This is a genomic window from Dyadobacter sp. AC419, assembly GCF_979253085.1.
The window spans coordinates 1-57,671 of record NZ_CEEDCD010000027.1 but is presented as its reverse complement, the minus strand read 5'-3'; the positions used below and the strand labels follow the sequence as shown (position 1 = coordinate 57,671).

The following is a 57,671-nucleotide window of genomic DNA, read 5'->3' as shown; positions in this document are numbered from 1 at the left end:
AAGCGCTTGGCTGGAAAATGGAGCAGCGTCGGAGAGCATTTTGTTTCGTTCGCTGGGAGCGTTCAAGCGCCGGAGCCACGGCGATGTGGAGGCCATAAAAGAGCAGGAAATCGGGAATTTCAGAGGACGAGTCATTGAATCAAACCGAAGTAGCATATACGATCACCTGCCCGAGCAGCTTTTCCATCTTCCTTCCGCAACTTCGATCACGTCGTTGAAAAAAAAGATTGATGAAATCCGCTTTCAGCGGGAAAAGGAACAAAAGTCCAGATTGTTCTTTTTGCCGCTCGAACAAGAGCTCTTTTTGAACCGTGTAAGTCTGACGCAACTCGAACAGAAGGCATTTGAGCTCGATCCTGATTCCCTGTTACTTGAAGAGCTGAAAGCATTCTGGCAGGTTCCCGATTTTGTGCCCAAGACAACATTGGTGCGTTTGCTGCCTGTTTTGCCTTCCATTTCTGAAAATCGGGGCGATGTGAATGTGATGGCGGACGTCCTATCTTCGGTAACTGGCTTGCAAATAAGCATTAAGCCAGCGCAGGGCAGTAAATTTCAGCTTGAAACCAATGCAAGGCTTACAAATGCCCGGCTCGGAATAGACACAATGCTGGGCGGGGAGTTGGAAACACATCAGTCAGAACTGGTGATAGCAGTGCAACTGGAAACCGCTAACGACCTGGATCGTTACATGGCGGATCGTAATTTTATTCCATTCATTAATTGGCTTGCGGGCTGGTTTGTCCCGGTTGAATGCGATTACAACGTGCAACTCACATTGAATCCGGATGCTTCAATTTCTTATTTAACAGATGAAACCGTTTCCAGCAGGCTCGGTTATGCGATTTTGACCCAATAAGAACCATAACCACAGGTTACGTGACTTTTCCATGTAATTTGGCCCTTGCCCACTTTGATTTGACCTCTCTCAATTCCCTGGCCTGTTTTTCGAGAAGTTCCTCGCGCTTTTTCCGCAGCCGGACTTTATAGCGCTGCATTTGCAAGTGATGCTTTCGCAGCATTAACGCTTTCATCACGAATCCAGCATCTTCGTCCAGCAATTCAATGGACCTGAACTGACGGTAGGCGAGCCGCTTTCGCCGTTCTATCGCCTCCATATCATAGCAAATTACTTCGTCCTGGTGAGTACGAAGTAATTGAATGATTTCCCCTCTAAAATTAATCTCGCTTGACATTTATTCGATATTTTTATAAAACTATTTAAGGTTAACTAGCTAGTTATCAGGAGGCAAGGCGCACTTTGATAAACTTACTAAAAAGTTATGCCTTCAACATTTATAAAGATATTGAATCAACTTTTTGGAATAAAAAATGCAGATTTCAGCAAAAAAGGAGCATAATGCACAACATTGGAAATTGATCGCTTAATCCCTAATAATCTTTTTCCGGTGCTCCATTCCCCAGTCTGTCAGATTACTGATGATTGTTTTCAGAGTCAGGCCATGATCGGTGAGTTCGTATTGTACTGTGATGGGTTGCGTGTCCAAAACCGTCCGTTTGACCAGCTGATTTATTTCCAGTTCTTTCAGCTCCTTACTCAGCATTTTATTCGAAATGCCTGCTACATCATTGAGCACATCTGAAAATCTCCGCTTGTTGTAATAGCAGATAGATGACAGGATTGCAATCTTCCATTTTCCATTCAGCACGTCCATAGAATCTTGGACAGCTATCATTTCTTTTTTGTGTTTGTCGCTCGGACGCGGTACGCACTCCATATGTTACTTTGTTACTTCGAGGTTACTGTTACTTTTAGATACAAAGTTACGAATCTAAACTTAGTCGCCCTAGCTTTGCAATTCAGAAATAAAACGAATTGAAAGTGAACACGTCAAATCATAAAACAGCATCATTTACAGGCCCATCAAAGGATCTCGAAAAGGTTATGGAACAAAATAATAATAACGGAGCAGGGCAGAAACCGATTGGTTCGGGGTTTGGCGCCACAACAACATCTGCCGACGCCATTAAAGGGATAGATCTCACCGGAAAGGTTGCGATCGTTACGGGTGGATACACGGGAATCGGGTTGGAAACCACCAAAACACTTGCGGCGGCAGGAGCAACCGTAATTGTGCCCGCAAGAAGCATTGAAAAAGCAAAGGAGAATTTACAAGGCATCGTCCATGTAGAAATCGAAGAACTGGACCTGATGAATCCCGATTCCATTGATGCTTTTGCAGACCATTTTCTGGCATCCGGCAGGCCATTGCATTTACTGATCAATAATGCAGGAATCATGTTTGTGCCGCTCCGCAGAAACAGTCGGGGTGTGGAATCTCAATTGGCAACCAATTATTTCGCACCGTTTCAGCTCACGGCAAGGCTCTGGAACGCATTGAAAAATGCGGATGGCGCCAGGGTAATCAACGTTTCTTCCCAGGGACACCAGTTTGCACCATTCAATTTTGACGATCCGAATTTCAACAACAGCGACTACCAGACATTGCAAGCTTACGGACAGTCCAAAACGGCTCTCAACCTGTTTACACTCGAACTGGACAACCGCGCTAAAACCTCCGGCGTCAGAGCTTATGCTGTGCACCCGGGTAACATTTGGGGAACGGAGCTGACCCGGGAGGCACCATTGGAAATTTTACAGCAGTTTGGTTTTTATGATGATAAAGGCAAGGTGGTGCCCGAAGTGATCGATTCACTAAAAACCATTCCGCAGGGCGCTGCGACTACAATTTGGTGTGCGACAAGTCCGTTGCTGGATCATATCGGAGGCGTGTATTGCGAAGATGCAGACATTGCAGAATTGGCCACAGGAGAAGGTTTTGCAACCGGAGTGAAGCCTTACTCGTTGGATGCAACTTTGGGCAAACAATTGTGGCAATTGACGGAAGAATGGACCGGTGTCCATTTTGAGATCGAGGTTTAAGAAATTGTTAATGCCCATGAAGTGGTTAGAAATTTTTTTAGCTTCACATTTGTCACAATGCATTTAAAGCTAAAAAAACACAGGTTATGGGCGGAAGTCGAATTTGGATATTGCTGGCGCTTGCTTTCGCCGCAACCATAGGGCAATGCATGGCGCAAAGCAAAAACCCGAAATACTTTTTGATAGCCCACCGCGGCGGAGTTGTTAACAGCACCGCCGCGGAGAACAGCTTGGAGGCCCAGAAAAAGGCTTTTGAGCACGGTTATCAAATGATCGAATCGGATTTACGGCTTACCAAAGACAGCATATTCGTGACCCATCACGATCCTACTTTCAAACGCAGCTTCGGTCTGGATTCGGCGGTTTCGTCACTTACCTGGAAGGAAATCAGTGTGCTTAAAGGCAACAAAGGTTACACGGTCCAGAAATTCGAAGACATTCTCCAGTTCTGTGAAGGGAAGCTCGCTGTCATGATCGATAACAAGATAAAAGGGAATGATCCTGTTTTATTTGGCAAACTGATCGACCTGCTCAAACAGTACAATCTATATTCGAATGCGCTGATGATTGGCACCGACGAATCGACGCCCTTTTTTATTGGCAAGATCAAATTGAGCTGCACCCGCCAGCAGATTGAAGCATACATGAAAAAGCCCGGCTACCAATCTGCCGATTACTATCTGTTTTCTGATAAAATCTCGAAAGAGGATGTTGCCTGGGCCCGCGAACACGACATTCAAACGATCGGAGCAATTAATGCGTGGTCATTTAAATCGGGAAATGTGCTGGAAGCCGCTGAAAAACAGGCAACAGCCATGAAGGCGGCGGGCGTAACGAGCTTTCAGATCGATGCTGAATTTGAGCAATTTTTCAAATAAGCATTCCGCATCAAACCTTTTGCGCGTGAATGTCGGTGCAAGTGCCGATGTAACCCGTAAATTCGCCAATCGCTGAAAACATGGGCTTTGTGTTTTCGAGCACCCAGCGATATTCGCCATCGCGCCGGCGAAGCCTGTATTCGTTACTGAACAATCCTTTACGCGTCATGCCTTCATAAATCGACTGATGATATGCCTGCCGGTCATCGGGATGGATGTTTTCCAACATTGAAAACGCCTTTTCCCTGCTGAATGACTGGCCGGTAAAATCGAGCCAGGCTTTATTCAGGAAATTGATTTTGCCGTCAATGCCTGTAACCCATATCAAAGCCGTTGCATTATCGACCAGATCTTCAAACCACCGCTGTCGCTCTTGCAACAACGCCTGCGATTTTCTGTATTCAGTAACGTCTTCAAAAACGAGTAAAATGATCTGCTTCTGATGCTGCTGCGCCTGTCTTGCATGGATTAGCATCACGCGCTCATCCGTCCCGGCTGGTCTGATCCTTACTTCAAAGCCCCTGATAACAGCGTTTTGTGAAACGACATTCTTCATCAGCTCATGGAAACCCCTGAAATCGAGCTCTCTGTTGCCCAACTCATAGATTAATGTGCCTTCCGTTTGCTGCGGATCAGCGTGGAATATTTTGTAAAAAGCATGGTTAGCGCTCCTGATCCGCAGGTTGCTGTCCAGCGCAAGCGTTGCCTCATTAATGGTGGAAAGAATGGATTCCGAGTAAGCATAAGATTCGGACAGCTGATCATTCCGGGTCTGTAATTCCTGATTTATCGTCAGCAGCTCTTCATTGGTCGATTCGATTTCTTCCTTACTTGTTTCCAATTCCTCATTAATGCTTTGCAATTCTTCGTTACTGCTCACAATCTCCTCATTTGCCGACTGCAGTTCCTCATTTCCAGCTTCCTGCTCTTCAATAATCGAATGCATTTCCTGGCGGAGTGCGGCCAACTCATTTTCGAGCAGCTGGTTTTGCTTGCCCGCCTCAACATTGCCCTTGCCGGTTGAAGCCGACGGCTGCGCTACTTCCTGAAACAGGATCAGGAACAACTGCTGATTCGGCGTGCTCGCCAGTGGGACAACCTGCACATCCACAAAATGCTTTTTCTCACCAATTGAGATTTGCATGCCCGTTTTTTTGGCTGGTAATGCAGTTTTTCGTGCTTTATGAATTAGGCTCCGCAGGTCAAAGATGAGTGATGGACGTGCCATGCGGGCCAGGTTTAAGCTCGCTTTTCCTGCTGCCGGCTCCAAAAACATGCTGGTCGAGCCGCGAAACTGCAGAATTTCCAGATCCTGATCTATCACCACACTCGCCGGCACATGGTTAGAGAGCAACCAGTTGTCTATCAGCTTGTCAAGATCAGCGCCAGGCAATATTTCCGTACTTTCGACCACGACGGTTTTGTGCCCGGTGCCGAAGGTGTTTTTTCTAATGTTCATCTCTAATGGGATCCTTGCCGGCGTGTTGCTTTTCCTCACAAATACTTTGAATTCCTTGTCTGCCTGCGCAAAATGCGACGGTGAGCTTCCGACAGACTCCGACTTGCCGAGCAGCAGCACGCCGTCTTGATTCAAAGCATAATGAAAGGTCGCCAGCACCTTTTTTTGCAGCATATCATCCAGGTAAATCAAAAGATTACGGCAGCTCACGAGATCAAGTCGTGAAAATGGCGGGTCACCGAACAAGTTGTGCGGAGCAAACACGCAAAGGTCCCGGACGAGCTTATTGATCCTGTACTTTTCATCTGTTCTGGTAAAAAAGCGCTGCAACCGCTGGTCTGAAATGTCCTTCACCTCACTTTTATTGAATATGCCGATTCTGGCTTTTGTCACGGCCGTTTCACTGAGATCCGTCGCCAGGATCTGCACGGGAATGTCGCTGATCCGCTCGCCCAGAATTTCAAGTATAATGATGGCCAGCGAATAGGCCTCCTGTCCGGTTGAGCAGGCCGCCACCCAAACCCGCAGCGGCTGGCCCGGTTGCTTCTTTTTAATGATGTCCGGAATAACCTGTTTTTTCAGATATTCCATGGTTTGGTCGTCCCTGAAAAAATTGGTGACATTGATCAGCAAGTCCGCATAAAGCACATCCGCTTCAGAAGGATTTTCCCTGATATAAGCCAGATATTCGGACAGCGTTTCGAGCTTGTAAAGCAGCATCCTGCGAATGATCCTTCTTGAAATAGTTGTTTTTTTGTAATGACTGAAATCGACTCCAACAGCCGATTTTACCAAAGAAAGGATCTGATCCAAATCTTTTTGAGACGCCCTGTCTTCCTTGATTTGACTGGTTTCATTGGTAAGTTGAAAAATATCGGCATGCTTGCTCAGCCGGATGAGCTCGGCTGCGATTTCTTTCAAAGGAAGAACCTTATCCACAACGCCTTCACTGATCGCAGATTGGGGCATTCCCTGGTGCAATGCGCTCTGGTCCTGGGCAAAAGTAACCCCGCCGGCAACCTTAATCGCTTTCAGGCCCAAAGTTCCGTCGTTAGCCATTCCGGAAAGTACAATGCCAATTGCGCCGTCCTTTTGCCGCTTGGCCAGAGAAATGAAAAACTGATCGACAGGCAGATGCAGACTGGGTTTTGGCTTTCTTGGCATCAGGGTCAAAACCCCATCGACAATTTCCAATTCGCGGTCCGGCGGAATGATGTAAACCGTGTTGGGTTCGATGGTCATCAATTGCTCTGCTTCAAACACTTGCATGTCCGTTGCGGCATCAATAATCCGGTCCAGCTGGCTGTCGTATGTAGGGGAGAGGTGCTGAATGTAAACGAATGCCAGCCCGGTATCAGCCGGTATGTAACTAAAAAGCTCAGTCACTGCCTGAATGCCGCCAGCCGATGCGCCGATTGCCACAACGGGAATAGGAAGCCGGCCGGGTTCTAAATTTTCGTAATGAGTGTTATTCGATTCAGACATATGAACAGTTTGAGCTGGTAATCGTCGCCTTCAACGGATCCACCACGCATTAGTTAAATGTAACAGGTTGCGATAAATAAACAATCTGCAACCCGGATCAACTTGCAAGCGGCTCATTATTCAGCGCATAGCAGACCAGAATGGGCGATTGGTACGATTTTGTTAAAATGTCATTTAATCTGCTCCTTTTGATTTTTAAACATAAACTCCTGCATTTTGACCAGCATTTTTAGCACGGACTGCTTTCAGGAAAATTCCAGGTTAAGTGCCGCACTTGAACTGGCGGATCTTGGATGCTGGGAGATTAGCCTTTTGGATAAAAAGTTTTGGATGAGTGACCGGTTCAAATCTCATTTTGGATACGCTGGCAACAGCATTAGTGATTACCAAAATGTATTAAACCTGGTCCACGCAGATTACAGGCAATATGCCGACGAAACGATTAACAAGGCCTTTGCGGCCGGTCCGGGCGGAAGTTTTAATATAGAGATCAAAACCAAAGCGGGTCGTAACGGACGTGACTATTGGCTGAACTGGAAGGGTAAATTTTATGCTGCGCATGACGGGAAGCCCAGCCACTTTTCGGGCATCGTCCAGGATATTTCCAGTCTTGTCAACACCCGGCAGCAGAACGAAAAGAACGACGAGCTGCTGCTAACCTTAAAGGACCACAACAGTAACAGACTTCCTGAGCTTGAAAAGCTGAATTATGAATTGGCAGTGGTGAATGAAGAATTTACCGCAGCCAATGAAGAGCTTGCGAGCGCAAACCGCTTACTTACCAAATCCAACGAAAATCTGGCGCAATTTGCTTACGTGGCTTCTCATGACCTGCAAGAGCCATTGCGTAAAATTCAGGTTTTTGGTGAACGGCTCAAAGGCAGGATTCCCCAGGATCCTGAAAGTGCAGATTACATTCATAGGATGCAAGTCGCAGCGAATAGAATGTCGCTGCTAATTGGAGATTTGTTAAATCTCTCGCATGTTTCCTCAGCAGAACAGGAATTTAGCCGCATTGAGTTAAATAAAGTAATGTCCAATGTTTTGTCTGATCTGGAAGCAACGATTCAGCTTTCGGGTGCAGTTATTAATGTATCGTCTTTGCCCGCAATCAAAGGTGACGCCACGCAGCTTGCGCAGTTATTTCAAAATCTGCTGAGTAATGCTATTAAGTTCATGCGCTCCGGCGTTACACCGCAAATCCAGATCAGCTGGAACATTGTTAAGGCCGCCGCGATCAGCGATCATTTGGAAGGCAATGCAATGTCTGCAAATTATAACTGCATAGAAATTGCTGACAACGGCATTGGTTTCGACCAGGCCAACGAAAAGCGCATCTTCAAGATCTTTCACCGCCTTCATGGCAAAAGTGAATTCGATGGCACCGGAATCGGACTGGCGATTTGTGAAAAAGTGGTTGCTAATCACCATGGTGTTATCAGGGCGCAAAGCCAGATTGGCGCCGGTTCAACATTCCGCGTTTACCTCCCCATTTAAGCCGGATCACTTTTCGTCCGTCTCAATTGCATATTGCCCGTTTCGCTGATTTTACGGAATCAATCTCCTGTTTCAACGCCTAACATTACATCCTGAGCAGTAATGTTTTATCAGCAAGAAATCAATCAGGATGAGCATTGTTTACAAAAGGGGGCATATCGGTTCTTTGGACGGAATTCGGGGAATCGCGATTTTACTAGTGCTTTGTTTTTCATTGTTTTGAAAAAATAAACCTTTACCCGCTGAGCTTCATTACGCAGATCGGCTGGGTAGGAGTGGACCTGTTCTTCGTTCTGTCTGGCTTCTTGATCACAGGAAGATTCTGGTTGACACAAAAGGCAATGATAATTACCTGAAATCATTCTTTTTGAAACGGACATTGCGGATCTTTCCATTGTATTATTTAACGCTGCTGATCGTTTTCGCCGTCCTGACGATTCCGGGCATTATCAATTTCGATCCGGTTTGGGACCCGCGGCATTTAGAAACCAGCATTTATTATCTGACCTTCACACAGAACCTTCTATTTTCATTCAATCACTGGGGCGTTACCGATTTGCTTAACCATTTCTGGTCGCTGGCCATTGAAGAACAGTTTTACATGTTTTGGCCATTTGTCGTGTTTTATCTTAACACTTCGAAGCTGCTGATGGTCTGCTTACTGCTCATTGCCATTGGCTTAATCACGCGAAATAGCAATGCAGAGAGCGATTTCAGTTATGTATTCACCTTATCCAGGGTCGATGCGCTGGGCATTGGTTCAATGCTGGCCATTGTGATCCGAAAAAACAGTCAATTGCTCGAAAGAGTCGTTTTACCCGTATTTCTCACGACATTGATTGCCCTGTTTGTGATCCTGTTCAACTCCTCGGACCTGGGTTTTCGAAACCCGTATTTTATCCGGATAGGGTTCACTTTATTTGCCATTTTATTCGCCAGCGTGATTGCTTTTGTTTATGACACAAAGAGAATCGGGGCTTACACCAACCGTATTCTATCTTCGGGGAGCGCTGCGATTTTTCGGCACTTATTCCTACGGCATTTACATTTATCACTGGATTTTATATAAAGGTGTTTACAGCCCGTTGAGAAACCGATATATGTTTTCAAAAGCCTACATTATCCTGTTCATTATCATTGTCGTCATCATCAGCGTTATCAGCTTTCATACATTCGAGAAGTATTTTCTCAATCTCCGTGCAAGATTCATGGCTGATGCGCAGCCCAAGCAGCTCGACCTCGTCGAAGTCACCAGCAACACCACCGGAAATATTTGAAATAAGCCGCTATGCTTTATGGATCCAGCAATTGACTGCAAATCGCCAGTCCTTAAACGGAACATCCGGAGCGACGATCGGCAGCACTTCGTGGGGTGAAAAGGACGGAAATACAACCAGTGAATTGTTTTCGGGCAGGATTTCCTTCGGTTCGTCGGCCTCAGTGCCAAACGGCATCGGATGGATAATCAGACTTCCGCCACTGAATTTTTTAGGTTTGCTATGCAGATAATAAACTGCGCTGATCAATCTGGGCGTCTCGGTTTTTTCGTGGACCGCCGTATCAATATGTGTTCTGAAAAATGCCCCATCCCCGTGAGCCGCCAGTTGCAGTTCAATGCCCGATACTTTAAAGCTTGGTATTTTAAGTGTTTCGAGCATTTCAGGAAGCAAGGCCATCAGTTTGTCTTCGAGGACGACGCGGTAAGGCCCTAAATCTTTGAATGTCAGTGAAATTCTTACTTTCGTGACGAGGCTGCTTCCCTGGTCATAAACAGTCGAAGGCTTGAACGAACTTTGGTTTGCTACTGCATAATCTAGGATTTCAGCATTTAATGCTTCGTCTAAAAATTCGGAAAGCTGCATGAAAGGAAATAGTCTGGGCATAGCTTAAAAATCGATATTGAAAGTTTTAACCCAAGCTATTTCGCTAAATTTTTGCGCTTTTTGAACTAATAATGGTATTTATTTTTCATGCCAATAGTCATAGTGCTGTATAATGCTGCTTTGTTAAAAGTTAAATCCAACGCTGAATAAGCCTGATTTGTGATTTTTGACCAATAATGTTGTCTGATTTTGCAATTGTGAATGCTTTAAATTTACTTTGTCTATCATATTACTAGATTATTCCGCATTGAGCCACCCATTTGCCGGAATGCCATTTCAGTTTTGTCTCTTATTTACAAAGGATGATTTTAGAAAAAGCATTTTACCAGCATGCCCGAAAAGTGCTCGCGGCAGTGATTTTCGCTTCCACAATCTTTCATGCAATTTCCGGACAGGCGCAGGCCAGTAAGCCCAATGTGGTCATCATTATGGCCGACGACCTGGACAGCAAGCAGCTGAGTTGCTATGGCGGGCAGAATCTCAAAACCACCCACATTGACAAGCTTGCCGAGCAGGGACTCAAATTCGACAATATATATGCGTCCGAAGCCATGTGCGTGCCCACGCGTGCTTCCTTGTTCACCGGGCTTTATCCGGTCCGTCACGGTTCATTTCAAAATCATAAGCCCGTTTACGACAATCTGAAAAGCGTCGGGCATTATCTGGCTGATCTGGGTTACCGCGTTGGTTTGACTGGAAAAGATCATGTTACCAAGCCGAAAAGTGTCTTTCCTTTTGACATTATCGCAGGTTTTGAACCCAATTGCGTTGCCCCGACCGACGATTACCAGCTCGATGATGTGAAAAAATACATTACAGCCAGTAAACAGCCTTATTGCCTGTTCGTCATGAGCATTAACCCGCATATGCCCTGGACCGTGGGCGACACAACAGAATTTGACCAAAACAAACTGAAACTGCCGGCCGACCTAGTCGATACGCCGATCACGAGAAGGCAATATGTCAAATATCTGGCGGAAGTGAGGCGGCTGGATGATCAGGTGGGTGAAATCAGTAATCTGCTGCGCGAGACAGGTCAGGAAGACAATACAATAGTGATTTTCTTGGGGGAACAAGGCGCGCAGTTTCCTGGGGCAAAATGGAATTTGTGGGATTCGGGTCAAAAAAGCTCGATGATCGTGAAATGGCCCGGAAAGGTGAAACCGGCTACGGAAACCAGCGCTATTGTTCAATATGAGGACATTACGCCGACATTGATTGCAATCGCAGGCGGAAAATCCATTGCCGGACTGGATGGAAAAAGCTTTTTACCCGTGTTATCTGGTCAAAGCAAAACAGCCAGAAAATACGCTTTTGGCATTCACAACAACATTCCCGAAGGAGATCCTTATCCGATCCGCAGCATTCGTGATGACCGCTACAAACTGATCGTGAATCTATCTCCCGAAGTGCCTTATTACAACCGTTTCATGATGAACCGGGAGCGGCAGGACCGCAACACGATCTGGTTTTCATGGATTCAAAAATCAGAAACGGATCCGAATGCCAAAAAACTCACCGATCGCTTCACGAACAGGCCGCCCATCGAATTTTACGACACTCAAAAAGATCCTTTCGAGTTCAACAACCTGGCCAATGATCCCGCGCATAAGGCTACGATTGCCCGTTTCAGGAGCGAGCTGGATGCCTGGATGAAGCAGCAGGGCGACGAAGGCGCTGCTATTGACAAAATATATGCTAAAAAACCACAGGTGAAATAACCCGCAACCTGTCATCTCTAAACGTTTCCCAACAACATGAGCATCTTTACCAAGACCGCGATCGCCTTGTCGCTGCTGACCGCTTATCCTGTCGCTACGCAGGCACAAAAGAAAAAACAACAACCACCCAACATTGTCCTGATCGTCTCTGACGACCACAGTGCGCCGTTTTTGGGAAGTTATGGTTACCCGGAAATCAAGACACCCAACATTGACAAGCTCGCAAAAGAAGGCATTCTTTACAGACGTGCATACACAACCGCACCGCAATGCGTGCTCTCACGCGCAGCGATTATGACCGGCCGCAACACGCTAGATATTCAGATGACGCGGTTTTCTGCGCCGCTGGACAAGTCGGTGACTGCCTATCCAGAACTGCTTCGGAAAAGCGGATATTATACCGGGATTTTAGGCCGTAACTTTCACCTGGATGGCAACCGCCGAGTACCCGAAACTGTGGCCGTTTTGGAAAAATATGGCCTTGAAACATTCAAAAACCGCGTGGATTATCTCAAAGCCACCGGCAACCGTGATAGCATTTACCAGCAATACACCGAGTTTCTGGACCAGGCGCCCAAGGGAAAACCGTTTTTCGTACAGGTTGGTTACAGCGATCCGCACCGTATTTTTAATGCCAAATCCTTTGAACCCGATCCTGAAAAAATCTCCCTCCCAAAGCAATGGCCCGACACCAAAAAGCTGCGTGAAGATTTTGCATCTTATTTAGGTGAAATCCAGCGACTGGATGGCGATGTTGGACTGGTTTTGGCTGATCTCGAAAAGCGTGGATTAGCTGAAAACACATTGGTTATTTTCATTGGAGACAATGGCGGCGCATTGCTCCGTGGCAAGGGAACGCTTTATAATCTGGGCTTAAATGTGCCGCTGATCATGCGCCATCCGGGATTGATCAAGCCCGGACAGGTTAGCGAAGCATTGGTTTCCGGAATCGACATTGCGCCGACAATCCTTAATGCGGCCGGAGTGAACATTCCGAAAGACATTACGGGTAAAAGCTTAGTGCCTTCATTCCAGGATGCGGCATACAGCGGACACGAATACATTTACGCCGTTCGTGGCGCGCATGGCCAGAATTTGCCTTATAACTCAGCAGATTTTGACCTTGGCCGGACCGTTTTCAATAAAAAATACAAGCTGATTTACAATGCTATGTGGCAGATCCCATATCATCCGGTAGATTTTGCCGCACAACCATTCTGGCTCGATCTGCCAGCAACTCCACGCACAAGGCAAGCTCGATGAAAAATACGATAAGCTGCTTTTCGCCGCACGTCGGCCGATGTTTGAAGTTTACGACGAAGAAAAGGATCCGGATGAAACCAACAACCTCGCCGGAAAGCGGGAAGTGAAGGAAATCGAGCAGCAGCTCAAAACCCTTTTGCAGGAATGGATGATCCTTAACCGCGATTATCTTCCGCTCCCCATCGAACCCCAGGCCGTAGCTCCGTGATTTTTCCTTAATGATAAATGAGGCCTTTAATCAAAAGGAAAATGAAAATCTCAGCCCATTTCTTTGTCAATTCAAAAACTATTACTTTAATTTGTCTATCGGTTTAATAGAGTAATGTTCCAATCAGCTAACCACCGGCCGGAAACTTACTCGCTGCACACGTTTTACAACTGTGCATTACTATGACTTCACGATAAGGTGGTTGATTTTCATTTGTTATGCATTTCCAGATTTTGTGGCGCTTCCACGTCGCAAACAACTGCCTTCCTACCATTTGCAGAATCTAAAAATCCATAACAACCAGAATGAAAATGAAAAAATTACGACTGTTCGGAATGATGCTTTTTGCATTGGCTTTAACTGCCAGCGCTTTTGCCCAACAAGCCAAAAAGCGCGAGCTGCTGTCTTTCGATGCCTTTGAAGCCAAGCTGAAAGCGGCTGGAAAGGATGCGCAAATCCTCGACGCGCGTTTACCTGAAGAATATGTGCAGAATCATTTGGAAGGCGCTGTAAGTTTTAACATTGCCGATAAAGCTGATTTTGAAAAGCAAAGTGCAAAGCTTGACAAGAACAAGCCTGTCTTCATTTACTCAATCGGAAACGGTCGGAGCGGGGTGCTCGCTGCTGATCTTCGCACGGCGGGCTTCAAAGATGTCACTGAGATTCCAGGCGGTTTGAGCAAATGGATCGGGCTGGGTAAGCCGGTCATTTCTACAACCGGAAAAGGACTTTCACTTGACGATTATCAGGCTTCTCTGAAAAGCGACAAGCTGGTCTTGGTTGATTTCGGGTCGCGTTACTGCCCGGGTTGCAAGCGCCTGGATCCCACAATTGACTCCATTAAAACCGAGCAGGCGTCTAATGTTAAGGTGATTAAGATCGAGGCTTATGACAACAAAAGTCTGGTGAAAGAACTGGGCGTTGTAGGCTTGCCAACATTGATCCTTTACAGAAATAACGAGATTGTATGGGAGAAGAAAGGCGGCGCTTCGAAAGCTGAAATCGAAAAAGCATTGAAAGGGCAGACGCTCTAAAAGATTCTAATCTAGCTAATTAATATTATTTAACAGTGTTAGAAAGGGCTCATATAGTGCTGTGAGCCCTTATAACCTTGCATTCCGCTTCACAAAATGAAATTCTCTACATTCGTTACATTGGCTTTCCTCGGGTTATCCGAAGCATTTGCTCAAAAAAAACCGGCAACCGAGCAGCGCCCCAATATCATATTGATCATGGTGGACGACCTCGGTTATTCTGACATTGGCGCTTATGGTTCCGAGATCCGCACACCCAATCTGGACCAGCTCGCAGCGGAAGGAATTCGGCTCCGCGAGTTTTACAACAACTCCATTTGTGCACCCACGCGCGCATCGCTGATCACGGGTCAGTATCCGCATAAGGCGGGCGTCGGTTATTTCAATGTTAATCTCGGCTTGCCTGCTTATCAGGGTTATCTCAACAAGGAATCGCTCACGTTTGGAGAAGTGCTGCGCAATGCGGGTTACAGCACATTGATGAGTGGGAAATGGCACGTTGGCAATGATAGTCTGGCCTGGCCTAACCAGCGCGGATTTGATCGTTTTTATGGATTTATCAATGGCGCAAGCAATTATTTTGACATTGGTAAATACGGCCAGGCGCCACCGGTTGAGCTGGTCGAAAACAATAAACGCATTAACCTGCCTGCTGACAAATATCTGACAGACGAAATCACCGACCACGCCATTTCATTCTTGGATGAGCAGAGCAAAACGCCCAAGCCATTCTTTCTCTATCTCGCCTTCAACGCGCCGCACTGGCCTTTACAGGCACACGAAGCAGACATTGCCAAATACAAAGGCCGTTACAGCATTGGCTGGGACTCGCTGCGCCAGGAACGGATCATCAAGCAGAAATCCCTTGGCGTAACCGATCCAAAACAAGCCATTGCGAAAAGGGATAGCGATGTGACGCCCTGGGATGATGTTCCGTTTGATGAGAAACAACTTTGGGAAAAGAAAATGGAGATTTACGCCGCTATGGTCGACCGCGTGGATCAGAACATTGGCAAGTTGCGTGAGCACCTGAAAACATTGAAAAAAGATGAGAATACATTGATAATTTTCATTTCTGACAATGGCGCGCAAGGCGGATATGCAGGCTCGTCCCCGCGCAAGCCGCAGCGCAACTCGGGCCCGGCAGGAACGGCAGGATCGTATGTGTATCAGGATCAGCCGTGGGCGTATGTTTCCAACACACCGCATTCGAATTACAAAAACAATATGCATGAAGGCGGAATCAGTGCGCCGTTCATTGCTTGGTTTCCAAAACAGATCAAAGCGGGCGGCATAGTGAAAGGAACAGGCCATTTGATCGACCTCGCGCCGACATTCTATGACATTGCCAAAGCAACTTATCCTACTACAAGTCAAGGCGTTGCAACAAACCGTCTTCCAGGGAAAAGTCTTCTACCAGTGTTAACCGGCAAAGTTGAGCAGGTTGAGCGCGGAGAGCCGATTTTCTGGGAAAGAGCCGGAAACCGCGCGGTCAGGAAAGGCAATTGGAAGCTCGTTTCGACTTATCCGGGTTACAAATGGGAGCTTTATGATCTGGAAAAAGACCGTGGCGAAACAACTGATCTGGCAGCAAGTCGCACTGATCTGGTGAATGAGCTTTCCGCAGATTATTTCCGTTGGGCTGAAAAAACGGGCGTAGTAGATTACGAAAAGATTAAGCCCGCCGTACAAATCGGAACGCCTGTGGGAAGGCCAAACCGGCAGGCTGCAAATCTGAGATAAGCTGCTCAGCCGATTTGTCATTATGGAGGCCTTAGCCGTTATCAGATGCTTTCTGAACGGTTAAGGCCTCTATTTTTGTGACAGCGGAATATTTCAAACTTAAAGAAATATAATGCTATCTATCTCTATTCTCTAAATTGAGCGCCGCGCGACCTGGGGCGGCTAAGTTTTAGAAATGTGCGATTATAATTTGATTTTCACGATTAGGCTTCTACATTTGCACAAATTATAATTAGTCTAAATAGTGATATCAGGTTATAACTCCTTGATTTAAATAAAAGTAAGGCGCGCAACCGTGATCCTTTGTTAACCTCAAAATCCCAACTATGATATAGCAATTACTACAAAATAAAAGGCCGCACGGCGCCAACCGTACGGCCACAACATGCAAAGCATGTTCACTTTTAAAGTCGTCAAAAATTAAAAGTAATGCAAGTTATAAAAATCTTGATTACAGGCATATTATGTGCCTGTGCATGCGCATCTTTTGCGCAAACGGCCAGTCTGAAGGGAACCGTCCGGTCAGACAACGGCGAGCTGCTTCCCGGAGCGGCGATCACCATTTCGGGTGCTTCAAAAGGTGTTTTTGCAGATTCAAAAGCACATTATGCACTTGATAACCTTCCTGCGGGGCCCGTTACCCTCGTTATTTCATTCCTGGGTTTTGAGCCCGAAACCAAGCAAATTTCTCTGAAAGCAGGCGAAAATGCACAGGCCAACTTTCGCCTGAAAGCCATTACGCAGGAACTTGAATCGGTTTCCGTGATCGGTCGCTCGGAAGCAAGGGAAGTGAATCGCCAGGCTTACAATGTGACAGCCATTGATGCCAAAAAACTCCAAAATTCTACACTGGATCTTTCTCATGCGCTGGACCGCGTGTCGGGTGTGCGTGTCCGTGAGAGCGGAGGCGTGGGTTCCAATATGAATTTCTCGCTGAATGGCTTCACGGGTCGTCAGGTAAAGTTTTCCTGGATGGCGTTCCTATGGACAATTTCGGGTCTTCGTTCCAGCTTAATAACATTCCGATCAACCTTGCCGAAAGGGTGGAAGTCTACAAGGGCGTCGTGCCGATCTGGCTCGGTTCGGATGCATTGGGCGGCGCTGTGAACATTGTCACCGGCTCGCGGCAGAACAGTTATCTGGATGCTTTCGTATTCCTATGGTTCTTTCAACACGCATCGCACGGGCATTAATGCAGGTTTTACGGGTAAATCGGGATTCACATTCCAGCTTAATGCATTCCAGAATTACTCCGATAATAATTATTGGATCAATGTTGATGTGGCCGATGTGAACACCGGAGAATATTTCCGGGATCAGCGCCTCCGCCGTTTTCATGACAATTATCACAATGAAACATTGATCGCAAATGTTGGCGTTGTTGGCAAGAAATTCGCAGACAAGTTGTTGATTGGCATCACATTAGGCCAAAACCGTGCTGAAATCCAGACGGGTGCACGAATGGTTAGTGTGTTTGGACAGTGGCACCGCAAAGGCAACATTGTGATGCCAAGCTTGAAATATCAGAAAAAGGATTTGTTTGTTAAAGGTTTGAATGTCAGCCTTTCCGCTAATTATAATCTGGGCCAGGAACAGAATGTGGACACGGTTTACCGCCGTTACAACTGGTTTCAGCAATTCAAACAATATGAAGGCCTGGGAAGCGAACGCGAACGCTCACTTTACAAATTCCGCAACAACAACGGCCTCGTCACCGCAAATGTAACTTACCAGCTCGACGAGCGCCATTCCATTACAATCAACAACGTTTATAACACTTTTAACAGGAAAGGCCGCGACGAACTTTACCCTGATGCCGACCGCTACGAGCAGCCGCGCTTCAACACCAAAAATGTACTTGGCCTCGGTTACAAATTCGATTACAGCGAGCGCTGGAACACGTCGCTTTTTGTCAAACAATTCTCCCAGTTTAACAAGTATTCCGTCACTTTCAACCCCACCGGCAACTACGGCGATGTGGCTTATAAAGTGCAGAAAAACCGTTTTGACAAATTCGGCTACGGCATTGCTTCCACATATTTTTTGCTGAAAAATTTACAGTTAAAAGGCTCGTATGAGAAAAGCTATCGCCTCCCGGAAACGGATGAATTGTATGGCGACCTGCTGAACCTGGAAGGGAACATTAACCTCGATCCCGAAAGCAGCGACAACTACAATCTGGGTTTCAGCTATCAGACGCAATTCAGTAAGATCCACCGCATGAGCCTGGACGCCAATGTTTTGTATAGAAATGCACAAGGATTTATCAGGCCGAAATTGAATGCAAACCAGACCAAGCAGGTGATGGATAACCTCGCCGACGTCACCAATTTCGGGATGGATGGCGAAGTGCGTTACTCATTCAAACAGCTTTTCACGGCTGGCGTGAACCTTACTTATCAGGATCTGCGCAATAACACGCGTTTTGAGGACGGCTACACCACCGAGAGCCCGCTTTACCGCGACAGGATCCCTAATATGCCCTTCCTTTTCGGCAATGCAGATGCTTCCGTATTCTTCAAGGATTTAGGCGCCAAAGGCAACACGCTGACATTGGGCTACAACCTGCTTTTTGTGCATGCTTACTATTTATACTGGCCAAGTTTGGGCAGCGACAAGCTTGATATTCCGCGCCAGCTCAGCCATGATGTGAATGTGGTGTATGCCATGGCCAATGGGAAATACAATGTTTCCGTCGAATGCAAAAATCTGCTCGACGCACGCCTTTACGACAATTTCAGCTTACAGAAACCAAGCCGCGGCATTTACGCCAAGCTGCGCTATTACATCAGTAAATAAATTTTAGTCTACATATATTTTTACCAATCCAAAAATGAAAAGCTCAATCAAAAACCTTGCGCTGGGTCTAAGTCTCGGCATATTTTTAACTGCATGCAGCAGTGACAGTAATGTAACGCCAGGCCCGGGAGAAGGTGGTGAAACCGCGAAAACCAAATATGTGATTTCAGCCTTGCCAGTGGGTTCAACAGGAATTGCAGATTATTTGCTAACAGCTGAAAGTTTGACTTCCGGCACGGTTTCCACAGTTGGAAACGGCAAGGAGCAGGACGGGACTTACCGTTATTACGTAACGCACAAAAACCGCTTTTTCAGCTTACTTTACGGCCAGGGAAATCCGGGTGCTGTGACCACTTACAACCTGGACGCCACCGGCGGATTGAACAAAGTTTCTGATTTCCAAGCCGAAACCGTGCAGGTTTTCGCACCCGTTAATGATGATTTGCTAACTATTAAAGTGCCGCGTTCGGGAAATGAAAGCGCATCGTTTTACCGCATTGAGGCAACGCAATCGAAAATTGTTGGTGAAGCACAGGTGAACATTGTAAAGCTGGCTGGAAACGGCGAGCGGGCACATTTTACCTGGGCAACGCAGGTTGGCGACAAGGTTTACGCGCCTTATATGAGCATCAAAGGCGTTGCACCGGACGCATTCGGAACAAGCTATCCGGACAGCGCATGGATCGCAGTGCTTTCTTACCCTGGTTTGACAGTTGAAAAAGTCATTAAAGACAACCGCATCAGTTTCATCGGCCGTTATTTCAACAATGGTCTGGCTGTGGATGAAGAAGGCGACGTTTATGCTTATTCCGCTTCGGTTGGAACAAACAGCGGCAAAATCACTTCTACAAAACCTTCTGCGATCGTTCGTATCAAAGCAGGAACAACTGAATTTGACAAAAGTTATCTGTTCAATGTAGAGCAGGCAGCAGGCGGTTACAACATCAGCTCACAGCTTTATGTAGGAAAAGGAAATTTCATCCTGACCATGACAAGTCCAGCCGAAAAGGGTGCATATGCAGTTGGTAAGCGTTTTGCAGCCGTGAACGTGTATACGCAAACGTTCAAATGGATCGAAGGAATGCCTGACGCAGCTTCGATTGCGAATGTTACCACCACGAATTACTCACCAAAAGACGGAAAAGCAGGTTACATCGGCATTACCCAAACAGATGGCGCAAGCTATGTGTACGAACTGGACGCCGTGGCAGCAAAAGGAACGCGCGGTCTGAAAGTAGAAGGAGGCGTAATCACTGCGATCAACGTGCTTAACTACGAATAGGCCCATTCCAGACCCTTAACATTATCAACTTCAAACCAGGGCATATCATGTCTACTTTCAAAAAAATCAACAACTGGCTGCATCTCTGGCTCGGCCTGATTTCGGGGATCATTGTTTTTATCGTCTGCATTACCGGATGCGTCTGGGTTTTCAATGATGAGATCACCGGCATGTTGGAGCCGGAAACCAGGATTGAGCAGCAGGACAAAGCCGTGCTGATGCCCTCGCAGCTCATGAAAATAGCCAATGAAAAACACCCTGGTTTGAAGGTTTCGTATGCCACATATCAGCAGGGGAGGGCGATTTATCTGGGCATAGGCGAGCGCCGCGGACCCAATGTGACCTTGCGCGTTGACCCATATACGGGAAAAGTTATCAGTGAAAAGGTGCACAAGAAAGGGGAGGCGGACTTTTTTCGCTGGGTGCTGAACGGCCACCGCTTTCTGTGGCTCCCATTCGAAATCGGACGACCGGTCGTCAATTACGGAACGCTCGTTTTTGTTATCCTGCTCATTACCGGGCTTATCTGGTGGTATCCCAAAAAGTGGACGAAAAGCACACGTGAAAAAAGCTTTAACATTAAATGGAGTGCCAGCTGGAAACGGATTAACCTCGATCTGCACAATGTAATGGGATTTTATTCGCTGCTTTTCCTGCTCGCCATCGCACTCACGGGCATGGTTTACGGAATCGAATGGTATAGCGACGGCTTGTACTGGGTAACCTCCGGCGGCGAGCAGCTCGACAAGCGCGACCGGATTAAATCCGATTCCCTGAATGCGCACAAGTTCTTCACACCAGAGCAGGCGATTGACAAAGCGTGGCTGACGGTTGCCGAGAGATACCCGAGTTCCAAAGGTTTTTATTACACTTTCCCTGATACAGCCAAAGCCACGTCGCCCATTTTTGTGACGGTTTACCCAAGCACAGGACAGTTTTACAATTCATTAAGCCACTCATTTGATCAGCATACGGTCAAAGAGCTGAAAGCAAATGCCCTTTACGGAACGCCATTCGAGCAGGCCGGTTTTGGGGGGAAACTGCGGCGCATGAATTATGACATTCACGTAGGCAGCATTCTTGGATTTCCTGGAAAAGTGCTCGCGTTTCTGGCTTCGCTAATCGGTGCTTCACTTCCTGTAACGGGCTTTATCGTTTGGTGGAATAGGAAGGGTTTTGGGTCGAAAAAAGGTAAAAAGGCCAAATCCAAGGGGCTTAAAGTGGATGAAAGCGCAATTGCTTCAACCGCATATGCTGCAAAAAAAAACATTTAAGCCAAAAACTGTCAAGCTTTAACAACATTCATTCATTTCAAAAATTTAGCTCATGCTTAAAAAACTGATATTAATTGCTGTCATCGCCATTTGCGGTGCAACCAACGCATTTGCCCACGCGCTTTGGATCGAAACCAGCACAACGGGCAAAGCCGGACAAAAGCAGGCCGTAAAAATTGTTTATTCCGAGCCGGACGATAAGCCCGAAAAGCTGGCCGATTGGTATTCCGACGTCAAGGAGTTTGAGCTTTGGCTCACGACACCCGACAAACAAAAAGTGAAGCTTCCCGTAACAGCCGGTGAAGATCATTTTACGGCGGAATTCACGCCAGAGAAAGACGGCGTTTACACGCTTTCGATCAGCAAAGCAGCGAAAGATCTGGGTGGTTCAACCATTTATCAGTTCAATGCAGGCGCCATTGTTAAAGTTGGAAAGTCGCTGACAGGCAATGATGCTTCCCAGAATGCAAATGAGATCAGCGTTTTTGCCGACGCAGGGAAGTCATTCAAAACCAACAAGCCATTGCAAATGACCACATTGCTAAAAGGAAAGCCAACCGAAAAACTGCCCGTAAGTGTTTCATCCCCAAGTGGCTGGAACCGTAATGTAAGCTCCAATGCAAGCGGTGTCGCTGAATTTACGCCCATCTGGCCGGGAACTTACAAGCTTGAAGCTTCTACGACAGAAAAGACGGAAGGCGATCATTTTGGAAAGCCATACAAATCCATCTGGCGGTGCGCAACCTTGCTGGTTGGTGTTACCGACTAATCATTGAAACATTTTGAAATCCGGTCAATCCACTCAGGCTGCATAGTTACTCAGCTTTGATGGACTTGACTGGATTTGCCATTGCGGCCTTAATGCTTTGAAAACAAATCGTGACCAGCGCCAGCAATGTTGCAAGCATGCCGGCCATGGGAAGCGTCCACCATTGAAGCTCCACTTTGTAAGCAAAATCTTGCAGCCAGCGATCCATCAAAAACCAGGCAACGGGCGAAGCGATCAGAATGGCAATGATTACCAATTTTATAAAATCCCTCGTAAGCAGCGTCGTAATGTTTAGAATGGTCGCCCCCAGCACTTTGCGGATCCCGATTTCTTTGGTGCGCTGCTCCGTTGTGAATGAGGTTAATCCCAGCAATCCCAGGCAGCAGATCACAATCGCGATTGCTGCAAAAAAGTTGAAAAGGTGGCCGGTTAGTTGCTCGCTGCGGTAAAGTTCATTGTAATTCGCATCCAAAAAGGCATATTCAAATGGATATGCGGGTAAATGTTGCTTCCAAAGCTGCTGCGCCTTGGCCAGAGCAGTGGGCGCAAGCGCTTCCGTTGTATGTACATGCACCATGTAATTCTGCTTGGCGCGGCTGTAAATAACCAGCGGCATGATCGGCTCCCGGATCGTGGTAATGTTGAAATCTTTCACAACGCCAATGATCGTCGACTCGGTGCCTTCCAGTTTAAAACGCTTCCCGATCGGATCCTTGATTCCGGTCTCAGCAACGGCAGTCTCATTTAAGATAACGGAAGTTGAATCACTCGTTTCACCCGTAAAATTATGTCCGCTGATCAAGTTGATTTTGAAATTGGGAATGAAATTCTGATCCACACCCAGTTGCGCCATGATCAGCGTGCGGTCCTTTTCTTTTCCATCCCAATCCGTTGAAGCCGTTCCGGTCAGGACATTCACCGGCGTATCCGTCGACGTGCTCACACCTGTGACACTTGACTCACCGCTGAGCGCCTGTTTGATCTGTGGCGTAAAACTCCGTGCATTGAATGTGAATGTGTGCTTGCGGTCAAAGCCCGGATTGCGTTCGCGGATAAAGCGCATCTGGCTGCCAATCACAAAAGTCCCTACAATGAGTATGGTTGCCAGAACGAACTGCGCCACCACAAGTGATTTCCGTAACATTGCGCCACTGGCAGCGCCGGAACGCCCTTTTAACGCATTGATCGGATTGAATCGGGAAACCATAAAAGCCGGATAAATGCCTGCCATAATGAAGCAGAAGCCCAATGCACCCAAAAGGATCTGCCATGCTCGCGGATCTGCCAGTGAGAAATGTCCGGACTTACCCGTCAGGTTTGCGTAAAGCGGCAGGAATGCTTGCAAAAGCCCGATAGACAACATTAAAGAGAGCGTTAGCGTAAGCAGTGATTCAACCAGCAGCTGCATCGCCAGCTGCATGGAATCGGCGCCCACTACTTTCCGGACGCCGACTTCTTTGGATCGCCTCGTGGCTCGCGCTGTGGTCAGATTTACATAATTAATGCAGCCAATGCTGAGCATAAGCACCGCCACGGCTGCCATCATCCCAACTTGCTTGCTAGCCGACTCATTTCCTTCCACGGGATAAAGATGCATCTCTGTAAGCGGTTGTAAACGAAAGTCGGAGGGGTTTTTAGCGTCTTTCAGCAATTTCGCCTGAATCCCGGTCAGCTTTTTTCTACGACGGCCGGGCTCGCGTTTTCCGCCAGCTTCACATAAGTTTCGTAGCCGTAATCATCCCAATTCTCATCCAGCCGGCTGCGACCGCCTTTGTCCGGCTCCATTGTTTTCCAAAATGGCTGCATGCACATACATTTCATATTTCAGCGAAGAGTTGTCCGGCGCATCTTCCAGCACAGCACTTACAGTAAAATTGATGTTGCTTTCCACCTGGGTGAAGGATTTGCCAACGGCGTCGGCGGTCCCGAAAAACTTATGCGCCAGCTTATCTGTGAGCACCACAGCATTTGGGAAAGGAAACAGCGCATTCCTGTCGCCGTAAAGCACCCGGAAACCATCAAAAACTTTTATAAAACTGGCATCTGTATACGTAAGGTTGCCCTTCTCAGCGAACGTTTTATTATTTACCCGAAATGTTGCGGCCGGATAGTAACCCACCCGCACGGCGCTTTCGACTTCCGGGATTTCTCGCTGCGCGGCAACCGCAAGCGGCCCGGGCGTAGAAGTGTAAGTGCTTTCGTCTGCACCTTTGCCGAAATGTGCATTGACCAGGAAAACGCGTTTTGCATCGGCATGAAAGCGATCAAAACTCAGCTCGTCCTGCACCCACCAAAAAAGCAGGAGGCTGACAGCCAGCACCACCGCCAGGCCGCCAATGTTCAACGCAGAATACCAGCCGCCAGCGCGCAGGTTTCGAAAGGCGATTTTGAAATAATTTTGGATCATGCGGTAAGAAGGTCAGGTGTTTACAGACACTACTAATTTCCTTGTAGAAATGTTGCAACCGACGTGAAACACAAGGCAAAGCGGTCTTGTTTTACGGGTTTTTTTGTCTTAATTGCTGGCGAGTTCCTGCTCCGAAATTGCCAGGGGGCTTTTGGTTTTCTGCATATTAAGAATCGTTTTAAGTAAATGGAAAAAGCGCTTTATGCCGCCATTATAGGGACTTTATTTTTGTTTTTAAATATATCGGGCAGCTTTGGACAGGCTGCCAGCTTCAAGCATCTGACCACAAATGAAGGGCTTTCACAAAGTCATGTAGTTGCGATCCTCAATGACAGAAAAGGCTTTATGTGGTTTGGCACCGAGGATGGACTTAATAAATACGACGGTTATACTTTTACACATTACAAACATGATGGGCAAAATAACACCAGCATTGCCGACAGTTATGTAGGTGATCTGCTCGAAGATGCGGAGGGAAACCTTTGGGTGGCAACATCCAGCGGCCTCGACCGCTATGACCGGGAAAAAAACCATTTCGTGCATTATTCCGACAAGTGGCAGAGTTATGAGACCAATGACATTTTTCAGGATAGTAAAGGGCGGATCTGGCTTGGGACGAGTGAAGGGCTGTTTTTATTTAACCCAAAAGATGGCTCATTTAAATCCTATCAAGATCTGGGCGAGAGAAAGCAGATGCCTGTGCGCGAATTTATTTACCGCATTGCCGAGGATCGCGACGGTTCGCTTTGGCTGGGCACTGAACACGGTTTATACAATGTTAACCCGGCAACATTAAAGACAAAGGGTTATTTCAAAAACATTAAAAATCCCACGGCCTTGCGCTCAGACTGGATTAACGCGCTTTGTGTTGATTCAAAAGGAAATCTCTGGGCTGGCACAAAAGGCGGAGGAATCGCGCTTTTTAATCGGAAAGATGGCACTTTTCGCAACTTTATCCATAATCCCGCCAATCCAAATTCCATTTCCTACAACGACGTTCTTTCTATAACGGAAGTGAAGGACGGCCAGCTCTGGATTGGAACAGAGAATGGTGGAATCAGTATTTATGACGTTAAGGAAGGGAAATTTACAACCTGTCAGCACAACCCCTACGAGCCAAGCACGCTGGGAAATAACTCGGTGTATTGCATTTACAAGGATAAGGCTGAAAATGTCTGGATCGGCACTTATGCGGCCGGCGTAGATTTTTTGCCAAAGGTCGGCGCGAAATTTACAACTTACAGGCAGGTCGCAGATGACCTCAACAGCCTTAGTAACAGCACGATTTTATCCATTCGCGGTGACAGCAGCAAGAGTAACATCTGGATTGGAACAGACGGCGGCGGGCTGAATTTATTCAACCGGAAAACCAAGAAATTTACCCACTATCGGCATGATCCCAAAAATCCGAACTCGATCAGCAACGATTATCTGATCGCCGTCATTCAATACAGCAAACATGTGCTTTGCCTGGGTTTTCACAATGGTGGTTTTGACTTTTTTAATATCAGAACGGGCGCAATCCTGCATCATTTGCCCAGGACGGATAGGCCGACCAGTCTCTCCGCTGCTGATGTGAATAACTTGTTTAGGGACCGGGAAGGCAACATTTGGATCGGGACCTGGAAAGGCGGGCTGGACTGTTACAATCCTTTCAAGGATGAGTATATCAACTATTTGCCGAATCCGAATGATCCCAGAAGCCTGAGTTCCTCGATCGCCACAACCGTATTTCAGGATAGCGACGGGCAAATATGGGTCGGCACATACAATGGCCTCGATAAGCTGGGTTCGGACCGCAAGCATTTCATACATTACCGCCACGATCCGAACAACAAAGCAAGCCTTTCGCATAGCAAAGTGCAGTCCATTTTACAAGGTGATGACGGCAATCTCTGGATTGGCACAGTTGGCGGTGGCCTCAACTATTTTGACCGTAAAACAGAAACATTCCGCGCTTACACCGAGAAGGAAGGACTCCCCAGCAATGTAGTTTTTGCAATGCTGAAAGACCAGCATAAAAACTTGTGGCTTAGCACAAATAAGGGCATTTCTAAATTTAATACGGTAACCAAAACCTTCCGCAACTTTGGGGTTAAAGACGGCCTGCAAGGGAGCGAGTTCCGCGACAATTCGGCTTTTCAGACGGCAGACGGAGAAATGTACTTTGGCGGTGTCAGCGGGCTCAATGTGTTTTATCCCGACAGCCTGCTTTACAACACGTTCACGCCGCCCGTTTATGTAACCGGCTTTCAGATTTTCAATAAGCACGTCACCATCGGCGAAAACTCGCCTTTGCAGAAGCACATCAGTGAAACCAATGAAATAAGGCTTTCGTACGGGCAATCGGTTTTTACATTTGAATTTGCGGCGCTTAACTACACCGTTCCTGAAAAAAATCAATACGCTTACATTCTGGAAGGCTTCGATTCGGATTGGAATTATGTGGGCACAAAACGGACGGCGACTTACACGAATTTGGATCCCGGAACTTATACATTTCGTGTAAAAGCATCGAACAATGACGGTTACTGGAACAACAAAGGCACATTTATCCGGATCATCATTGAGCCGCCATTCTGGCGCGCATGGTGGTTTCAAATGCTGTGTATCGCCATCATTGTTGCGCTGATCATCATTATTTACCGCATCAGGACGAACACAATCCGCAACCAGAAAAGAGACCTCGAAAAGCAGATTAAGGAGCGAACCCAGCAATTGGAACACGCCATCGAAGAAGAAAAACACGCAAAGCAACGCGCTGAGCTTGCTAACCGGGCCAAAAGCTCATTCCTGGCCGTAATGAGTCACGAAATCCGGACGCCCATGAATGGTGTGATCGGCATGGCATCGCTGCTGGCTGAGACGCCGCTGAATGATGACCAGCTCAATTATACGAAATCCATTCAGGCTTGCGGAGAAGATTTGCTAACCGTTATCAATGACATTCTTGATTTTTCCAAGATCGAATCGGGCAATATGGAGCTGGAAGAGAGCGAGTTCCATCTCCGCGCTTGCATTGAAGAGGTGATGGATATTTTTACTTTGAAAGCAAGCGAACAGCAAATCGACCTTTTATATAAAATAGAAAGCAGCGTCCCGACGCATTTGATCGGTGACAGTTTCCGGCTGCGCCAGATCATTATCAATCTGGTCGGCAATGCCATCAAGTTTACTAAGGATGGAGAAGTCTATTTAAGCGTTGTGATTGATAAAGTGCTTAATGACAGCAATCTGGAATTAAAATTCAAAGTAAAAGACACGGGCATTGGCATCACTGCGGATAAAATGGACCGTCTGTTCAAAGCATTTTCACAAGTCGATTCCTCCACAACAAGACAATATGGCGGCACGGGCCTGGGACTTGTAATCTGTGAAAAGCTTGTCAGATTAATGGGTGGAGAAATCCATGTGAGCAGTAAGGCGGGGGAGGGCAGCACGTTCAGTTTCACAGTTTTGATGAAAGTCGATAAGTCGAAACCAGCCTCGGTTCAGCCATTCTTGGAACTGACTAATGAGCCGCACAAAGTTTTAATTGTAGACGATAACCAGCACAGCCTCGAAATTCTGGCAGGCCAGCTTGCGGAATGGAAAGTAACCGCATTAACCGCCGCCAACGGCAACAAAGCGCTTGCATTAATGGCTGATCATCAGGATATTGACCTTGTTTTGACAGACATGGATATGCCGGGAATGAATGGGGTGGATCTCGCCAAAAGCATTAAGCGAGATCACAAAGACGTGCCGGTTATCCTGCTCAATTCACGAGCGCATGATAGTCAGCCATTTGAAGTCGATCTGTTCAGCACCATTCTTTTGAAGCCTGTGCGCCAGGGATTGCTTTACAAAAGCGTTTCCCGCGAACTGAGCAGACAAAAAGACCATTCGGAGCAGATCCTGCCGCCAGCCGAGCCTGCTAAAAAGAAGCTCAGCAAGGATTTCGCGATCAAATATCCGCTTTCCATTCTTGTCGCAGAAGATAACAAGGTCAATCAGATTGTGATCACAGATATGCTTTCTAAGCTGGGTTACAGCATTGATATGGTCACGGACGGTTCGCAGGCCTGGAAAAAATCTCAGCAACAAAGCTTTGACGTGATTTTGATGGATATCCAAATGCCTTATATGGACGGATTGGAAGCCACCCGGCTCATCAAACAGGAATCGGGCGAGCTGCCTTACATTATTGCTATGACTGCCAACGCCATGCAGGAAGATCGCGACCGGTGCATTGCTGCCGGCATGGACGATTATATCAGCAAGCCGCTTAATCCGGAACAGCTGATGAATTTGCTCGAAAAATGGTCGACACAGTTAAAGAATGTCTAGAAAATCCTGACACGCTGACTTTACCTTGTAAGCAACGCTGTTGTCCGAGTCAACCGTGTCATTCTGAGTCTTATAAACAGACTTGATCGTTTCGACAAACGGCGATTTCTCCTTGATATAAAGCAGATAATTTATGGCCATCAGCGCCAGCTCAGCATTGTCAGATTCACAATGCTTTTTCAAATTTTCAGCAGCAGCTGCCTCATTGAAAACGTCGAAAAGAATTGCAGCATTGGTAACAGCAACTGGCGCATATGCGTCCTGCATGCCAGCGAGCAACTCGCGTTTATAAGGTTTTAAAACCTCCGCATTTTGAGAACGAAGCCCTAGCGCAGCCCAGTAACGAACAATTTTATTTTTGTTTTTCAAAAGTCTAATCTGTTCTGCGGCGACGGACTTCGATCTTTTTCCCGATAGCAAGGCAGCATTCAAAATCGCCTTCACATCGAAATCTGCATCATTCTGTTTAAACTGATAAGGTGCCGTGGTTTTAGAAATGGCCGCAATTTCGTATTCAGGCAAAAGCATAACATCACGCGCGGAGAGCATTTCTTTGCTTAGTAAGTTGCTCAATTTATCTGTAACCGTCTTATATGCAGGGTCCTGAATCAGGTTTTTCGTTTCCCAGGGATCATTTTTCGTGTCGAATAAAAATTCTGGTTCTCGTGGTTTGAAAAGACCTTTTTGCAAATCATTCAATTTGTTTTCCGCCAGGTCTTTACGCATTTGCTGCTTCATTTCAGCTATTTCCATATAATGGATGTAGCGCAGTTCAGGCATGTAAGGCATAAAGTTTCGGCTGTAAATAAAGCGGCCATCCGTCACAGTTCGCACCATGTCAATGCCATTATCCGACCGGTCCGAGGACAGCACAAGATGATCCGCTGGGCGGTGGCGCTGCGGGCCAATGAGGATCCGGCCTTTCATATAATCCGGGACCTTGCCAGCGGCGAGGCTGATCAGGGTAGGGGCAAGGTCATTGAAATCAATCAGCTCCTCGGTAACCACGCCACTTTTGCCCCACGGAGACAAATGTGCGTACATCGGCGGAAACCAGATCACAAACGGCACGCGATAACCGAGGTCAATGCCATTTGTTTTGCCGCGCGGAATGCCTTCGCCGTGATCCGCAAAGAAGAAAATGATCGTGCTGTCCCGCAATTTATCCGCTTCCAGCCGCTGCAATAATTTCCCTATTTTGTTGTCGGTCAGCTTGATAGCATTGTAAACACGGGCGAATTGTTTCCGCATTTCCGGACTGTCTTTATAAATTGGCGGCATCTCAAAGTCGTCTTCCGCAATGCGATCTGCGGGGGGCAATTCGTCGAGCACTTCTTTGGTGTACTTTTCGTATGGATCCGTCATTGTGCGCGACTGGTGGGAGTCGTTGTAGTTGAAAACCGCAAAGAATGGCTGGCCCGGTTTGCGGTTCCACCAGCCCGCTTTTCCACTGCTTTCATGCCACGCATCCGCTATAAAAGCCTTGTTCCCGGAGACATTATAATCGGTTTTACTATTGTTGGAAGTGTGGTAACCCGCTTTTTTTAAGTAATGCGGGAATCCATGTATAAATGATGGCAAAGCGTAATTGCTGCGGTGATTGCCCGTGCCGGTTTCATAAGTTTTTACGCCCGTAATGAGGCAGGTGCGGCTGGGTGAGCACACGGAACCCGTTGAAAAGGCATTGGTAAATCTGATGCCCTCCTTCGCAAGCTGGTCAATAACAGGCGTTTTTGCATGCTTATTTCCGTAGCAGCCGATGAATTTGGGAGAAGTGTCTTCTATGGTGATCCAAAGTACATTTGGTTTTTGTTGGGCTTGTGAACCGGCGATAAAAGCCGTCAACCCTATCATCAGCAGGCAAATTTTCTTCATAAGTGTCAGATATATCGATTAAATATATCAATTTTTTAAAATTCTACTAAATCTATATACTAAATATAAACTGTGTTTGTACATTTGAGGATTATACCACGAACAGGATCGAAATGAAACAAATTTTAAGATTTACCTTGCTACTGGGCGTCATGCTCGCGCCCCGGTTCCTTGCCGCACAGGATAACACCATTATTAATGCCACCATTTCAGGAAAAGTGCTCGATGCGGCCACTAACGAGCCGCTTATTGGTTCCACCGTCACCATTAAAGGGACAACCAATGGAGCAGTTACCGATGTCAACGGCGATTTTAGTCTGATAACCGGACAGAAACTGCCTTTTACGCTGATCGTTTCTTTTGTAGGTTATATCAAAAAGGAAGTCTTAATCAATGAAAATAAGGTGGAGATCAAGTTGGATGTCAACAACAACCAGCTCGACGATGTGATCATTTCGTCGCGTCGCCGTCAGGAATCGGCGCAGGACGTGCCCATTCCGATCTCGATTATCCGCGGCGTAACGGCCGAAGATGCAGGCGCGTTCAATGTTAACCGTTTGAAAGAACTTGTGCCGACGGTTCAGCTTTATTCATCCAATCCACGAAATACAACATTGAATATCAGGGGCCTTGGCTCCACATTCGGTTTGACCAATGATGGAATTGACCCGGGTGTTGGCTTTTATGTGGACGGCGTTTACTTCGCGCGACCCGCTGCCACCACACTCGATTTCATCGACATTGATCAGATAGAAGTGCTCAGAGGGCCTCAGGGAACATTATTTGGTAAAAATACCACAGCAGGTGCCTTCAACATCACCACCCGCGCTCCGAGTTTTACACCCGGCGCCAACTTCGAGGTGAGTTACGGTAACTTCGGATATATTCAGGCAAAAGCCTCAATTACAGGCCCATTAGGCAAGAAGCTGGCGGCGCGTGCATCGTTCTCCGGAACACAGCGCAATGGACTTTTGTATAATGTGCGCACGGAAAAGCCGGTTAATGACATTAACAATCTCGGTTTTCGCGGACAGCTGCTTTACACGCCTTCTGACAAAGTAAAAATAACATTGGCGGGCGACGCTTCGGCACAAAAGCCTGATGGTTATGCGCAGGTTGTTGCGGGTGTTGTCAAAACAAAAAGAGCGGCCTATCGCCAGTTTGACCAGATTATTTCAGATTTGAATTACAAGTTGCCGAGCACCAACCCGTTTGATCGCCTGATCGATCACGACACGCCATGGAGATCGGGTAATGAGCTTGGCGGCGTTTCGCTGAACATTGATGCCAAAATCGGACGCGGAACGCTGACTTCCACGACGGCATGGCGTTACTGGAATTGGGACCCGTCTAACGACCGCGATTTTACAGGGCTTCCTGTTCTTTCCAAATCTGCTGCAACATCGAGACATGAGCAATGGACGCAGGAAATCCGTTATGCGGGTAATTTCAGCTCGCGTTTGAGTGGTGTGATCGGTGTATTTGCAATAGGACAGGATCTTAAAACGGATCCAGTTCACACAGAAGAATCGGGTGCGGCGCAATGGCGGTTCTCACAAAGTTCGACGAGCGCGCTTTGGAAAACACCGGGTCTTTTTGAGGGTTTTGGAATCAAAACTACTTCTCGCCTTAAATCTTTTGGAGGAGCTGTTTTTGGACAAATCGACTGGGCCATTACGGATAAGCTGCACTTGCTTCCAGGGATTCGGTTTAACTATGACAAAAAAGATGTTGATTATAACCGTCAGACTTATGGCGGCTTGCAAACGACTGATCCAGCTCTTGTTGCATTGAAAAATGCAGTTTATACCAATCAGGCTTTCACTTTTGATGTGGAAGAAAACAACTTTTCAGGTCAGCTGACATTGGCGTACAAGCCGACGAAGCAAGTAAATGCATTTGTCACATACTCAAACAGTTACAAGCCTGTGGGCGTGAACCTGGGCGGTCTTCCAACGGCGAACGGAGCAATCCTGATCGATCTGGCGCGGGTTAAGCCTGAATATGTAACGCATTATGAATTCGGGATCAAAACACGTCCGACGCCGCAGTCTACGCTGAACTTGGTCGTGCATAACACGGATATCAAGGATTACCAGACGCAGGTTCAGACTGCGGAAGTGGGTGTTAACCGTGGTTATCTTGCTAATGCTGAGCGCGTTCGCGTAATTGGTGTCGAGCTGGACGCGGGTGTTCGGGTCAACAGCAACTTGTCGTTCAATGCTGCGGCTGCTTACACGGACGGAAAATATGTGAAATTCACAAATGCCCCCGTGCCGCTTGAAGAAACAGGTGGTGAATCAGCTTTCAAAGACATTTCGGGTGGCAAGCTGCCGGGGATTTCCAAATGGGCTGGATCGCTGGGCGGTGAGTTGAGCGGCGCTGGCAAGTTTATCAGTTTGAAAGGGCGGTATTTCCTAGCAGCTGACAGTTACTACCGTTCTTCGTTCTCATCCAGTGCTTCACCGTCACAGTTCCTGAACATTGATGGTTACGCATTGCTGAATGGCCGTGTTGGATTCCGTGCATCGAACGGCGTAGCAGTCACTGTTTGGGCGCGCAACTTGTTGAATAAAAACTATTTCGAGCAATTGTTGCCAGCAGCTGGTAACGCCGGACATTATGCAGCCGTATTGGGCGACCAACGGACTTACGGTGTGACTTTGCGTTATTCCTTTTGAGTAAACAATGATTTGATTAAATAAAAAATCTTCGCTGTGATCCGCAGCGAAGGTTTTTTATGTTTAAAAGCTTACTTAGCGGGTGTTTTAATTTCCCCTAAAACACCCATTAAGAGTGTCGCTGCGTTACGGGCTGCAATGTCATAAAAGGTTTTAATATCGCTCTCGGCTTTCTCATTTGCATTATCGCTTAGACTTCGAATGATCAGAAAAGGCACATTTTGCTGAAAGCAAGTTTGGGCAATGGCAGCGCCCTCCATTTCTGTGGCAGCCGCATTGAGCTCTTTGCGCAGCCGCTCCGTGATGATTTTTGAAGATACAAACACGTCACCGGTGACAATCACACCCTTTGTAACGGCCGGATCAAAGCTCCCTTTCTCACGCTTGATCTTTGTAAATTGAAGCTTCTTTGCTATCTCAAAAGCTTTTCTGACAAGTGCTGAATCACAAGCAAACGACCTGGGATTTTCCAGCATCGAAGCCGGATTTTTTGTCGACCAGTATTGCATTCCCGCATCTTGCGCCATGCCATAATCGTGGTAAGTGATTTGCGTCCCAATGACGATATCGCCCGGACCTAGTTTCGGATCAATGCCGCCCGCTATGCCTGAAAAAACAATTTCAGATGGCTTGAAATGCTCGATCAGCAGCGTCGTTGCAATGGCAGCATTCACCTTGCCGATTCCCGTTTGCGCTAAAACAATGTCTCGGCCGCTCAATGTGCCTTTCGTAAATCGTATTTGCTGAATGATTGTGTCTCTTTTGTTTTCCATTTTGCTCTGAAGCAAAACAAGCTCGGGAGGAAAAGCGCCGAGCACGCCGGTAATTCGCTGCGCTGAGAGAAGGGTTGTTTGGAGCAAAAACAGGGATAGTAGGAGCAGATTTTTTTTCATTATTAAATTTAAAGAATGAGAGCGAGAATGGCGAAAATATCGATAATCCACAAAGCAAGGCTAATTTCGCGGATTTTGCCAGTGGCAATGTGCAGGGCCGTCCAACTAAGAAAGCCCCAGATGATCCCTTGCGTGATCGAATAAGTGAATGGAATGAGCACCATTGCGAAAAATGCCGGAAATGCTTCACTCAGATTGCCCCAGTTTATTTTAACGACCGGTTTCATCATAAAAACGCCGACAAGAACAAGCGCCGGTGCTGTGGCAATAGAAGGAATAGCGCTCAAAAGCGGCGATAAAAATAGAAATGGAAGAAACAAAATAGCACCTGCAACAGCAGTAAGACCCGTTTTTCCACCTTGTTCAATGCCGACGGCGGATTCAATGTAAGCCGTGCCCGGGCTGCTTCCGACGAGTCCGGCGACGGTTGTTGAAAATGCATCGGTGATCAGAGATCGCTTGATGTTTTTCGGCTCGCCGTTTTCATCAAGCAACTCAGCGGCTTCGGCGAGTCCTACAAACGTGGACAGACTGTCGAACATGTCGGTAAAAACGAATGCGAGAATAATTGGCGCAAGGCTCCATTTCAGCGAATTAACCAGGTCCAGTTCAAACAAAAGACTGAAATCAGGCTTGGAAACGAGCTGACCGATCGTAATCACAGTTTCTGTGCCGCCCCACCAGCGACCAATTGGCCACGCGAGCAAGCTTGTCAGCACTATGCCGATCAGAATGCTGCCTTTTACATTTCTGATCAGTAACACAACGGTGATCAGAAGACCAGCAGCGAATGTGAGCGATGAAGCATTCAGCTTCCCCAAGCCAACCATTGTGGCCGGATGCGCGACAATGAACTTAGCATTTGCAAAACCAATCAGCGTAATAAAAAGGCCGATCCCGGCAGCGATGGCAAACCGAAGTGATTTCGGGATCGCTCTTACTATATAGGCCCTGACATTAAATAGAGACAAAAACAAAAAGAAAACGCCCGACCAAAACACGGTCCCGAGCGCAACTTGCCAGCTCAGTTTTTCGGTGAAAACAGCCGTGAATGTAAAGAAAGCATTGAGCCCCATGCCCGGCGCAACCAGGATCGGATTGTTGGCATACAATCCCATCATCATGCTGCTAAAAAATGCGACCAAGATCGTGGCTGTCAGCACCGCCGAAAATGGCATCCCGGTCTGGCTAAGAATCGACGGGTTGACAACGATAATGTAAGCTGTCGCAAGAAACGAAGAGATTCCGGCCAGAATTTCAGTCGAAAACGTGGTGTTGCTTTTTTTTAGCTCAGCAGCAGAAAACATAACTTATTGGTTTATTTCAAAAGAATGCGCTTACCAGCCTATGCCATAGTCTTCGCCATGATCTGCTGGATCCGCCCCAGAAACTCTTGTGCTGCCAATCAAAATAAATGGCATTAATCGGCCCGCTGGTTCTGGGTTGGTAATAAAGCTTATAGCCCATTCTGGTAAGCTCTTTTCTCGACCAGTCCGGCATGGATTGATTGAGTATCAAGCCTCCGGGCTCTTTCTCGTGTGAGCCGAAGCTCGCATACATTTGCAAAGTTTTGAAGCTCGGTGCCTCAGTCGCTTCCTGAACCGTCATGCCAAATTCGACAACATTTAAAAAGAATTGCAGCAACAGCTGGTCCTGCTCATCGCCGGCTTGCTTTGCAAACGAAAGGAACGGTTTGCCATCTTTAAGCGCCAGACTAGGTGTTAGCGTCACCCGTGGACGTTTTCCTGGTTCAACAACATTAAAAGGATTTTCTTTGGCATCCAGCACAAAAGACTGCATACGCTGACTTAAACCCACGCCCGTATTGCCCGCGATGCAGGCAGGCACCCAGCCGCCGCTTGGCGTAATGCTCACAACCCAACCTTCTTCATCTGCAGCTTCAACCGAGGTTGTTCCCGCAGTGAATTCTTCCATGTATTTTTCATTCAGCCCATTTGCGTTCCTGTTTAGCGAAGCACTGAAATTGCCCCACATTTTGATCTGGTCTGCATATGGATTTTTCTTTCCTTCAAACGGGTAAGGGTCACCAGGAAGCGCCTTTGCATCATTTGTTTCCCATTTGATCTGCTTGATCCTTTCCTTCGCATATTCTTTCGAAAGCAGGCCTTTCATAGGTTCGTCAGGTGCAAAGGCCGGGTCGCCATAGTAGAAGTCACGATCCGCAAAAGCGAGGTTCATTGTCTGGTAAAGCGTGTGCACATATCGCGAGGAGTTGTAACCCATGCTTTTTAGGTCGAAGTTTTCGAGCATGTTCAAAGTCTGCAACATTACCGGGCCCTGCGTCCATTGCTGCATCTTATATACATCAATGCCTCTGTACGAAGTCATTAATGGCTCTTCGATTTTGACTTTCCAGTTGGCCATGTCCTGCTCGGTGATCAGTCCGCCTTGTTCCTGCGTCGACCGTGCAATTTCTTTGGCAATATCTCCTTTATAAAAGCGTTCGTAAGCAGCATAAATGGCTTCTTTTCTTGATTTGCCGCTTTTCAAAGCTTGCTGTTCCGTGTCAACGAGTTTTTGCAATGTTGCCAGCAGGTCTTTTTGAACAAAAATCTCACCTGCGTCCGGAGCCTCGCGCTTCGATCCCAAATGCGGTAAAAAGACTTTCGTCGCGTATGGCCATTTCTTTATTTCAGCTTTATCACGTTCAATCGCATTCGCCGTCTGCGCTTCAATCGGGTAACCCTCCGCCAGTTGCATTGCAGGAGCCAGCACATCTTTAAGCGACATGGTTCCGTATTCAGCCAGCATCGTCATGAGACCACCTGCTGTTCCGGGCGTGGTAGCTGCCAGCGGGCCATATTCCGGTGGATATTTCATGCCCTTGTTTTTGAAAAAGTCAGCCGTTGCGCCGGTTGGAGCAACACCCATCGCATTGATTGCGATCACTTTTTTCGTTTTGGGATTGTAGATCAGCGCCTGCGTTTCTCCGCCCCAGCTCAGCACATCCCACATTGTACATGTAGCAGCAAGCATGGCGCACGAAGCATCAATTGCATTTCCACCTTTTGCAAAAACCATTGCTCCGGCGGTTGCAGCCAACGGCTTACCCGTAATGCCAATCCAATGCTTGGCATGCAGCGGAGGTTTTTGAGTTGCAACTGGAAAGTTGTTGAATGATTGTCCAACCGCAGCGCTTGCGGTTACAGAAAATACAATGGATTTAAGTAGAAATTTTATTTTCATTCGGGTTAGGCAGTTTAGGATCATCGTATTGTTAAATGTAAACAAAAAACAATGCGGAGGCAATGTAAGCGAACATTAGCAATGTGACACTAGCACAAAAAATCCCGGACGCGCAGCATTGTATTTGATGCTACACTTCCGGGATGCATTAGGTTATAGATTGCTGATGAAGTGTTGTATTACTGCTAATTATGTGCCTTTTAAAATAATGAACCTTGCATATAGTCGCCTCCCGGAAGTCCTAATAACGGAAACTTGGCTATTTGCTCGAATTTTGATCCGTTGATCAATGATCTTTTTGAGCAGCACCATATCAGTTGCGGGAAATGTTGCTAAAAACTCGCGGTAAAGCCAATCCATTGTTGCTTTCGCCACCTGCAGCGCGCTCATGTTTCTTGCCACAGTGAAATGAGGGTCTTCACAAAAATGATATTCTCCCGGAGCCCATTGCTTTACGTGCGGACCCACTTCGCTTTTCAGCTTTTTGGTTAAATCCATGATCTGCGCGGATGCGTTGGACTCTACATCTACGTAAAATGTGCCGCGTTCATACTTATTAAATTGGGTCAGCGAAATTTCAAAAGGAGACACATGGCGTGCCACTTTTTCAAAACCCTGCAAGATCCGGTCAACTTTGTTTTCGTGGATCGTACATTGGAACAGCGCCAGATGCGGAACAAGATTCGCCGCATAAGCACATCCATAGTTGTCCTCGAAATAACGCTTTACATTGTGAAGCAAAGCCTCGGTAACCTGGTCACAAGAAAATACCAACATATATTCATACATGTGGTGCCTGATGCTGGCCAGTGTATTCCAATGGTTGTTGTTAATGTGAACGCTTTTCATTGATGATGTTGATGAAGTGTAACTGTGTTGTAAAAATAATATTGTTATTTTAAATATCAAATGTTTGACACTAAAAATATCTGATTTATTTTTGATAACAGGTTGACAGCGGTCGCGTTGGGCCGAATAATGCAGGTTAAGCAGCGTTTTGGCGCTGATTAATCGTGCGGAAATCTGGAAATAAAGCTCAGCAGCGCTTGTTATATGCGGTATCTTTTTTTGAAGTCAGAAGGATTTTCGTTTTCGAGGCTTTTAAAGAGCTTGTTGAAGTAGGAGAGACTTTCAAAACCGACGGCAAAGCACGTTTCGGAAACCGTTTTATCTTGCAAAAGCAGGTTTTTCGCCTGGTTGATCCGGTAAGTGTTTACAAAATCCGTAAACGTCATTTTCGTGTTCTTCTTGAAAAAACGGCAGAAGGCTGCGGTCGTCAGGTTAACCTGTTCGGCTATGACATTCACATCCGGGCGCTGATCGAAATGCAGCTCAATGTATTTATAGATCAGGTTCATCCGGTGCTGCTCTTTCTGCAATGACTTATTACCCGCTGGTTTGTCGTTGAGCAGACTAATGTCTTCGCAAACAGCCAGTGTTTGTAAAATTTTCAGGAGCAGCAACAGCTGATCGAAATGGTCAAGATTTGGGAGTTGCTTTAAATGCCCGGCCAAAACATCTTTCGTTTTGCCGGAAAAGCAAACTCCGTAATGCGCCTTGTCAAATAAATTTCTGATCGCGCTAAATTCCGGAAGGTTTAGGAAATCCTTGCCGAGAAAATCCTCCTTCATTTGCACAATGACCTGCTCACATGCGCTCCGGACGCCGTAATCGAAGTTGAGATGCGGAATGTTTGGCCCTATAAAAACGAGGTCGCTTCCCTCATACACCGATGTATGCTCGCCCACATGCCGCGTCCCGCTGGTCCCTTCAACGTAAACGATCTCATACTCAGGGTGAAAATGCCATAAAAAAGTATCATTAAGCCCGGGCGTCAGGAGCACCTTGAATGAGCTGCCTTGGCTGGGGACGATTTCTTCTCTGATAATTTTCATGAATGAATGTAATGCTATTGATCAAAAGCAGCAACGTTGTATGGAAAATTATCAATAGCGAGCAAATGATGGATATTGGAAAGGTGGAAGCAGATGTTTACGCCTACTAGCTTTGTTCTATTAATTAACGCTAAAATAATATTTTATGCAGCAACATACAATGGCTCCCGCACAGGCTCACAAGGACATTCCAGGCAATCCATCAACGGCCAAGTCCAGTAACGTGAAGCTTAATGATAGAAGTAATGGCAGACCGCTGACATTGATGACCGAAGAGCAATGGGATTTCTGGATTCATAATGGTTACATCGTTATTAAAGATGCTGTGCCTAAGCAGCAGGTTGAACAACTGGCCAATTTCCTTTGGGAATTCGAGGAAAAAGATCCGAACGATCCTGAAACGTGGTATGCGCCTCCGCGTGCTGAAATGAAGATGAAAGAACTTACCAACACGGGCATGGTGGAAGTTTACAACCATCAATATATGTGGGAGAACCGGCAGTTTCCCAAAGTTCATCAGGCATTCGCAGACATTTGGGGCACCGAAAAACTTTGGGTAACCATCGACCGTGCAAACCTGAATGTGCCTTTGCGGCCTGGATTCGATTATAAAGGGTTTATTCACTGGGATTACGATCCGGAGACCAAACCGCAAAATGTGCAGGGCGTTCTGGCGCTTGCAGATCAGGATGATGAAAATATGGGTGGCTTCCAGTGCATACCCGAGCTTTTCAGAACTTATGACACGTGGAAGCTGACCCAGCCCGAAGATCGCAACCATTTCCAGCCCGATACAACTGGTTTTGAACTTGTTAAAGTGAAAATGAATGCCGGTGATTTGCTGATTTTCAACAGCTCCCAGCCACATGGCATCCGGGCAAACAGAAGCAAAAACAAAGTCCGTCTGGCGCAATACATTTCTATGATGCCTGCCCAGGAAGACGATGAGGAACTAAGACAATGGCGCATCAATTCTGGAGGGAAAGACAAGCGCCAGAAGGTTATGCATTTCCGGGTGATCCGAGAAATTGGGAAAAGACCAAATACGAAACGGCGACGCTTTCGGAGCTCGGCAGGAAACTGCTTGGGCTGGATAAATGGTGAGCCACAATTCCGTATATCATGGCACAGCCTGGACTATTTATCCAGGCTGTGCTGACATTAGTTTTTAATCAATTTTGACGTGTGGAAAGTCCCGTCCTGACTGGTGACTTGAATTACGTAAATGCCTGCGGATAACTTCTTCAAGTTGATCGTATTATCAGGCAGCTGTTTCAGCTCGTTCTTGTTTGCCTCGTAAACAACCCGTCCCGACTTGCTGATGATTTTAACATGTTCTAGTGCTTCATTATTTCCCGAGCCAATGGTTAGAAAGTCAACAACCGGATTTGGATGAAAAGAAATTCGAAGATCACTTGATGTCCGGATATTCCTGATCCGGCTAAATGCAAAGCTTCCGTCATTATCGACCATTCGCAAGCGGTAATAATGTTCAGCTGCTAACGGCTGCTCATGTACGTAGGAGTAAGTGCGCTCAACTTTGCTCTCACCATTTGATTTAACTTTCCCTAGCGCCAGCCAGTTCTTACCGTCTGTGCTGTGTTGTATTTCAAAAAAATCGCTATTGGCTTCGGATGAAGTGCTCCAAGTCAGAACAACATCATGCTCTTTTTGCGCAGCTACGAAATCGATGAGCGTAACGGGTAATGCGCTGCCGGAAGACGTTGCAGTAATAAAACTAACATTAGTCCAGTCGCCTGATTCGGAAACATTATTCAATATCGGATCCGCAGTGCTTTTATCCGTTGGAATCGGATACACCTCATTCGCCCCGGCAGTCGCGATTTGCAGCATATCCTCAGAATTCTCATTCAGCTCTGATTCAAGATACGTTATCAGCACTTTCCCCTTCATCGAAAATGGATTAGCAAATTTGTAAACCCGGCTAATGCTGCCTGTTGGCTTTCCTACAACAGCCTCGCTGGAATGCGTTATCTCATTGTTGTTCAGATTCGTCCCTTCTGTAGGAGTCAGCGACAAAGCGCTGACCGTCACAACTGTTCCCGGCGATATAAAAAAGCTGTTATTGCCTGATTTAAGCTGCGCCTGAGCGTCAACGAAAGTGGAGCAAGAAGCCAGCAGCGCTGTAAAAAAGTATTTGGTTTTCATAAAGAATGATGATTAGCTAGTGAATTGAATATGGAGTGCATTAAAGCTTCTGCAGAAGCCGTCCATTGAAATGTGCCGTTGAGTTAGAAGTTTCCAGCTCGATGCCGTTGGTTCCTGACATGCCAATTACGAATACAACGTCGCCCTGCTGTAATTCGCAATCGACTGTTATCATCGAAGTGTATTTTGATTGTGCATGATATCTGTAATCAGTAGCAATGATAGTCCTGACATTGTTTCGTACCCTCACTATCTGCACAGTTGGACTGAAGATAAGATCCGCATCTGGGTGCGTCCATTCTACCATAGCGTCAAAGTGATATACTCCGTTATATGGCACAGTAAAAGAATTGGCATTGGCACTGTAATATCCCCCTAAATTATACCCGATGGTGCCGAAGTTTACAACAACAAAATCCTGACCGTCTAGCGAATTAATACTTCCTGCACCGTTAATGCCCATTTAAGAAAATGCTACTAAATTTTTAAAGGGTGGTTGCCAGGTTGCGTTACCGTCAGCATCGGAAGTGAGTACTTTTCCAACATCAGGGGACTGCCCGTTTCCGGCAATTTTTAACTTTCCATTAACATGCAAAGCCAATCCAAGTGCACTATGAGCCAAGACGCCAATGCCATTGGTGCTTGTTCCGTATATGCCCGTTCCCAAATTCGATGCACCTCTGATGCCTATCACTTCGGAATATCCTGATATGGCTATTGAATTAGGTGAACTGTCTGTGTTTTCTAAGAAAAGTAGCGCTCCGGCATTGCTTCCAACTTCGGTTAAAGGAAGACTTAGTCGGGCTCCCAGCATCTTCCAATTGGGCGTAGTTTGCGATCCGGAATTGTAGTAAAAACCTTCTGGCCCAATCAACGAGTTTGTATTGTAAAGCAGGAGTGCATTTGCAGGGTTTGGTACAGTAGTCTTATCAGAAGTTGATTGCAGAGAAATCTTCGGGAACAAAACTCCTTTATTTGAACTGCTAATGTCTAGAACGGAACTTTGGTGTGGAGAATTGGTATTAATGCCGACACTTTGAGAAAGCGCTTTTTGCAAAATTAATACGATAAATATGGAGGTAAATAGAATTTTCATATGTCTATAAACTTTGATTGTTTAATTTAAAGATCAATAGCAAGATGACCATTGAAATGTGCGTCAGCGTCATTAACCGCCAGGGCAACCTGAGGGGCGTAAGACCGCGCAATTACATTCACCAAATCACCTGGCAATAGTTCGCAATCGATAGCCAGATGGGACGTGTACCGTCCATTAGCAGACCAAGCTCTGTTTTCTGACAATTCAGTTGTAACCCCACCGCGAATTCTAACCAATTTTATTGTTGGGCCAAAAGTGCTTTGATAAAATGTGTGATCCCAGCGCACAAGGACATCGAAATGGTAAATTCCGTGTTTAGGCGCATTAAACGTGCTGTGGGGAGACATATTTGCGTCATTATAGCTGTCTCCAACATCATAAGTCTGGTGTGCAAAGGCAATCTTAACAAAGCTGCTTTCAGACATATTCTGATTACCTCCACCTAGAACCCCGGATACCTGGAAACCAGTGAACGTGTTGTCATATTCGTTGACAGGTGTAGCCCAGTGAGCATTTCCAGAAACGTCTAACGCAGTAAGGACTTTCCCGCTTCCCTGACTCACGTTCGCCCCTGTGATCCTTAGTTTACCATCAACTTCCATTGCCAGATTGGCTGGTGAAGAAGCAAAGATTCCTGTTCCGGTTTCATTACTGAAACCAGAAATCCCAGTTCCCTCTGTCGAGATCCCTTTTACAGCCGGACCGTTTCCGGAATAGCCCCATAAGGATGTGGCACTGGAAGTTGTAGCGGTATTAAAAAGTGACAAAAGTGGTTTTGAACTGGCGTAAGACTGACTGAATGGAAATTTAATATTTGCTTCAACATTCGTCCATAGTGGGTCCGCGGTAGATCCGGCATTCATAAAAAAGCCGGTCCCTTTAAATAATGCTGGATTTGTATTGAAGATAAGTAAGCCTTTTTCTGGATCTGGTATCGTTAGCTTGTCCGGCATTGACTGCAAAAATACACGTGGTAGCAACACGCCTTTGTTGGTTGCTTGCACGTCCAAAACTGCGCTTGGATCGGGGTAATAAGTGTTGATTCCGACAGTTCCGATTGTTTGGGCGAATAGCTTTTGCTGGAACCAGAGTAGGGTGAATAGTAGTAAAATTTTCTTCATGACAGCAAGATTTACGAAATTGAATGACGCACTGCCTTAATGCGATATCGGAAATTGCGCAGCGATTAACTGAATGAAGAATCTAATGTGCCTTGTGTTGTTTTGGGTTATTTATCGGCAAAAGGGTGGGGTGAAATGCTTAGAATTTCGTCGCAATTGAATTGGTAAATCCGCTTTCCGTTTTTCAGACGTTTTTCCAAGTAACTTTTAAACCACACCCTACTTTTGAATATGTTCTTTTTATTATGCGATTTAACATGCTCATGATCTTGAATTTTTGCCGTAAACACCTTGGAGCAGTCTGGATGTGTATTTTGACGTTAGGATCCATCTTTTTGACCGGTTATACGGATAATCAAGCGGTTGTTTCAAACTACAAAGATTCGCTGGATCTCGGCTCGTTTATTGAAAACGGATTTCCCTATATTTCAACATCGGTGGATGCACGCAAGCTTGGGCCGGCTTATCCGCAAGATAATATGGCGGCGCGAACATTGGCTTTGCAGCTCGGAGGCGATGCTTTTGTTTGTTTTGATACGGATCTTCTGCGCTGGTCGGTGGCTTGGACGGGTCAATATTTGCCAATGGTTTTGATGGCGCAGATTTCTTACAAAGACTTTTTTAATAAAAACAATAAAATTGCCTCGCTCACGGGTGATGCTAAAATGGCGACAGGCTTGTATCCGGGCTGGACGTTGGAAAAACCCTTTTCAGGAGATTTGTCCAAAATAAATGAAATCAAACAGCCGACCTGGGCGCCTATGCCAGCGGAAAAAGGCCGCTGGAAAGGTGTTTATGTGTATGGAAATCAGGCTGTTCTCAATTATTCAGTTGGTGGAACCAATGTGGCTGAGTTGCCGGGCAGCACGAACTTTGAAGATCAAACCGTTTTTACCCGAACATTTCAATTCGATAACAATTCCAAAGATATTTTCCTCACTGCGGCGGAAGTCAGGAATGCAACAGGCTCGGAGTTGAAGGGCAAAATCGCTTATCTATATCATGGCGCCAATAAAGACACCGTGACAGCGGTCGGTGTTTTAGGTAAAAGCAGTTTTTTACAGCCTGAAATTGCTGGTAATCAGTTTTTAACAGTTAAAGTCAGTGCTTCTTCGAAAATCGGAATTGAAACTGTTGTGATCTGGAAAGGGCCTGCGCGGTTGAAAAAAGCATTTGAAAATTATTGCAAGAAAACAAAGATCAACTTTCCCGATTACAAAAAAGGAGGCCCTGCATTATGGAAAGAAACGGTGGTGACTAAGGGTAAGCTGGCGCCAGACACGGCTGCATTTGTGACGGATCAGTTGATCTTGCCTTTGCCAAATCCCTGGAAACGCAATGTCAGGGTGGCTGATATTGCATTCTTTAAAGACGGCCGCGCCAGTGTCATTACATTCGAAGGCGATGTGTGGATGATTGAAGGAATTGATAAAAACCTACAAAATCTGAAATGGACGCGGTTTGCATCGGGTTTTCATGAACCTATGAGCATTGAGATTTTGAATGAGCAGGTTTATATTTTTGGCAGGGAAGGCATTGTTAAATTGCACGATATCAATAAAGACGGCGTTGCGGACTTTTACGAAAACTTCTCCAATATCATGGAGCAGTCAGCCGAGTCACGGGAATGGGCGGCCGATATGGTGACGGCTCCGGACCAGACGTTTTACATTGCCAAAGGGGGCAGTCTGGACAATGGTCCAGGCATGACTTCCAAGACCGGCAAAGGTTTCAGATCGGGATCGAGCCAGAATGGTGCAATCCTTAAAATAAGCAGGGATGGGTTAAGCGCTGAGGTCATTGCAACGGGATTAAGAGGGCCGTATCTGAGCATTCATCCGCAAAAAGGCACATTAACAGCCTCCGATCAGCAGGGAAATTTTGTACCGTCCACGCCGATTTACATCATTAAAAAAGGCGATTATTATGGCGTGCAGCCAACAATGCACCGCACGGATAATCCGCCTGTTGCATCGCCGCTGACCTGGATTCCGCACAGAGTGGACCGCTCCGCGATAAGTCAGGCCTGGATCACTTCTGACAAAATGGGCCCGCTTAATGGTAACCTTATTCACTTTTCTTTTGGCCGTCCGGGGCTGTTCCGCGTCCTGATCGACAGCGCTTCCAGCATTACGCAAGGTGGTGTTTCGGCGATTCATGCGGACTATCCGGCACCGACTTCAAAAGGCATTACAAACCCGGTGGATGGGCAGCTTTATGTCGCAGGTTTTAACTTGTGGGGCTCCACTTCAACTGGAATAAGTGCGCTTTTGCGGCTGCGTTACACCGGGAAGCCGAGTTACATGCCCGACTTATTCAGAGCAGGCAAGCAAGGCATTGTCCTGGGTTTTGATGCGCCGCTTGACCCGAAATTTGCTTCCGATCCTGCGAATTTTGCGGTAAAAAGATGGAATTATCAGCGCACCGAAGAATATGGGTCCGGACATTTCAAAATGGATGGCTCAACGGGTGAGGAGATCATGTCGGTTGCTGCTTCCTACTTGTCGGCCGACCGTAAAAAAAGTGCTTTTGCTCGTTCCTGATATGGCTGAAGTGATGCAGATGGAGGTTAATTACAAAATTGCTGCTGCGGATGGAAAGAAGATCAATGACAGTTTTTGGTTTACTGTCAATAAAGCCGAAGAAATAGATTTGAACTCTTTGGGTTTTTCAGGCGTGGACCTTGCTCTTTTATCGGTTAAAAAACCAGAAGCGGCGCAAGTCGCTGTGAAAGAAGAACCTGCGTCTGTGGACCGCGGAAGCGCGATTTTTACCAAAATGGCTTGTGCGGGCTGCCATTCCGAAGGGCTCAAAACGGATGGAATGTACGGCCCGCCGTTTCAGAATTTATACGGTTCAAAACGGACGTTTGAAGATGGCACAACGGCTGTGGCAGATGAAAAATACATTCGCGAATCCATATTGAAACCCGGCGATAAAATTGTGAAGGGTTATAATGAAGAAATGCCTTCATTCGTGGGCATTCTCACCGACTCGGATATCGAGTCCGTGACTATGTTCATCAAATCGTTGCGCAAGAAATAATCTCCCGAACCAACATAGAAGTTTGGCACGCATCCGATATATTTGTTTTCAGCCGCAAATCAGAAAACTGTAATTCCGCGTAGTATGGATGTGCTCAATTATTTGCGCAAAGAGATCAAAGAATATTATCCCGAGTCCAAAGAACTCCAACTTTCCGGGTTTTTCGCCAATCAGCGGCGCTTTAACTTTTACTTCGAAATCGCTCCCGAAGAGCGCCACTTGCTTTATCTGAGCTGGGATGGTGACTATGACCGTTTTATGCTAAAATCACTTGAATTCAGCAGTCAGCAGGTTTTGATGGAGTTGATCGATGTGTATCCGCAAACGGGTTCGAAGTCTTTCAACATTGGCAAGCCAGTGTCGACCGTTTCATTTGAATGCCGCGCGCAAGGGCAGCTTACTGCGTTGGAATTCATTGGTTTGATCCATTTCGACAAAGAGGTTAAAACGCTTTCGGGTCAGCAGTTGATGCAAAGCGTCGATCCGCGACCGACAGAATAGTTGCGGCGGTTTGAGTGGGTATAATTGTTGTAAGTGAAGTCATAACCGAATTTCACCAACCGACTTCATGCCTCCGATCTCACAAAATGCCGATCCAAAAGTAATTATCCTTGCAGGCGCCACAGGCGAGCTGGGTCAGCATATCGCCAGTTTTTTGCAGGCGCACGCTGCAAATGTCCGCGCGTTGGTTCGTGAAAAAGGTTCTGGTGAAGGCATTGTGGCACTCGAAAATCTGGGTGTAAAAGTTGTAAAAGTTGACTATAACAATGCGGAGGCATTGAAAAACGCTTGTGTCGGCGGAAGCTGCGTGGTGAGCGCGTTATCCGGTTTACGGGAGGTTATAGTCGATGCACAAACGCAGCTTTTACGAGCCGCCGTAAGTGCGGGTGTTCCCCGGTTTATCCCTTCCGATTTCTCCATTGATTTTACCAAACTCACCCCCGGAAGCAACCGCAATCTTGACCTTCGCCGTGAGTTTCTCACCATTATTGATCAGTCTGGGATCTCAGCAACATCGGTTCTGAACGGCATGTTTACGGATCTGCTTACGGGACAAGCGCCGGTCGTCTTGTCCGGGATCAAGCGCGTCATGTATTGGGGCAGCGCTAATCAGCTTATGGATTTTACGACGATCCGCGATACGGCAGCTTACACCGCATTGGCCGCATTGGACGATTCCACGCCGCGCTTTCTGAGAATTGCTGGCGAAGTGGCTAACATTCATGATTTGCAACGCGCCGCCAGCCAGGCCAGTGGTGAAAAATACGGAACACTTCGTGCCGGGAGCCTTGGATTTTTAGCCACAATGATCAAAATTACCAAAACGGTCGCCCCGCAAAAAGACGAAGTTTTTCCACCATGGCAGGGCATGCAATATTTGCATAATATGCTCACCGGCAAGCCAAAGCTCGTTCCGCTTGACAATGATCGTTATCCGCAAATGCGCTGGACGTCGATTCGGGAGGTGCTTGCGGGCAAAGGTTAAGCTCAATTCAACGAAGTTATTTTGCCCTGACAGCGAGATGTGTGTCGTGGATCATGGGGATAATGTTGTATTCGCCAGTTCTGCGGATGGAATCAAGCATTGGCTGGTTCAGATAATCAAAATACAGATATTTTGTTTCGTGCGGATTAAACGCAATTGACAACTGCGCATAACGCTGCAGCGGCGTCTGCATCTCTGAAAGCATGGATTGGTTTTGTGGCAAATAGAGCTTTGAATGCGCAGGAATGTGCTTTTTCAGGTTATTCGCAATGGCGCACATGCGATCGTTTTCCGGATGGATTAGCTGATAAGTCATGGCGCCAATGAAACAAGCAGCGAGCGCAGCCAAAGCATAAAACGAAGAACGGCCAAATCTTGCCATAACAGCGAGCAACATTTCAACTGAACAAGCTCCAAAAAACAGCCCTACGAACGGCAAAGCAGGCATCAGATAATAATCACCTTGCTTTACGCTCATCATCATCGGTCCTAATATCGATATCAGCACAAGCAATGTCAGCAATGCGGCACTTTTGGCTTCTGAGCTGAATGTTGTTTTGATCCTAAGGAATTTGCTCGTTATGATCAGGCTGATAGTCAGAATGATATGCGGGATAATATTTTTTACCAAAAGCCTGAGAATGTAAAAATGAGCCGTCCAGTCACCATTGACTTTTTCACGTTTTTTGAGCAGGGCGAGCATAATTTGACCTTCAAAATAATTGCTCAACAGCAGCCTGGCTGGCGGATAAAGCAGGATAAGGCCGCTGATAACCAGGACAGTGCCCGTTACAATTGCACAGCCCACTAAGCCATTTCGTAAATTGTTTTTTCCAAAAGCAATGGCGTACAACAGTGAAAATGCGAGCGGAAAAAGTCCCACCGGACCTTTCGTAAGGCAAGCCAGCACGACCATTGCACCCGCCAGAATCCAATAGACCAGCCGGAATCTGATGTTATCAAATGCTTTTAACTGAAAATAACAAGATGCCATGCAAAAAACGGCCATTGTTGTGTCCAGCAGGTTGTTAGGAACGCTCCACCACACAATTTGCAGGGCATACCAAAGTAGAATTGGTAACCAGGATTGCTGCTTTATTTGCGAATGATCTTTAAAAAGGCTTTTCCAGATCAGGCTGATCAGCAAAACGCTAAAAAATAAGACGATTGCATTATACAGGTTCTCAACCGCCACAGAATCGCCAAAAATGCGGAACAGCACGGATTGCATTCCAAACATCAGCGGTGGATGCTCGCAGAAGAACGAGCATAAGTTATTATAGGTGAGCCAAAAAGAGTCAGCGAAATGCGGTTGCCAAAAACTTCCCTGACCGAATGCCATATTCCTGGAAATGGCCGCGTAGGCCAGTCCGTCTACAAACATTACATTGTCGACCGACCTGGGAATGAAGGTCATTGCGATAAAAGTAATGGTCACAATCCAGCCCAAAACGGGGAAGATCGAGACGCCTTTCCGGGTTAAGTTTATTTGGTATGCCATGAGAATCGTCGAGTATAATGGCCATAATACATCAGAAAAGCCACAAAATGGCGTAGAAACGGCCTTTACTTATCAAACGGCATGCCTGCAAAAAGCCCGGTCTTCATTTTTTCATTGATTATATATGCCTCAGACACTTCTTTCTATAATGCAAGGGTTAAAAATTAATTATCGACCGGTTACATTCAAATTTTGATTATGAGTGAGGACGCCAAAAATGAGGGGGAGGAGGGGGACAATTTTTTTGAACTTCCGCAACAGGACCGTCGGCTTTTTCTGATGCAATCGATGGCCTTAGCCGGTCTGACATTTGCGCCCGCTGCATTGCTGCGTGCAGACGACGAATTACCCGACGAAAACCAGCAGACTTTTACATTAAAAGTGACCATTAATGGCGAGAAAAAGTCGGTGAATGTTGATACGAGAACAACCGTGCTGGATGTGCTGCGCGAAAAGCTTCAACTCACGGGGACTAAAAAAGGATGCGATTTCGGTCAATGCGGGGCATGCACCATTCACGTCGATGGAAAAAGGGTGCTTGCCTGTCTGAGCCTGGCGATTATGCAGCAAGGTAAAAAAATCACAACCATTGAAGGCGTCAGCGCCGGTTCGCAGCTGCATCCGATGCAGGAAGCATTTATCAAACATGACGGTTTTCAATGCGGTTACTGCACGCCCGGGCAGATTATGTCGGCCATAAGTTGTGTCCGGGAAAAACAAGCCGGCTCTCATGAGCAGATTCAGGAATATATGAGCGGTAACTTATGCCGGTGCGGGGCTTATCCCAACATTGTGACGGCGATTATGGAGGTTAAAAACAGCGGCCAGAAAGTATGAAACCGTTTGAATACATTAAACCTTCAAGGCCAAAAGCAGCATTGGATGCAATGGCTGCCGACCGGGATGCGTGCTACATTGCAGGCGGGACCAACCTGATCGATCTCATGAAGCGGGGCATTGCCACGCCTTCCCGACTGGTTGACATCAATGATCTGCCCCTCAAAAATATTGAACAAAAAGGCGGATTTCTCCGAATTGGTGCACTGGTATCGAACACGGATGTGGCTGCTGATGAATTGGTTAACAAGCAATTTCCGTTGCTGGTGCAAGCGTTGGAGGCAGGTGCCTCAGGTCAGTTGCGCAACATGGCCACAGTGGGTGGCAATATGCTGCAACAAACACGCTGCCCTTATTTTTATGACACCGCATTTGCGTGTAATAAGCGCAAAACGGGCAGCGGGTGCAGTGCGTTGGCGGGCATTAACCGCACGCATGCCATTTTCGGCGTGGAAGAGACAAATATTGAAAAGTCTTGCATTGCGGTTCATCCGAGTGATATGAGTGTGGCGTTGCTGGCGTTGGATGCGGTGGTGGTGATTTTGTCCAAAACAGGCGAGCGCAAAGTCCCGTTTGCTGAGCTGCATCGGTTTCCCGGCGACAGGCCCGAGCTGGATACAAACCTTCAAAAAGGGGATTTGATCCTGGCGATTGAAATTTCGGAAGCCGCTGCCCGCGCCAAGCATGTGCATTATCTGAAAGTCCGGGATCGGGCGTCGTATGCTTTTGCACTGATTTCGGTGGCGGTGGCATTGGAAATGGATCAAAATGTAATCCGGACGGCCAGGATCGCGTTGGGCGGCGTGGCGCATAAGCCGCTCCGGATGCAAAAAGCCGAACAATTATTGATCGGTCGGGAAGCGTCAGAAGCTGTTTTTGCTGAGGCGGCGGCGATCTGCATGGAAGGTGCCCGCGCATTTGAGCACAATGCTTACAAATTAAAATTGACTCCCAATGCCATTGCCCATGCGCTTAAAATGGCGTCGGGCATTGCTTAATGTTTGCTATGACGGAACCTAACTTTTCTCCTTTACCAAATCCCTCGCTGGACCGGGTTGATGGCCACGTGAAAGTCACAGGCTCAGCGACTTATTCGGCAGAATATCATTTCAAAGATCTGCTATACGCGGTGCTTATAAACAGCACGATTGCAAAGGGAAGCATTCAGAACATTGACTCCACGCAAGCGGATGCTGCGCCTGGTGTAATGGCCGTGCTTAGTCATCTGAACACGCCTGGTGTCCCGGGTTATGGCACCGCAAAACAACCGCCCGAGCGTGCACAGACTTCTACGACATTTCGCGTTTTTTACGATCCCCTTATTTATTTCAGCGGTCAGCCCATTGCAATGGTGGTTGCTGAAACTTTGGAGCAGGCCGTCTATGCTGCGTCGCTGGTTGTGGTAACTTATCAGGCTGAGGAGCATGAAACGGATTTTGAAAAAAATATTTCCAAAGCAGCAGTTGCCAGCAGCGTTTCCCGGAATAAAAATTCACCATTTCAGGATTATCAGCGGGGCGATGCGGATGCATTTGTTAAGGCGCAAGTAAAGGTCAATGCGACTTATACAATCCCCACGCAACATCACCAGCCCATGGAGCCGCACGCGATTATTGCGGTTTGGAAAGGGGATTATTTAACCGTTTATGACAAAAATCAAGGGGTGAAATCAGCGCAGGGAAACCTTGCGCAGGCTTTCAAAATTCCAAGGGAAAATGTGCGGGTTAATGCGCAGTTTATTGGAGGTGCATTTGGATCCGGGATCCGCGTTTGGCCGCATTCTGTGGCTGCGGCGCTGGCGGCAAAAAAGCTGGGCCGACCTGTAAAGTTGGTTTTGGGCCGGGAAATGATGTTTACTTCCGTTGGTTACAGACCTTACACTGTTCAGAAAGTTTTGATAGGCTCTAATTCCAAAGGCGAGCTGTCTTCAATTATTCATGAAGGAATTGGCCAGACTTCGCGTTACGAAGAGCATTTAGAGAGGACAATTTTGGCTGGAAGAAGCCTTTACGCATGCCCAAATGTAATTACCAAATATCGGCTTCTCCCACTCGACGTCAACACGCCAACGTGGATGCGCGGGCCGGGCGATGCCACCGGAATGTTTGCGCTGGAATCGGCTATGGATGAATTGGCATATGCCCTGAAAATGGACCCGCTGCAATTGCGGATGGTCAATTATGCAGAGCGTGATTTGGAGCGAAACCTGCCTTGGTCCGACAAACATTTAAAGGAATGTTATACACTTGGCGCTGAAAAATTCGGCTGGAATCGCAGAACATTAGCACCGCGATCCATGACGGATGGCGGCGAGTTGGTTGGATACGGGATGGCTTCAAGTCTGTATGGTTTTCACCGGCATCCCAGTATGGCAAAGGTTGTAATGCAGGCAGACGGCAGTGTTGTCATTCAAAGTGCGTCCATGGATATCGGGCCTGGCACAGGCACGGCTTTGACGAGCATTGCGGCTGAGGTTTTGAACATCTCACCTTCAAAAATCAAAGTCGAGCTTGGCGATTCAAGTCTGCCCGACGCGCCCGGACAAAATGGCTCTTCAACAATTCCGAGCGTGGGCTCTGCGGTACATGCGGTGTGTACGGCTTTGAAAAATAAACTTGCAGAACTGGCCGCATCAATGCCGGAGAATGCCCCGAAGTCACATTCGGCGATTTTGAAATATCATCATTTACCAAACATTGAAATGACGGAAGAGTCCAAGTCTGGACCCGAGCGGGATCAGTATTCAATGTATTCTTTTGGGTGCCATTTTGTGGAAGTGCGCGTAAGCCCGGTCACCGGAGAAGTGCGGGTCAAAAGGGTGGTGACTTGTGCAGACGTCGGCAAGATCATTAATTACAAAACCGCGCGCAGCCAGTCCATTGGCGGCGTGGTTGGTGGCATAGGAATGGCGCTGATGGAAGCTTCGGTTATGGACCATCATTACGGGCGCTACATTACCAGTGATTTTGCAAGTTATCATATTCCGGTGCAAACGGACATCCCGCAAATCGAGGTCATCTATGTTGGCGAGCCCGATATGCGGGTAAATCCAATTGGTGCGAAAGGTTTGGGGGAAATTGCCATTGTAGGGGTGGCGGCTGCTGTTGCCAATGCGGTATTTCACGCGACCGGCAAACGTGTCCGCGACCTGCCGATCACGGTCGATAAGTTGCTTTGAGCCATTGCGGGCTTACCAGGGACTTATTCCGGTTTCCGGTGCATTATCATCACTGAAAAACTGTCCGGTAGGGCCATCCGCACCAAGAACAGCCGCTTTTACCACTCTGGCCGCCGCGTCGGGCACAGTTCCCGGACCCGAATGATGATTGAAGTCCGTAGCCGTATAACCCGGATCGACTGCATTTACTTTAAATGCGGTGCCACGCAAATCGTGGGCGAGAACGATGGTATATGCATTCAGCGCAGCTTTTGAGGTTACATAAGCAGCAGGCTTAACGGGATAATACTTCCAGGAAGGATCATTATGCAAAGCCAGCGATCCCAAACCGGAAGTGACATTCACAATCCTTGGCTCCGGCGATGCTTGCAGCAGGTCCATAAATGCGTGCGTCACTGTGATTACACCAAACACATTGGTTTCAAAAACCTCACGGAACAGATTCACATCCGATCCCAAAGCGGGTTGCGGCATTGCGCCACTGACACCAGCATTGTTGATCAGCACGTCCAAAGCCGCAGTTTTTTGTCCGATCACCGCCCGCGCTGCCTGAACAGATTCGATTTTATCTACATCAATCTCCACGGCTTCCACTGCATGAAGGCCCTCTGATTGGAGCTGGCTTACCGCCTGCTGGCCTTTTTCAAGATCACGGCTTCCAATGAAAACGTGATATCCCTGCTGTAATAGTTGTCTGGCTGTTTCAAAACCAATGCTTTTATTTGCCCCTGTAATCAATACTGTTTTCATCTTTTTTGACATTTAATTGAACAGTACAAAACTAGCGAGGGGTGCCTGCCTGGAAGTGACACATTGCGCAGTATCAATGGTACATTTCACGGATGTTCGTGCGATACTCTGCCGGCGTGATGCCCGTTTCCCGTTTGAAGAACCGGTTGAAGTAAGAAGCTTCTGCAAAACCCAGGTCGTAGCCGATCTCTTTCAGTGACTGATCCGTGTGAAAAAGCAGCAGCCGGGCTTCCAGCACAATGCGGTCATGAATGTGCTTGATGGCCGGCTTGCCGCTCTGGCTTTTGACAATATCACTCAAATGTCCTGGGGAAATATTCATTTCAGATGCATAATCGCCAACTTCCCGCAGCTCACGGAAACATTCGTTGATTTTTGTCTGAAACTTTTTGACCATTATATGCTCCACCGAAGCATGGTTTTCCTCAAACTGCTCCGTGTATAAACGGCTTAAATAAGTAAGCAAAACCGTCAGATAAGCGCCCAGCATGCGATTTTGCCATTGATTGGGGCTACGATATTCGGCGGTAATTTTTGCCAAAATGTCGTCAACAAAGCTTACATCTTCCGAGCTAAGCACTAATTGAAGTCCATTGTAAGGATTTTCAATGATCGGCAGTTTGTTCAGAGCAGCGCCTTGCTGGAAGAGACAAAAATTCAGGCGTAAAAGCAATGGCAGTGCTCCACAACCGTTTCGATTCTTCCTTGACGATGACCTGATTTGGGTTCGTAAAGCAAATGGTGTTCGCTTCGAGTGTATGCGGAATCATGTCTATCCACTGCCTGCTGCCCGCCTGCCGGATAAAAGCGATCAGATAATGGTCCTTCCGATGCGGAACAAGCAAATCCGACTTATGCGGCAAGCTGCCCTTCCAGATGATACATCCTAAAAGACTGATCACCCGTTGCCCGATCCGGTTCCAGCGCATAAACCGGCAAGCGCTGATTCTCTCGAAGAAGTTGCATTTTGGTGTTGTGCGTAATTAAATCTTCATAAAGATAAGGATGAGGTGATAAATAGCCTTTTTAGTTTGAGTCCGGTTGCATCAAAACTTAAAACTTTTAATACTGCTAAAAGTGAACGTCTGATCTTTGTCGACCATTTTTAGGCGGTAATAGCTGGTTCCTTTGACGGGTTTTGGGTCGGTGAATGCGTAGTTGAGCAGTTTTTGGCTTTCGGATGCGGATGCTTTTTCGCCGATATTTTTCCAGTCTTTTGCATTGGTGCTGCGCTGGATGTAAAAACGGTCCGAGTTTACTTCCTGGCTTGTGCTCCACTTCAACTTTGCGGTGTTAGCAACTTTGGTTACACTGAAACTGGCTAATGTTACAGGCAATGGCTCTGAAACGGCTGCCGGGGAAACCTTGCTGAAATCTGCGGTGCCGTTGCCGATTGAAATTTCATCCATATACATGGTTCTCGAATCGATTCCTTCGGTGGATCTGTGCGACCAGTCCCATTTGTAGATCCCGAACTTGAAGTAAGGGAACATGGCATCATTGTATGAATTCGGTTGATTTATCCGGCTCACAATCAGCTTTTTATTCTTCCAAACTTCAATGATCCCTGTGTTATCATAAGCCCATTTAATGTGAAAAACCCAGTCATGCCACTTTTCTTTATCCACCGGACCCAGATCCAGTCTTGTAAATGAGAAGTCGTGTTTTGTGATGCGGTTGGCGTCGCTGCGGATTTCAAGTACAAAGCGGTCGTCCAGGATGCCCAGAAAAAGCGGAGCGCTTCTCCATGATTCGCCTTCTTTCAAATCAGGCAGCGAATTCCATTGCACAATGCTTTCTTCGATAGATTCTTTTACAAATGATGATGGAAAATATACGGAGAACCCATACCAGCCTTCCGGGTTCATGTTGGGTGCCTGGCCAAGCTCTGCGCGGTGGTCGTTGGGCGTATCTTCTCTTTTTAACTCAACTTTTAATGAACTCGACCCCGCCCGCTTGATGGATTTGTTAAGGGTCATAGACCAAGGGCAGCAGGTTGAATTTTCATACCAATTCCCGATTTCCTGGTCAAAATGATAGCTGATCATCGAGGGAGAATCGTCTCCGGTCTTCAATGCACTGCCGTCGGCAGATTCGGCACTTTGGTTGGTGTTGGGGTCAACGGCTGTTAATTCGGCTACGTTGGGATCTTTACAGCCAAACATGAAATTGAAAAACAGGATTACTGTCAATGCACTTTTTAGCGAAAACCTGAATTGCGGGTTAGGTTCATAAAGTTGTTTCAATAATGTTGAGAGGATTAGTAGTAAAACTTCTCAATTATAGGAATTCTTTCGACATTAATTAACAACTATGTGCGTATATTCTATAAATATGTAGAATAAATACGTAGGTTAATTTTATTTAGGTTTAGAACACATTGATTTACAGATTGGTAACAACAAAAATCCCGGTCAACAATTTGACCGGGATCCTAAAATAATTTTTTTGTAAAAATCTAAATCTGCAAATCCTTACCTGCCTTTGCCAAGCACAATGACTTGAATGGTGAGCCAGATTAGATAGAGATCCGTAGTAAGACTATATGTGTTCAAGTAAAGTATGTCATATCTGAGTCTATGTAGGTTTTCTGATGAATTGGTAGCGTAACCAACCTTGATTTGGCCTATTGAGGTAATTCCGGGGCGAATTGTAAGTGCTTTCTTGAAAATCATGGCTGGCGGCCTGCATTAACATATCCACGTCATATTTGTGCAGCGGGCGCGGGCCAACCACAGACATTTCGCCTTTCAACACGTTTAGGAATTGCGGTAATTCGTCCAGACGGGTTTTGCGCAGGATGTTGCCGATTGTCGTTATACGCGGATCTTTGGAGCCAAGAGAATGTTGCAAGCCATATTTATGCGCGTCCATACGCATGGTTGAAAGCGTGCGTACTAAAAACGCGAAAGCGTTTCACGATAAATGCGAAAACTAGAGAACGGACAATGAGGTTGTTAATATCGGCTGATAACGAAGTTGAAGGTAGGCTTGTAGAAAA

At 46.8% G+C, this 57,671-nt stretch carries 45 protein-coding genes and 4 pseudogenes (1 of these 49 running past the window's edge); 26 read left to right on the top strand and 23 right to left on the bottom strand.

The annotated features are described in order from the left end of the window. Positions 1–856, top strand: partial view of a type VI secretion system baseplate subunit TssG gene (locus AC0IYG_RS25035; RefSeq protein ID WP_471713807.1) — the 3' portion only. It extends 44 nt beyond the left edge of the window; 856 of the gene's 900 nt are visible here — the last part of the coding sequence; the start codon falls outside the window, past its left edge; it ends in the stop codon at positions 854–856. A 16-nt stretch (positions 857–872) separates the two neighbouring features. Here the strand turns inward: AC0IYG_RS25035 and AC0IYG_RS25030 are convergent, their stop codons facing one another. Together AC0IYG_RS25030 and AC0IYG_RS25025 are read right to left on the bottom strand one after the other, a co-directional pair. After that, on the bottom strand, positions 873–1,193 hold the full coding sequence (locus tag AC0IYG_RS25030; protein ID WP_471713806.1) for a hypothetical protein: 321 nt from the start codon (positions 1,191–1,193) through the stop codon (positions 873–875). 189 nt (positions 1,194–1,382) lie between these two features. Then, positions 1,383–1,694, bottom strand: coding sequence for a winged helix-turn-helix transcriptional regulator (locus AC0IYG_RS25025; protein ID WP_471713805.1), 312 nt, complete (start codon positions 1,692–1,694; stop codon positions 1,383–1,385). 146 nt (positions 1,695–1,840) lie between these two features. Between AC0IYG_RS25025 and AC0IYG_RS25020 the strand changes: the two genes are divergently transcribed. Both AC0IYG_RS25020 and AC0IYG_RS25015 read left to right on the top strand, forming a co-directional pair. Then, positions 1,841–2,902, top strand: coding sequence for an SDR family NAD(P)-dependent oxidoreductase (locus tag AC0IYG_RS25020; protein ID WP_471713803.1), 1,062 nt, complete (start codon positions 1,841–1,843; stop codon positions 2,900–2,902). A gap of 86 nt (positions 2,903–2,988) precedes the next feature. Next, positions 2,989–3,780, top strand: a complete 792-nt coding sequence (locus AC0IYG_RS25015; protein WP_471713801.1) for a glycerophosphodiester phosphodiesterase — start codon at positions 2,989–2,991, stop codon at positions 3,778–3,780. A 10-nt stretch (positions 3,781–3,790) separates the two neighbouring features. On the opposite strand, the gene AC0IYG_RS25010 is transcribed toward AC0IYG_RS25015, so the two are convergent. Then, a complete protein-coding gene (locus AC0IYG_RS25010) occupies positions 3,791–6,724 on the bottom strand; it encodes a CheR family methyltransferase (RefSeq protein WP_471713800.1) in 2,934 nt (977 codons plus the stop codon). A gap of 216 nt (positions 6,725–6,940) precedes the next feature. Here AC0IYG_RS25010 and AC0IYG_RS25005 point away from each other — a divergent pair, with 216 nt between their 5' ends. From AC0IYG_RS25005 to AC0IYG_RS24995, 3 genes are all read left to right on the top strand, one after another. Further along, positions 6,941–8,221: a PAS domain-containing sensor histidine kinase gene (locus AC0IYG_RS25005; protein ID WP_471713798.1), complete on the top strand. Its 1,281-nt coding sequence runs from the start codon at positions 6,941–6,943 to the stop codon at positions 8,219–8,221. 367 nt (positions 8,222–8,588) lie between these two features. Then, complete coding sequence (locus AC0IYG_RS25000) at positions 8,589–9,290, top strand: acyltransferase family protein (protein ID WP_471713797.1); 702 nt, start codon at positions 8,589–8,591, stop codon at positions 9,288–9,290. A gap of 31 nt (positions 9,291–9,321) precedes the next feature. Continuing rightward, the gene (locus tag AC0IYG_RS24995; protein ID WP_471713796.1) at positions 9,322–9,498 is read left to right on the top strand and encodes a hypothetical protein; all 177 of its coding nucleotides are present in this window, start codon (positions 9,322–9,324) and stop codon (positions 9,496–9,498) included. Positions 9,499–9,507: 9 nt separating this feature from the next. Here AC0IYG_RS24995 and AC0IYG_RS24990 read toward each other — a convergent pair whose 3' ends face one another. After that, the gene (locus tag AC0IYG_RS24990; protein WP_471713794.1) at positions 9,508–10,104 is read right to left on the bottom strand and encodes a 2OG-Fe(II) oxygenase; all 597 of its coding nucleotides are present in this window, start codon (positions 10,102–10,104) and stop codon (positions 9,508–9,510) included. A 302-nt stretch (positions 10,105–10,406) separates the two neighbouring features. On the opposite strand from AC0IYG_RS24990, the gene AC0IYG_RS24985 reads away from it, so the two are divergent. The 10 genes and pseudogenes from AC0IYG_RS24985 to AC0IYG_RS24940 all read left to right on the top strand — a co-directional run bounded on the left by AC0IYG_RS24985 (position 10,407) and on the right by AC0IYG_RS24940 (position 22,197). Beyond that, positions 10,407–11,825 (top strand): sulfatase family protein, encoded by a 1,419-nt coding sequence (locus tag AC0IYG_RS24985; RefSeq protein ID WP_471713793.1) that lies wholly within the window; start codon positions 10,407–10,409, stop codon positions 11,823–11,825. A gap of 36 nt (positions 11,826–11,861) precedes the next feature. Beyond that, complete coding sequence (locus tag AC0IYG_RS24980; protein ID WP_471713792.1) at positions 11,862–13,088, top strand: sulfatase family protein; 1,227 nt, start codon at positions 11,862–11,864, stop codon at positions 13,086–13,088. Then, a complete protein-coding gene (locus AC0IYG_RS24975; protein ID WP_471713791.1) occupies positions 13,027–13,296 on the top strand; it encodes a sulfatase/phosphatase domain-containing protein in 270 nt (89 codons plus the stop codon). The genes AC0IYG_RS24980 and AC0IYG_RS24975 overlap by 62 nt, the downstream gene beginning before the upstream one ends. A gap of 311 nt (positions 13,297–13,607) precedes the next feature. Beyond that, positions 13,608–14,330: a thioredoxin domain-containing protein gene (locus AC0IYG_RS24970; RefSeq protein ID WP_471713790.1), complete on the top strand. Its 723-nt coding sequence runs from the start codon at positions 13,608–13,610 to the stop codon at positions 14,328–14,330. A gap of 96 nt (positions 14,331–14,426) precedes the next feature. Continuing rightward, complete coding sequence (locus AC0IYG_RS24965; protein WP_471713789.1) at positions 14,427–16,073, top strand: arylsulfatase; 1,647 nt, start codon at positions 14,427–14,429, stop codon at positions 16,071–16,073. A gap of 429 nt (positions 16,074–16,502) precedes the next feature. Further along, positions 16,503–17,266, top strand: a pseudogene (locus AC0IYG_RS24960) (TonB-dependent receptor plug domain-containing protein). Beyond that, positions 17,217–18,872: a TonB-dependent receptor domain-containing protein gene (locus AC0IYG_RS24955; RefSeq protein WP_471713788.1), complete on the top strand. Its 1,656-nt coding sequence runs from the start codon at positions 17,217–17,219 to the stop codon at positions 18,870–18,872. Before AC0IYG_RS24960 ends, AC0IYG_RS24955 begins: the two are co-directional and overlap by 50 nt. Before the next feature lie 34 nt (positions 18,873–18,906). Next, positions 18,907–20,154 (top strand): DUF4374 domain-containing protein, encoded by a 1,248-nt coding sequence (locus AC0IYG_RS24950; protein ID WP_471713787.1) that lies wholly within the window; start codon positions 18,907–18,909, stop codon positions 20,152–20,154. A gap of 47 nt (positions 20,155–20,201) precedes the next feature. After that, a complete protein-coding gene (locus AC0IYG_RS24945; protein ID WP_471713786.1) occupies positions 20,202–21,428 on the top strand; it encodes a PepSY-associated TM helix domain-containing protein in 1,227 nt (408 codons plus the stop codon). Positions 21,429–21,480: 52 nt separating this feature from the next. Next, complete coding sequence (locus AC0IYG_RS24940; protein ID WP_471713785.1) at positions 21,481–22,197, top strand: DUF4198 domain-containing protein; 717 nt, start codon at positions 21,481–21,483, stop codon at positions 22,195–22,197. A 46-nt stretch (positions 22,198–22,243) separates the two neighbouring features. Here the strand turns inward: AC0IYG_RS24940 and AC0IYG_RS24935 are convergent, their stop codons facing one another. Continuing rightward, positions 22,244–23,794, bottom strand: a complete 1,551-nt coding sequence (locus AC0IYG_RS24935; protein ID WP_471713784.1) for an FtsX-like permease family protein — start codon at positions 23,792–23,794, stop codon at positions 22,244–22,246. A 150-nt stretch (positions 23,795–23,944) separates the two neighbouring features. Then, positions 23,945–24,604, bottom strand: coding sequence for an ABC transporter permease (locus tag AC0IYG_RS24930; RefSeq protein WP_471713783.1), 660 nt, complete (start codon positions 24,602–24,604; stop codon positions 23,945–23,947). A 186-nt stretch (positions 24,605–24,790) separates the two neighbouring features. Between AC0IYG_RS24930 and AC0IYG_RS24925 the strand changes: the two genes are divergently transcribed. Then, on the top strand, positions 24,791–28,933 hold the full coding sequence (locus tag AC0IYG_RS24925) for a hybrid sensor histidine kinase/response regulator (protein ID WP_471713782.1): 4,143 nt from the start codon (positions 24,791–24,793) through the stop codon (positions 28,931–28,933). Here the strand turns inward: AC0IYG_RS24925 and AC0IYG_RS24920 are convergent. Next, on the bottom strand, positions 28,919–30,808 hold the full coding sequence (locus AC0IYG_RS24920; RefSeq protein ID WP_471713781.1) for a sulfatase family protein: 1,890 nt from the start codon (positions 30,806–30,808) through the stop codon (positions 28,919–28,921). The genes AC0IYG_RS24925 and AC0IYG_RS24920 overlap by 15 nt on opposite strands. A gap of 113 nt (positions 30,809–30,921) precedes the next feature. Between AC0IYG_RS24920 and AC0IYG_RS24915 the strand changes: the two genes are divergently transcribed. Further along, positions 30,922–33,489: a TonB-dependent receptor gene (locus AC0IYG_RS24915; protein WP_471713780.1), complete on the top strand. Its 2,568-nt coding sequence runs from the start codon at positions 30,922–30,924 to the stop codon at positions 33,487–33,489. A gap of 71 nt (positions 33,490–33,560) precedes the next feature. Here the strand turns inward: AC0IYG_RS24915 and AC0IYG_RS24910 are convergent, their stop codons facing one another. The 5 genes and pseudogenes from AC0IYG_RS24910 to AC0IYG_RS24890 form a co-directional block, all read right to left on the bottom strand. Beyond that, positions 33,561–34,382 (bottom strand): 5'-methylthioadenosine/adenosylhomocysteine nucleosidase, encoded by an 822-nt coding sequence (locus tag AC0IYG_RS24910; RefSeq protein WP_471713778.1) that lies wholly within the window; start codon positions 34,380–34,382, stop codon positions 33,561–33,563. A gap of 8 nt (positions 34,383–34,390) precedes the next feature. After that, positions 34,391–35,689: an NCS2 family permease gene (locus AC0IYG_RS24905; RefSeq protein WP_471713777.1), complete on the bottom strand. Its 1,299-nt coding sequence runs from the start codon at positions 35,687–35,689 to the stop codon at positions 34,391–34,393. A 30-nt stretch (positions 35,690–35,719) separates the two neighbouring features. After that, a pseudogene (locus AC0IYG_RS24900) lies at positions 35,720–37,589 on the bottom strand (gamma-glutamyltransferase family protein). Positions 37,590–37,778: 189 nt separating this feature from the next. Next, positions 37,779–38,438: a 2'-5' RNA ligase family protein gene (locus tag AC0IYG_RS24895; RefSeq protein ID WP_471713776.1), complete on the bottom strand. Its 660-nt coding sequence runs from the start codon at positions 38,436–38,438 to the stop codon at positions 37,779–37,781. Between the two features lie 200 nt (positions 38,439–38,638). Further along, positions 38,639–39,484, bottom strand: coding sequence for an AraC family transcriptional regulator (locus AC0IYG_RS24890; RefSeq protein WP_471713775.1), 846 nt, complete (start codon positions 39,482–39,484; stop codon positions 38,639–38,641). A gap of 160 nt (positions 39,485–39,644) precedes the next feature. On the opposite strand from AC0IYG_RS24890, the pseudogene AC0IYG_RS24885 reads away from it, so the two are divergent. Then, positions 39,645–40,588 (top strand): annotated as a pseudogene (locus tag AC0IYG_RS24885) (phytanoyl-CoA dioxygenase family protein). 57 nt (positions 40,589–40,645) lie between these two features. Here AC0IYG_RS24885 and AC0IYG_RS24880 read toward each other — a convergent pair. From AC0IYG_RS24880 to AC0IYG_RS24865, 4 genes are read right to left on the bottom strand one after another with little or no spacing between them, the layout of a single operon-like run. Next, complete coding sequence (locus AC0IYG_RS24880; protein ID WP_471713774.1) at positions 40,646–41,653, bottom strand: T9SS type A sorting domain-containing protein; 1,008 nt, start codon at positions 41,651–41,653, stop codon at positions 40,646–40,648. 40 nt (positions 41,654–41,693) lie between these two features. Next, on the bottom strand, positions 41,694–42,116 hold the full coding sequence (locus AC0IYG_RS24875) for a C1q-like domain-containing protein (protein WP_471713772.1): 423 nt from the start codon (positions 42,114–42,116) through the stop codon (positions 41,694–41,696). Further along, positions 42,117–42,749, bottom strand: a complete 633-nt coding sequence (locus AC0IYG_RS24870; RefSeq protein ID WP_471713771.1) for a hypothetical protein — start codon at positions 42,747–42,749, stop codon at positions 42,117–42,119. Between the two features lie 26 nt (positions 42,750–42,775). Next, positions 42,776–43,873 (bottom strand): hypothetical protein, encoded by a 1,098-nt coding sequence (locus AC0IYG_RS24865; protein WP_471713770.1) that lies wholly within the window; start codon positions 43,871–43,873, stop codon positions 42,776–42,778. A 335-nt stretch (positions 43,874–44,208) separates the two neighbouring features. Between AC0IYG_RS24865 and AC0IYG_RS24860 the strand changes: the two genes are divergently transcribed. From AC0IYG_RS24860 to AC0IYG_RS24845, 4 genes are all read left to right on the top strand, one after another. Then, on the top strand, positions 44,209–46,416 hold the full coding sequence (locus AC0IYG_RS24860) for a DUF6797 domain-containing protein (protein WP_471713769.1): 2,208 nt from the start codon (positions 44,209–44,211) through the stop codon (positions 46,414–46,416). Next, complete coding sequence (locus AC0IYG_RS24855) at positions 46,397–46,918, top strand: c-type cytochrome (protein WP_471713768.1); 522 nt, start codon at positions 46,397–46,399, stop codon at positions 46,916–46,918. The genes AC0IYG_RS24860 and AC0IYG_RS24855 overlap by 20 nt, the downstream gene beginning before the upstream one ends. Positions 46,919–46,960: 42 nt before the next feature. Beyond that, on the top strand, positions 46,961–47,419 hold the full coding sequence (locus AC0IYG_RS24850) for a hypothetical protein (RefSeq protein WP_471713767.1): 459 nt from the start codon (positions 46,961–46,963) through the stop codon (positions 47,417–47,419). A 67-nt stretch (positions 47,420–47,486) separates the two neighbouring features. Next, on the top strand, positions 47,487–48,404 hold the full coding sequence (locus AC0IYG_RS24845; RefSeq protein ID WP_471713766.1) for an NmrA family NAD(P)-binding protein: 918 nt from the start codon (positions 47,487–47,489) through the stop codon (positions 48,402–48,404). Positions 48,405–48,420: 16 nt separating this feature from the next. Here AC0IYG_RS24845 and AC0IYG_RS24840 read toward each other — a convergent pair whose 3' ends face one another. Beyond that, positions 48,421–49,905 (bottom strand): ArnT family glycosyltransferase, encoded by a 1,485-nt coding sequence (locus tag AC0IYG_RS24840; RefSeq protein WP_471713765.1) that lies wholly within the window; start codon positions 49,903–49,905, stop codon positions 48,421–48,423. A gap of 198 nt (positions 49,906–50,103) precedes the next feature. Here AC0IYG_RS24840 and AC0IYG_RS24835 point away from each other — a divergent pair, with 198 nt between their 5' ends. The 3 genes from AC0IYG_RS24835 to AC0IYG_RS24825 are packed head-to-tail and all read left to right on the top strand — an operon-like array spanning position 50,104 to position 53,920. Continuing rightward, on the top strand, positions 50,104–50,742 hold the full coding sequence (locus AC0IYG_RS24835) for a (2Fe-2S)-binding protein (protein WP_471713764.1): 639 nt from the start codon (positions 50,104–50,106) through the stop codon (positions 50,740–50,742). Further along, positions 50,739–51,740, top strand: a complete 1,002-nt coding sequence (locus AC0IYG_RS24830; RefSeq protein WP_471713763.1) for an FAD binding domain-containing protein — start codon at positions 50,739–50,741, stop codon at positions 51,738–51,740. Before AC0IYG_RS24835 ends, AC0IYG_RS24830 begins: the two co-directional genes overlap by 4 nt. 8 nt (positions 51,741–51,748) lie before the next feature. Continuing rightward, the gene (locus AC0IYG_RS24825) at positions 51,749–53,920 is read left to right on the top strand and encodes a xanthine dehydrogenase family protein molybdopterin-binding subunit (RefSeq protein ID WP_471713762.1); all 2,172 of its coding nucleotides are present in this window, start codon (positions 51,749–51,751) and stop codon (positions 53,918–53,920) included. A 12-nt stretch (positions 53,921–53,932) separates the two neighbouring features. Here AC0IYG_RS24825 and AC0IYG_RS24820 read toward each other — a convergent pair whose 3' ends face one another. The 6 genes and pseudogenes from AC0IYG_RS24820 to AC0IYG_RS24795 all read right to left on the bottom strand — a co-directional run. Beyond that, entirely contained in the window at positions 53,933–54,670 is a 738-nt protein-coding gene (locus tag AC0IYG_RS24820) for an SDR family NAD(P)-dependent oxidoreductase (RefSeq protein ID WP_471713761.1), read from the bottom strand. Between the two features lie 73 nt (positions 54,671–54,743). After that, positions 54,744–55,343 carry a helix-turn-helix transcriptional regulator gene (locus AC0IYG_RS24815; RefSeq protein ID WP_471713760.1) on the bottom strand — a complete coding sequence of 200 codons (600 nt, stop codon included), beginning with the start codon at positions 55,341–55,343 and terminating at the stop codon, positions 54,744–54,746. Then, complete coding sequence (locus AC0IYG_RS24810) at positions 55,276–55,599, bottom strand: hypothetical protein (RefSeq protein ID WP_471713759.1); 324 nt, start codon at positions 55,597–55,599, stop codon at positions 55,276–55,278. The genes AC0IYG_RS24815 and AC0IYG_RS24810 overlap by 68 nt, the downstream gene beginning before the upstream one ends. 117 nt (positions 55,600–55,716) lie before the next feature. Further along, entirely contained in the window at positions 55,717–56,916 is a 1,200-nt protein-coding gene (locus AC0IYG_RS24805) for a polysaccharide lyase (RefSeq protein WP_471713757.1), read from the bottom strand. Positions 56,917–57,144: 228 nt separating this feature from the next. Next, entirely contained in the window at positions 57,145–57,345 is a 201-nt protein-coding gene (locus tag AC0IYG_RS24800; protein ID WP_471713756.1) for a sugar transferase, read from the bottom strand. A gap of 37 nt (positions 57,346–57,382) precedes the next feature. Beyond that, positions 57,383–57,544: pseudogene (locus tag AC0IYG_RS24795) on the bottom strand (sugar transferase); the annotation flags it as partial. Positions 57,545–57,671: the final 127 nt, after the last annotated feature.

Bases quoted from the DNA above. Each gene is read 5' to 3' on its own strand.
- AC0IYG_RS24955 (WP_471713788.1), top strand. From the start codon at position 17,217: ATGCTTTCGTATTCCTATGGTTCTTTCAACACGCATCGCACGGGCATT.
- AC0IYG_RS24945 (WP_471713786.1), top strand. From the start codon at position 20,202: ATGTCTACTTTCAAAAAAATCAACAACTGGCTGCATCTCTGGCTCGGC.
- AC0IYG_RS24970 (WP_471713790.1), top strand. From the start codon at position 13,608: ATGAAAAAATTACGACTGTTCGGAATGATGCTTTTTGCATTGGCTTTA.
- AC0IYG_RS25010 (WP_471713800.1), bottom strand. From the start codon at position 6,724: ATGTCTGAATCGAATAACACTCATTACGAAAATTTAGAACCCGGCCGG.
- AC0IYG_RS24890 (WP_471713775.1), bottom strand. From the start codon at position 39,484: ATGAAAATTATCAGAGAAGAAATCGTCCCCAGCCAAGGCAGCTCATTC.
- AC0IYG_RS24930 (WP_471713783.1), bottom strand. From the start codon at position 24,604: ATGATCCAAAATTATTTCAAAATCGCCTTTCGAAACCTGCGCGCTGGC.
- AC0IYG_RS24965 (WP_471713789.1), top strand. From the start codon at position 14,427: ATGAAATTCTCTACATTCGTTACATTGGCTTTCCTCGGGTTATCCGAA.
- AC0IYG_RS24830 (WP_471713763.1), top strand. From the start codon at position 50,739: ATGAAACCGTTTGAATACATTAAACCTTCAAGGCCAAAAGCAGCATTG.
- AC0IYG_RS24920 (WP_471713781.1), bottom strand. From the start codon at position 30,808: ATGAAGAAAATTTGCCTGCTGATGATAGGGTTGACGGCTTTTATCGCC.
- AC0IYG_RS24950 (WP_471713787.1), top strand. From the start codon at position 18,907: ATGAAAAGCTCAATCAAAAACCTTGCGCTGGGTCTAAGTCTCGGCATA.
- AC0IYG_RS24915 (WP_471713780.1), top strand. From the start codon at position 30,922: ATGAAACAAATTTTAAGATTTACCTTGCTACTGGGCGTCATGCTCGCG.
- AC0IYG_RS24840 (WP_471713765.1), bottom strand. From the start codon at position 49,905: ATGGCATACCAAATAAACTTAACCCGGAAAGGCGTCTCGATCTTCCCC.
- AC0IYG_RS25025 (WP_471713805.1), bottom strand. From the start codon at position 1,694: ATGATAGCTGTCCAAGATTCTATGGACGTGCTGAATGGAAAATGGAAG.
- AC0IYG_RS24820 (WP_471713761.1), bottom strand. From the start codon at position 54,670: ATGAAAACAGTATTGATTACAGGGGCAAATAAAAGCATTGGTTTTGAA.
- AC0IYG_RS24865 (WP_471713770.1), bottom strand. From the start codon at position 43,873: ATGAAGAAAATTTTACTACTATTCACCCTACTCTGGTTCCAGCAAAAG.
- AC0IYG_RS24925 (WP_471713782.1), top strand. From the start codon at position 24,791: ATGGAAAAAGCGCTTTATGCCGCCATTATAGGGACTTTATTTTTGTTT.
- AC0IYG_RS24870 (WP_471713771.1), bottom strand. From the start codon at position 42,749: ATGAAAATTCTATTTACCTCCATATTTATCGTATTAATTTTGCAAAAA.
- AC0IYG_RS24835 (WP_471713764.1), top strand. From the start codon at position 50,104: ATGAGTGAGGACGCCAAAAATGAGGGGGAGGAGGGGGACAATTTTTTT.
- AC0IYG_RS24880 (WP_471713774.1), bottom strand. From the start codon at position 41,653: ATGAAAACCAAATACTTTTTTACAGCGCTGCTGGCTTCTTGCTCCACT.
- AC0IYG_RS24905 (WP_471713777.1), bottom strand. From the start codon at position 35,689: ATGTTTTCTGCTGCTGAGCTAAAAAAAAGCAACACCACGTTTTCGACT.
- AC0IYG_RS24935 (WP_471713784.1), bottom strand. From the start codon at position 23,794: ATGCATCTTTATCCCGTGGAAGGAAATGAGTCGGCTAGCAAGCAAGTT.
- AC0IYG_RS25030 (WP_471713806.1), bottom strand. From the start codon at position 1,193: ATGTCAAGCGAGATTAATTTTAGAGGGGAAATCATTCAATTACTTCGT.
- AC0IYG_RS24985 (WP_471713793.1), top strand. From the start codon at position 10,407: ATGATTTTAGAAAAAGCATTTTACCAGCATGCCCGAAAAGTGCTCGCG.
- AC0IYG_RS24940 (WP_471713785.1), top strand. From the start codon at position 21,481: ATGCTTAAAAAACTGATATTAATTGCTGTCATCGCCATTTGCGGTGCA.
- AC0IYG_RS24895 (WP_471713776.1), bottom strand. From the start codon at position 38,438: ATGAAAAGCGTTCACATTAACAACAACCATTGGAATACACTGGCCAGC.
- AC0IYG_RS24990 (WP_471713794.1), bottom strand. From the start codon at position 10,104: ATGCCCAGACTATTTCCTTTCATGCAGCTTTCCGAATTTTTAGACGAA.
- AC0IYG_RS24845 (WP_471713766.1), top strand. From the start codon at position 47,487: ATGCCTCCGATCTCACAAAATGCCGATCCAAAAGTAATTATCCTTGCA.
- AC0IYG_RS24910 (WP_471713778.1), bottom strand. From the start codon at position 34,382: ATGAAAAAAAATCTGCTCCTACTATCCCTGTTTTTGCTCCAAACAACC.
- AC0IYG_RS25015 (WP_471713801.1), top strand. From the start codon at position 2,989: ATGGGCGGAAGTCGAATTTGGATATTGCTGGCGCTTGCTTTCGCCGCA.
- AC0IYG_RS24995 (WP_471713796.1), top strand. From the start codon at position 9,322: ATGTTTTCAAAAGCCTACATTATCCTGTTCATTATCATTGTCGTCATC.
- AC0IYG_RS24800 (WP_471713756.1), bottom strand. From the start codon at position 57,345: ATGATTTTCAAGAAAGCACTTACAATTCGCCCCGGAATTACCTCAATA.
- AC0IYG_RS24825 (WP_471713762.1), top strand. From the start codon at position 51,749: ATGACGGAACCTAACTTTTCTCCTTTACCAAATCCCTCGCTGGACCGG.
- AC0IYG_RS24980 (WP_471713792.1), top strand. From the start codon at position 11,862: ATGAGCATCTTTACCAAGACCGCGATCGCCTTGTCGCTGCTGACCGCT.
- AC0IYG_RS24875 (WP_471713772.1), bottom strand. From the start codon at position 42,116: ATGGGCATTAACGGTGCAGGAAGTATTAATTCGCTAGACGGTCAGGAT.
- AC0IYG_RS24810 (WP_471713759.1), bottom strand. From the start codon at position 55,599: ATGCGCTGGAACCGGATCGGGCAACGGGTGATCAGTCTTTTAGGATGT.